Raw genomic sequence first — 57,671 nt, forward strand, 5'->3', positions numbered from 1 at the left:
CCGCCTGCGCGGGCATGACGGCTGAAATCCCGTGCCTGTTTCAACCCCAAGTGCCAATCGTTGCTTCGGTGCATCAATGTCGCCGGATGCCCGCCTGCACGGGAATGACGGCTGAATTCCCGTGCCTGTCCTTCGAGCGCCATCCTACAAAGACCGAATCATTCGCCAGAGGACCAGCGCGCCCATGGCCTGCGCGCCCAAACCCACAATCAAAGCCTGTCTGCCGGTTTCATCGGCCCACATCGTCAGCAGTTGTTCTGGGTTAGAGACCAGCATGAAAATGGCCATGCCTGTCGGAGCCAGCCCCATCACCCAAGCGGTGACCCGAGTCTCCCCGGTTAAGGACTTCAACTCACGCTGACTGCGTTCCTGTTGGTGCAACAGCTCAACCAAATGTTCCAGTGCCGCCGAGACACTGCCGCCAAACTGATGATTCACTTTGAACACGGAAGCCAGCAGTGCGAATTCTTTCACGCCCGTGAGCTGAGCTTCTTTCTGAAAGGAATCATAAAGCTCTGTTCCCAATGCAGAGCGTTTCACGGCACGATCTGCCACGGAATGCAGCGGATCGTTCACGGCCTGAAGCACATGTTCGACGGCTTTATTGAGGGACATCCCGACATGAATCCGGCGGTTGATGTGATCAATAAATCCCGGCAGTTGCTGCAAAATTTTACGACGCGTATTACTTTTCCGGATTTGCCCCAAGAGCAAAATCAGCCCCACGCTCCCTGCCAGACCCAGCCCCAGTCCGCTGATGCCCGTTATGCGTGCCAGCAGGAAAGGACCGAATAAAATACAGGCCGCATAGAGCACCAGCATCACAGGACTTGTGCTCAATCCCAGCCGCTGCCAGGTTTCGAGCGCCCGATCTTTCCCCCGGACTTTCTGTGCTTTCTGCTCAGTTTTTGGCGATTGACGGGCAGGCACTTTACTTTTTCGTGTCGCAATCACCATCAGCACACAGCTGGTGAGCAGTAACAGCATGGCAATGACGATCAGGCTGTTCATCCGTCTTCTCCAAGCTTTTTGCGCAGATGGACAGACATGGCGTCTACCGTCATGAAATCTTCCGTCTGGAGGTTGTAGCGATACAGTTCCTGAATCCGGATTTTGCCATCGGCAACGTCCTGAACTTCTACAATGTGAGTAATCACTCGCTTGCCGCTGGGTAACCGGGACACCTGAACAATCATATCGACAGCCGTGGCAATGATTTGCTTGATCAGGGCTTCGGTTGAAGTAAAGCCAGCCAGAGTCACCATCATTTCCAGACGCACAAGGGCATCACGCGGTGAGTTGGCATGCAAGGTACTCATCGAGCCCTGATGGCCTGTATTCATCGCCTGCAGCACATCCAAAACTTCCGCGCCCCGGCTTTCCCCCAAAATGATGCGATCCGGACGCATCCGCAGGGCATTTTTCAGCAGATCCCGCGCGGTGACTTCTCCCTGACCTTCCGAGTTGGGCGGACGGGTTTCCAGCCGTACAACGTGGCCGTTTCTCAATTGCAGTTCGGCGGCATCTTCAATGGTGACGACGCGTTCGCCCGTATTGATATAGTGACTGAGGATATTGAGCAGTGTGGTTTTCCCGGAACCGGTGGACCCACTGATCAGGATGTTAAACCGGGCCTGCGCACATTTTTTCAGCAGCTGATGCATGGCAACACTCATGGCGCCATTCTGAATCAGCGTGTCTGCGTTCAGCCCTTCTTTTTTGAATTTCCGAACCGAGAGACACGGGCCGTCAATCGAGAGAGGCGGGATCACGGCGTTTATGCGGCTGCCATCGGGTAAACGGGCATCGACCATGGGATTCGATTCATCAATCCGGCGGCCAATCGGAGCGATCATCCGGCGAATAACCCGCAAAATGTGCTGATCGTTCATGAAACGTAAGGGCACGCGGCTGAGCTGGCCGCTTCGTTCGACATAAATCTGTTTGGAACCGTTAATCAGAATATCGTCGATGGTCGGGTCGTCGAGCAGGTTTTGCAGTGGCCCGAATCCGACAATTTCATCCAGTAGCTCTGTCACCAGCTCATGCAGATTCTGGCGCTGATTCAGCTCTTTATGCTGCTGGAAATACTGACGCACATAGTCATGAATATGCGGCTGCATTTCCTGACGGTCCATTTCAAACATCAGGCCATCTTCTTCCAGCTGTTCAATGATGTAGCGATGAAGCTCCGCTTTTAATGCCAGCGACGATTCTTCCTGCTGGATCACCAGTTCTCGGCTTGGCCACTCCATTTCGTTTCCCATACTCACTCCTAGATTCGAGGGAAATTCAGTGATTTACCACCCCAGTGAAAAATGCCAGCGGGAGCGCTCAGACGACAGCCACATCAGCTTGTCCACGGCTTTGGTAAAGAGTTTGAACTCACCGCTGGGCGGCAGCAGCGCACTGGCATTGATATCGGTGATCATCGGGAAGCTGTAAGGCAGTTCCCCCCGAACCAGAATCGGCAATTGTTTTTCAATCATTTCCCGCCCCGGCAGAACTTCTGCAGAATACGGCGCCAGTACCAGATTGACACTGCCGGGTCGTACTCCCTGCTGATACAGCGACTCTGCCAGCTCACAGCTGCTTTTCAGGCTGACGTTTTTCTGGTCTGACAGCAGCCAGTGCTGCCCGCAGCGGTTCAGCAAGAAAAACAGTAACGGGCTGGGCGGCATGCCGGTGAGATTCATGACGATATTGCCGTATCTCGCTTCCAGCAGATCCATCACTTCAATCAGGGCTTCCATGGTCACAGCGCCATAATTGTCGCTTTCGGGCATCCCGATGACATGAATACCTGGCGCCATTGCCAGTTCCTGCGCATCCAGCCAGTCCGGGCTGAGAAAGTCTTTTTTCTCCAGCAACGCCATAAAATCCAGCCGGGGGCTGGCACCCAGATATTCACACACATCACTGAAGGGCCGCCCTAAATCCAGCAGTAAAACATCCTGCTGGTGCTTGTACTGCAGGTGCCAGGCCGTTGCGATGCTCAGTAAGGCACCGTCACAGTCATTGCGGGAAGACAACAACGCCAGACGTGAAGTGGCGTCCAGGGATTGCATCTGTGTCAGAAGGTTAATCTGTGCCGTCAATCCTTCCAGTTCACACCAGTGCAGGTGCTGCCGAACCGTCTGACTTTGCTGGATCCCATGCCAGTGCGCTTCCGGGGTTAAATCCACCAGAATGACATGACGCGGTGCAAAACTGTCCATCAAACTGTCGATCTCCGGCATCGGCCAGTCTGCTGCAACCAGAATCAGAATACGGGTCTGCCGCCAGGATTGGCTGGAGTTCAGATGTTCCGGGTCGTCGATCCAGCTCAGCGTACAGCCATCCGGGATGGCTTCTGTAACGGCCAGTTTAGCGTGATGATCTGCGGTATAAGCCATGAGCTGCATCGTCTTAACCCTCCCCGGCAAAGCCCATTTTGACAGGCAGTGCTTTGGGTTCTGCATCCAGAAAAATCAGTTCAAAGAAATTCGGACGGAACTGACGATACATTTCCCCCGGCAGTGGCGGTAACGGTGCGTTGCTGGCAAAAGGCTTCACCAGATGCGGGGTGACGACCATCATGAGTTCTTTATCATTTTCATCCAGCCGGGTGGAACGGAAAAATGCGCCCAGGATCGGGATATCTCCCAGCCCCGGAAAACGGCTGGCCGTTTTAATGGTATTCCGGCTGACCAGGCCACTGATCACAAAGCTTTCGCCGTTTCCCAGCTGCACCGTGGTGTCTGTGCGCCGTACCGACAAACCCGGAACGACGACCCCCGCAGCCTGAACGCCCTGGGCATAGTTCAGTTCGCTGACTTCCGGCGCCACTTTCAGCATAATGCGATTGCCTGACATCACCGTCGGGGTCAGATTTAAGCGCACCCCAAATTCTTTAAACTCAATGGTGACGTCATCATCATTGGTGCTTTTCGGGTAAGGAAATTCCCCACCGGCCAGAAAAGTCGCGGTGTGGCCGGACATGGTGACTAAGCTGGGTTCGGCCAGAGTGTAGGCGAAGCCGTTACTGTCGAGTGCGCTGACCGTGGCCAAAAAGTTATCCGCCACATTCCCGATCACCAGATTGAAAGCATCCCCACTGGCAAGAAAACTGCCACGGAACCCATTGAAGCTGGCACCGGTGATCGCGCTGTTATTACCGATCCCCCAGAAAGTACCGCCGGTTCCCTGCTTGCCGAAAAAGAATCCGGCTTCCTTCAGGGCACTCTTGCTGACTTCAACCACTTTGATGTCGGTCTGCACCTGCACATTACTTGTCGCCACGCCGCCCGGATTCACCGAAATCCGGTGTCGGACCGGCTCCTCACTTCCCCGTTCCCAAACCATCAGCGACGTTGTCCCGGTTGCTTTCCCTGTCACCAGCAGCTGGGTTGTACTCAGCACTTTGACGCCTGCCACCGAAGGCTCACCCACGGCAGCCCGCTGAATCCGCTGCCCGGAATGAACCGTCACCTGCTGGCCCACATCTAACTGAAAATCCTGAGCCTGCGCCATCGACATCACAACCAGGCCGGTCATCCAACATAATCCCTGAATAAAACGCAGCATTCACACTCTCCCTGTCAGTGACTGGTGCGAACCAAAGTTCGTTTCTCTCCCTGATAGACTTCTACCTTAGGAGCAACATAACGGTATTTCACCGGCGTGGGTTTCTTCACTTCCACTTCTGCTTCGCGATAGCCACCCAGTGTTTTCAGCGAAATCACATAGCTGTCATCCGACTTGCCGGACAAAGGTTCTTTGACCGTTGAATGGCTGGGTGCTGTCGTCATCGCACTGGGGATCACCGGCATTGTGCTGACCGTTTTCTGTGAAGAAATTTTGAATTGGGGCGTAAGATTGGGCACTGGAGACTGCGCCAGCAAGCTGTCTGATTCAGACGGAATCACCACTTCAGGCACCTGATCTTTGGTGCCGACCACTGCCAGTCGCAACTGTCCCGTGGTTTCCGCCAGCATGAGTTGCGGGGTATCACTGGCAGGCACTGCCAGTACCACGGTTCTGGCTTTGTCGTTGACCTGTTTTTCTGTGTCTTTACCATCAAAGCTCAGCTGATCCCCGACAGCCAACACCTCAACATTGCTGAGAATGCGTCGGGCTGTACTGTTTTCACCGGATTCTTTATTGGCGCGGACCAGATAAATCACATCGACCCGATATCCCGGATGAACGTGACCGCCCACTGTGGTGAGATCGCTGGACTGAATCGCAATGGCCCGGTAACCCGGTGCGAGGGATTGTGCGATCGGAAGGTGGCCCTGCAACATACTTGCCTGAAGCCGCACACCTTGGTCAACCTCATGCTTGAGTTGCCGCCCCAGATATGGGGTCACATTGTTGATGTCCTGAGCCGTCGCGTCCGTGACCTGAACAGACGCCAGCATCGCTTCTTCCAGTACGGCGTTTTGCGGAATATCTGCAACAAAGGTCCAGACTGTGGCTTTTGGCTTTTCAACGGTGACTGCCGGCACTGCAGTGACCGTGGCGGAACGGCCACTCAAGGTGACGCCATACCAGCCAATCAGCAATGCCAATACCAAAAGTACAGCTGCCGCTATTTTTAACGTGCGTCCCTGCATGATTGTCCCTCTCTGTTCCACGATGACATCTCTGATTTCACTTGCAGAAATACGTCCTGATTTTCTACAAATTCAGGGTTGCCGTTGATTTCAATTCATCCGGCACCGGTAAACCAAAGGATGGTAAAAAAGGATGCTGTTTATAGTTATAGGTGATGGTGACCTTACAGCAAAAATTATTTGAATCGACTGAAATAGCCAGGCCAGTGTCGAGGCTTTGACCGAATAAAGTACCCAGACCCGACTGCGATTCCGTGTAATTGGTAATCACCGACTTTGCGGCTAAGTCAATCTGATTTTTCAGTTCGGTCTCGTCACAAGTTCCGCCGTAGTAACAGTTTTCATCGACATAGGAAATGCTGTTCCGGAGCGATTCTTCTGCGGCGTAGTTGAACATTTGAATGGATAAAAATATAAGGCTGTACTGAGCGATGGCATAAAGAAGCATTAAAATCACAGGCATCAGAAGAATGGTTTCCAAAGCAGCAGCACCCGTTTGAAAACGCTTGAATTTCCTTGACCTAAACCGATTTATACAACCCATAGTGTGACAACCACTCCAACCAAGATGCTCGGGACAAAGGGCGCTTCTTTCTGGCCGCGGGCAAACAACGACCAGTACACCACGAAACAGATAAAGGAGTATAAAAGAACATTCAGCATCTGAGTAAAAGACAATATTAATGCAATTATTAATAGTATTTTTACGTCAGATGCACCAAAAACTGAACAATATAACCCTGGTAAAGTTAGGCAACAAATCAGCAGCAATGAATTTATATCTAATGTTATCGGTTCTTTTTTTCCATAAGTATATAAACAAACAAAGATAACAAGTAAAAAAACCAATAGCATCCAATTTGGCACCTTCATCCTTTTGTAATCAACTATTGAAAACATAAAAAGAAAAGAAACCAATATAAATTCTATCATTGTTATTCAGGGGTTACACCAGCAGACACAACGGTATTATTTAAAAGTGTACCAGCACCAGCAATAACACCATCTAAATTAAGTAAACTGACAGCTCCCACAATCACAGCAGCAATCAACACATACTCAATGGCAGACGCCCCTTTTTCTTCTTTCATCAAACGGTGGAAAAGATGACTGCACTGAATCCAAGCTAATGTTAAATATTTCATGGGACATCCTCTACGTTTCAATTAGACATTACTGAATCACAATTTTCACATCTCTCTGTCTCAAATATTAGAATCTGAAAAAAATTTGTGTGAAAAAATTACAACTTTTCTATTACTTTTTTCGCATAACCAATACTTTTTTATGATGCATTGTGATTAAAAAATATTGTCATGTCATTGTTTTGACATTTATTCCAAGCCGACGGCTCGCTTTGTGTCGGAAGGGCCAATGGAGGGATGCGTCTGGCTTTGCTCCCCCATTCGATCCACGGTGGGATCATAATGGGCAAACTGCCGTTTTCCCTTGCGTTTGGCCTGATACATGGCCGAGTCTGCCAGCTTGAGTAACTTTTGCGCGTCTGAGGCATGAAATGGATATCGGGCAATCCCGATACTGGCGGAGACACGGCACTGATTCTCCCCGAAATTAAACGGTTCCGTCAGTGTATGCAGCAGCTTCTCTGCAATGGTTTCCATCCGGTAAGTCAGCTCTTCATCGTTATCGCCCCAGGGTAAAATCATGGGTTCGCGCCGCTCCGAATCTTCATCGTCAAACAAAGGATCTTTGTCTGGCTTATGAATTTTGACTGCGTATTCCCCCAGCGGCACCCAAACCACGAATTCATCGCCGCCAATCCGGAACACTTCATCTTCCACCCGCAAGCAACCCCGCATCCGCCTTGAGGCATGCAGCAATAACGCATCGCCAACATCATGCCCGAGCATGTCATTGACTTGTTTAAAACCATCCAGATCAATAAACATCAGACCAAAGACTTTGTTTTCTACATCCGGCGCTGCGAATGCCGCTTTGAGCACCCGGTTTAATGCGCGGGTATTGGGTAATCCGGTCAGTTTATCCAGCAACGCCGCCTGTTCCATCTTGCGCTGCCTTTCGATGACATCTGAAATATCCCGCTGGGTGCCGATTAAACGGGAACCATCATTGACCAGCCCCTGAACCACCAGTTCCAGGACTCTGGGTTGTCCGTCAATGGGATCGATCATATCGATGATGAGGGTTTGCTGCTTATTCTTACCGGCCAATTGTTTTAAACGCAGGATCTTCTCGCCGTCACCGGTTTTCAGCCGCATGATCCAGTCATTCAACCCTAACCGGCTGCCCACCCGGATCCCGTAAAGATCATAAAGGTAAGGACTCCACTGCAGTGAATCTCGGCTGACATCCCACTCCCAGACGCCGATGCCGGCAACAGACGTTGCCAGGCTCATCCGCTGATTTGCCCGGGCCAGTTCACGATGAATTTTGGCGCGGCGGTAACTGCGCTTCCAGACCAGACTAACAACCGCCAATAACAAAGATGCCAGTACCAGCAACGCCAGAACCAGCCAGAACAAAGGTAAAGAAACGTGAAGTGAAAAAATTTCCGTCCAAGAGGCAGCCAATGCACTCAAACTACCGGCCTCATCAATGACGGATCCCAGATTAAACGCCAACAACTTCATGATAATGACACACTTCCGTTTGTGTTCCAGAGGGATATCTTTCAGTTAAATCAGTCTTACTGACCAGGCACTTCCCGGATATGCCCAGTGTTTTTTTCTTGTTTACCAAAATTTAACCTAGTTCAGGGGGATCAAAATTACCAAAATAGAATGAATGAAATTTCAATGATACGGAGTGGGCATCACACTTTCCCGAGTTCCCATTCGGCTGAAACCTCAACCATAGATGTCACATTCAATTCGACTGTCATCAAAATGACACCCCATATCAACCAAACTGCAATACAACCTCAGCACTATACCGCTAACGAAAGCCAAGACCTTTCACCCGAAAGTTAACAGTCAATTTGAATCACTTGAAACAGGGAAACGGTATGAACCAATTCAGGACGGCGCGTGCACTCTTGCTCGCGATAACAGGTGTCAGCTTTGCTGGCTCGGCATGGGCAACCACAGAGATAACCTGGTGGCATGCAATGGGCGGGGAACTGGGAGACACCGTCAATCAACTGGCGAAAGAATACAATGCTTCACAGCAAGACTATCGTGTGATCCCCGTATACAAAGGAACCTATGTCGAAACACTGACCGCAGGGATTGCCGCCTTCCGTGCAGGTGAGTCCCCGAATATTCTGCAGGTTGCGGATGTGGGTGCTGCCACCATCATCAATGCCCCGGGTGTCGCCAAGCCGGTTCAGGACATTCTGGTCAGTGCCGGTTACGATTTTAACAGCAAGGATTATATCGCCGGTGTTCGCAACTTTTACGCCGATAATCAGGGCAAGATGATTGGCATGCCTTTTAACAGCTCAACACCGGTGCTGTACTACAACAAAGATATTCTAGGCAAAATTGGGGCCCAGCCGCCGAAAACGTATGAAGAAATGGAACAGGTTGCAGCCAGACTGAAAGACGCCGGTTACGCCGGTTTCTCCCAGTCACTGACGCCCTGGATCATGTTCGAGAACTTCAAATCCCGCCATAACCTGCCGCTGGCTGATCAAAACAACGGTTATGAAGGCCCGGCCACCAAGCTGATGTTCAATACGCCGGACATGCGGATGCATTTCAACAAACTGAAAGCATGGAAAGACAAAGGCTACTACAAATATTACGGCTCAGACTGGGATGCCAACCAGACCCCCTTTGAACGTGAGGAGGTGGCGATGTGGATGGGTTCTTCCGGCTCGTTCGGCGGCCTGAAAAACCGGGTGACATTCAATCTGGGCACCACTTATCTGCCGTACTGGGATTCGGTGAATCACAACGCTGGCCGCACTTTCATTGGCGGTGCCGCACTCTTTGCACTCAATGGTCACCCCAAGGCGGAAGAGAAAGGAGTTGCCAGCTTCTTTCATTATCTGACCAAGGCCGATACTCAGGTGTTCTGGCACAAATCGACTGGCTATGTGCCCGTGACGGAAGCGGCTTATGAGCAGGCCAAAGCGTCGGGGTATTACACAGCACAACCCGATGCGGAAGTTGGCGTGAAACAGCTGAGCCTGCCCGGTGGAGACTGGACCCGAGGCTATCGTCTGGGCTTCTATCCGCAGATTCAGCAGGTCATGCATCGTGAGTTCGATAACATCTTTGCGGGCACCCGCTCCGTCGAAGACAGCTTCGAGACCATCGAAAAAGAAAGCTCGGTTTTACTCAAGCGATTTGCCCGCACCGTGAAGTAAGCCAGCTTTGTCACTCAGCGCGGTACACTCGCCGCGCTGTTTCATCCTTCTGATTTGCATTGAGCCGACCGTGGAACGCAGACAACAATTTCAACACACTGGGGTGCCCTATTTTTTACTGCTCCCCCAGATCCTGATCATTACGATTTTCTTTTTCTACCCCGCTGCCCAAGCGATCTATTTATCCTTCATGCTGGAAGATCCCTGGGGACTATCCAGTACCTTCATCGGGTTTGAAAACTATCAGATGCTGTTCGGCTCGACGGAGTATCTCAAATCCATTGGCTTCACCCTGGTGTTTTCGCTGCTCGTTGCCCTGCTGTCGCTGGGGTTGGCTCTCTTACTGGCCGTAAAAGCAAACAATATCCGGCGCGGACAGAGCGGATATAAAGTCACATTGACCTGGGTCTACGCCATTGCGCCCGCCATTGCCGGGATCATGGCCGGATTCCTGTTCAACCCGCATTTTGGCACCCTGACCAACATGTTCGCGGTTCTGGGGTGGGATTTCAGTTACCAGACCGATCCATTTGATGCCACTGTCGCCTTGATCATCGTTTCGGTCTGGAAGCAGGTCTCGGTCAATTTCGTTTACTTCCTGGCAGGATTGCAGTCGATTTCTCACTCAGTCCAGGAGGCGGCCGCTCTGGATTGCCCTTCAGACCGTCGCCGATTCTGGACCATCACTTTTCCACTGCTCGCCCCGACCGGCTTTTTCCTGCTGATCATCAATCTGACCTACGCCTTTTTTGAGACGTTCGGGATTATCGATACCCTGACTTCCGGCGGACCGGGAGGCAGCACAACCACACTGGTCTACAAAGTTTTTCAGGACGGATTTATCGGCGCAGATCTCGGTGGCAGCTCGGCGCAATCTGTGGTGCTGCTGATTTTGGTGTCAGCGCTCACTTACTTCCAGTTCCGTGTCATTGAAAAAAAGGTACATTACTGATGCAGACAACAGACACCACAGCGCCCGATTCAGTGACCACACCGACACACCCTGAATCCGCCCGTTCATTATCGTTACAACGCAGCCAATGGCTGGATCACCTGATCCTGTTGCTCGGTGTAGCTTTCATGCTGGCACCGGTCTGGCTGATTTTTGCCAGTTCGACTCATGATCCGAACACCATCATCCGCGATGGCCTGCAATGGCTGCCGGGCGAAAATTTGACAGGCATCTACCAGGAAGCCTGGCAAAGCAGCATGGGCTTCAGTCAGGACGTGAATGCCGGCACCATGATTTTCAATTCACTGGTGATGGGCCTGGGATTTGCCATCGGCAAAATTATCATTTCCATGCTGGCCGCCTATGCGCTGGTTTTTTTCCGGCTGCCTTATGCCAGTGTCTGGTTCGGGCTGATTTTCGTCACCCTGCTGCTCCCGCTGGAAGTACGCATCATCCCGTCTTATGAGGTGGTCGCAAACCTCGGAATGCTGAACTCCTACACGGGCTTAATTCTGCCGCTGATTGCCTCGGCCACTGCCACCTTCTTCTTCCGTCAGTTCTTTAAAACGATTCCGGATGAGTTGCTGGAAGCGGCGCAGTTAGATAACGCAGGCCCCTGGCGCTTTATGATCGACATCCTGCTGCCTCTGTCCAAAACCATGATGGCCGCGATTTTCATCATCATGTTTGTGGTGGGCTGGAACCAGTATCTGTGGCCGCTCATGATCACCACAGATGAGGCCTACAACACCATCGTCATGGGCATCAAACAGATTCTGAGCAACATTACCGAATCCCGTCAGCCCCGTTATGACTATGCCTTTGCCATGGCCATTCTGGCCATGCTGCCGCCGGTACTGGTCGTCATTCTCTTCCAGCGCTGGTTCGTGAAAGGCCTGGTGGAATCTGAAAAATAACCCTGCGGGAGGCCCTGCCTCCCCGGAACAGAATAACGAGACAAATATGCTGAAACTCAATCAACTGATCAAAACCTACGACAACGGCCATCAGGCCGTCAAAGGGATTAATCTGGACGTCAAAGCCGGAGAATTTATTGTGCTGGTTGGCCCGTCCGGCTGTGGCAAATCCTCTATTTTGCGTTCGGTTGCCGGGCTGGAAAGCATCACTGGCGGCAGTATTGAACTGGATGGCCGCCGCGTGGATCACATCAAACCCGCCGCACGGGACATTGCCATGGTGTTCCAGAACTATGCGTTGTACCCGCATATGACGGTGTATGACAATCTGGCCTATGGCCTGAAAAACCGCGGGGTTGAAAAAGCAGTCATCGACCATCAGATCCGCCGCGTGGCTCAAACCCTCAAAATTGAAGACTATCTGGATCGCAAACCCGCCAAACTTTCCGGCGGTCAGCGTCAGCGTGTTGCCATGGGGCGCGCCATTGTCCGGGATCCCAAGCTGTTTCTGTTTGATGAGCCACTGTCGAATCTCGACGCTGCGCTGCGAGCCCATATGCGGCTGGAGATCAAAAAGCTGCAACGCGAACTGGGCGTCACCAGCATTTATGTCACCCATGATCAGGTTGAAGCCATGACATTAGCCGACCGGATTGTGGTGCTCAATCAGGGCAAAATCGAGCAAATCGGCACACCCGCCGAGATTTACCATCAGCCCCAGAGTCACTTCGTCGCCCGGTTTATTGGCAGTCCGGCAATCAACCTGCTGCCTGCCAGCTTATCTGCGGGCGTCTTCACCCTGAACAATGGCCAGCAATACGCTTTGCCTGAATACGGGTATCTGCCGGATCAGACAATCATGATTGGCATTCGTCCGGAGCAACTCAGTCTTCAGGCTGGCAGTCACCTGCTGGAACTCAGCCTGAATGTACAGGTTGTGGAGCCGCTGGGGCCCAACCAACTGGTCCATGGTCAACTGCTTGGCCAGATGTTTACGGCCGTGACGCCGGAACAACCGCTGGCACTGCAGGAATCGCTGACGATTTATGTCGATCCGGACAAACTACACTTATTCGATAGTACAGGGCAACGCCTGACACCTCAGCCACGCCAGGCCAAAGCGGGATAAGAGCAGTCGCCATGCATTCAGTGATCGTCCCCGCGCAGGCGGGGACCCAGTCAGGTTCAGGAAAAGACCGCAACCCGGAGCATCCAGCACATCATCATGAAACTCTCAGCCCGCCAGCAGGCGATTCTTGACTATTTGCAGCAACATCCGGGCGTGCTCTCCAGTAATACGCTGGTTGAACAATGTCAGGTCTCGGTGCAGACCATCCGCAAAGACTTCAACGACCTGAACGAATTGGGCCTCGTTCGCCGTGTCCATGGGGGGATTACCCTGCCCAGCAGTCAGGATAACTTACCCTTTGCGAACCGGGACACCCTGCACTCCGCGGCCAAACAGGCCATTGCACGGCAGGTCGCCAGCCAGTTGCCTGAAGGATGCAGCCTGTTTCTGGGCATTGGCACCACGCCAAAATATGTGGCACAGGCATTGCTCGACCATCCGGGGCTGACACTGGTCACCAATAATATTCAGGCTGCACTGACACTCAGCCTGAACCCAAACGCCACCATTCATCTGGCCGGCGGCACACTCAGAGCCAAAGACAAAGATACCGTTGGGCAAGCCACCACAGATTTTTACCGCCGCTTTCACATTCAGTACGGTATTTTTGGTGTTGGCGGACTCGGCCAAAACGGAGCTTTGCTGGATTTCAGCCCGGACGAAGCTGCGCTCTCCCGAACCATCATTGCCCAAAGCGAACAATGCTGGCTGGTCGCCGACACCAGCAAACTGGGCCGCTATGCCCCGGTAATCAGCGGCCAGCTTCATGAAATGAGCGCCCTGTTTACTGAACAGCCGGATGCCGCCATTGAGGCGCTGTGCCAGCAACACGAGGTTCAGCTGTGGACAGCAACCAGCGGATTTACAGTGTAAAAGAAGCCTTTACCACCGAAAGAGACCCGACCGGCTTTATTGGGGTGATACCCCGGCAGGACGATTGAACTGTGCATACTCGTGAACAATTCGGGTCTGGATCGGCGCATCCGCCTGAATGTCCTGCAAGCTCATTTTATATGTCATGCCATCCCCGCAAAATGCAGTGATATTCCACCCTTCATACCGGGCCGCAGAACGAATACTCGGGCATATATTTCTGGCTACCAGACGCTCAGCAAAGATCTGAATCCATTGACGCTCCTTGTCGTCGCCTGCCCTGATATTTTGAGATTGAATCCTGGCTTGCAGATTCGGCAGATCCGACATCAGCCTGACATCAGATTTCGGAAGCCGATACACTTTGGTGTGACCTGAACTTTGATCGACATAGACATAATCTCCGGCAAACGCGCTGTCTTCTGCGGCCTGATAAACCACAGCATAGGAAGAAGGTGTCGTGGGCCAGGAAACCGTCATCACGTGATTACCCATCGGTGTTGAACTTTGCTTCACAGATTTCATTTCCCCAACATACAAATAGGGGCGATCCCGATTCAGATGATAAGTCTCAAATGCGCGATCAACTTTTCTCAGCCGGGCAGCATACTCCGCATCACTTTCCGGTTGCTGCACAATCTGAAAATCATTCCGGGACAAGGGCGTTGCACTGATCTGAGGCGGTGGTTCGTGAACGACATGAGATAATCTCAGCTTGTCGCCCAATAAGACATCGATGCCATATAAAACACTCAATCCCCCAATTAACACCAATAGATTCTGATTGATTTTCACGAATTCTCTCCGAGGCGGTGCTTTCAGGAAAAAACACCTTCATACATCCAATTGCATGGCGGCATTCATGCCCAAAGATTAAATCGGATTCAGTCCGTGATATTCATAAAATTCAGTCGGATGCCTATCCGTCGGATGGCCATTCAACCTTACCCCAGCCGCTTTTTCTTCAGCAATACCGTGTTGTCTTCGGCCAGTTCTTTCTCCAACTGGCGGGTGACAAACTCCGGACTGTTGGTATGGCGGGCAAGCAAATGATAAACCACTGGGATCACCAGCAAGGTAAAACAAGTGGCGACCGTGATGCCGCACAAGACCACAATCCCGATCACCAGCCGGGTTTCAGCACCGGCACCGGTTGCCAGAATGAGCGGCACAGCACCAGCCGCCGTGGTAATCGCCGTCATCAGAATCGGACGCAGGCGGGCACAGGCTGCATCGATCACGGCATCCTGATAGGCCGTGCCCTGATCCCGCAGCTGATTGGCAAATTCGACAATCAGAATCCCGTTTTTCGCCGCCAGACCCACCAGCATAATGATGCCGATTTGCGAATAGATGTTGAGCGTCTGCCCGGTAAAGTACAGGCCCAGCAAGGCACCAAAGGTGGCCAGCGGGACCGTCAGCATGATCACCAATGGGTGAATATAACTCTCAAACTGCGCCGCCAGCACCAGAAACACCACCGCTAAGGCCAGCGCAAAAACGAAGAGAATCGAATGGCTGGCGGTTTGAAAATCCTGCGACGGCCCTTTGTAGTTCACCACCGCATCGGCAGGTAAATATTGCTGCACCAGGCCATTCAGGTAGGTTAATGCTTCTCCCAAAGTATAATTATCGGCAAGATTTGCCTCGATGGTGACGGCCCGGATCCGGTTAAAGCGATTCAGCGTGGGGGCATCGGCGTATTCGGTGACTGAGACCAGATTCGACAATGGGATCAGCTCGCCGTTATGACTGGAGCGCACATACAGATTGCTGAGATCCTGCGGGGTATTCTGGCGTGCCGGCTGACCTTCGATCAGCACATCATATTCTTCTCCGCGCCATTCGTACCGGGTCACCACTCTTGAACCCAGCATGGATTCCAGCGTCTGGCCAATCTCGGTGACCGAAACCCCTAAATCACCCGCCCGCTCGATATTAATATTCACGCCCAGTAACGGTTTGGTTTCTTTGTAATCGTGATCCAAGCCTTCCAGCCCCGGATTTTGTGCCGCCTGCTCCATCAGAATATCGCGCCACTGTGCCAGCTGTTCATAGGTGCCGCCACCGATCACAAACTGCACCGGTTTATTCACGCCGCGGCCAAACGGCTGGCGCATCACCGCAAACGCCGTGACGCCAGCCAGATCACGCAGCCGTTGCTGAATATCCCGGATGATCACAAACGCATTGCGTCGCTGTGCCCAGTCTTCCAGCACAACAATGGCAAACCCATTGGAGAAATCTTCCAGTTGCCCCCAGCCTCGCGGTGCACGGACCAGCAACCGCATGATTTCGCCCGCTTCAACCATCGGCATCAACCGGTGTTCGATTTCATTCATATACGGCTGCATATATTCATAACTGGCCCCCTGCGGACCATTGATCAGAATGAACATTGCCCCGCGATCTTCCCGTGGTGCAAATTCGGTCGGAATCCGGTTGGCCAGCCAGACACTGCCGCACAGCATCACCACCAGCATCCCCACGACAAGAAAAGGCCGACGTAACCAGTTCACCAGCGACTGGCGATAAAACCGGGTGAGACAGTCCAGCACCGTACTGACCTGACGCACCAGCCAGGGTTCGCTTTCGACCGGTTGCATGATTTTCGAACCCATCATCGGCGTGAGCGTCAGCGCGACCAGCGAAGACAACAGCACGGCGGTACTCATGGCCACCGAGAATTCCCGGAACAACTTGCCGAGATCGCCTTCAAGAAAGCCGATGGGCAGGAACACGGAAATCAGCACCACTGTCGTCGCAACAATGGCAAACCCCACCTGTCGCGCCCCGAGAAACGCTGCCTTCAGCGGTGATTCACCCAGCTCAATCCGGCGGTGGATATTCTCCAGCATGACAATGGCATCATCGACGACGATCCCGATCGCCAGAATCAGCGCCAGTAACGTCAGTAAATTGATGGTGTAGCCCAGCGCATACAGAATGATAAAGGTCCCGATCAGCGATACCGGCACGGTCAGCGCCGGGATCAGCATGGCCCGGACACTGCCGAGAAACAGATAAATCGTCAGGATGACCAGCAACAGTGCGATGAACAGGGTTTTATAGACTTCATCGATCGATGCCTGAATGAACACCGAGGAATCATAGGATTCTTTGATTTCCATGCCTTCCGGCAGCGTTGGGTTGATCTGCGCCACCAGCGCGTTCACCGAGCGGGCAACGGCCAGCGTATTGGCCGTGGATTGCCGGTTGATCCCCAGCCCAATCATGTCCTGCGTATTGCCACGGAACATGATTTTTTCTTCTTCCGCTGCCAGCTCAACCTGTGCCACATCGGCCAGCCGGATCAGATAACCGTCATCCCCGACACCAATGACCAGCCGGGAAAAATCTTCCGGCACCAGAAAGCTGCGCTGGGTACGAATGGAAAACTGCCGGTTCTCCGATTCGATGGAGCCTGCGGGGAGCTCAACGTTATCCGCCCGCAGCGCCTGTTCAACGTCGGCCACCGTCAGCCTGCGGGACGCCAGCTTCTGGCGGTCAATCCAGATCCGCATCGCATATTCTTTCCCGCCGCCTATCCGCACGGCGGCCACGCCGTCCAGCACCGAAAAGCGATCCACCAGATAACGGTTGGCGTAATCGGTCAGCGCCAGCGTATCCAATCGGTCAGACACCAGATTGAGCCACATAATGACTTCAGAATTCCCTTCCGCTTTCTGCACTTCCGGCGGGTCGGCTTCATCCGGCAGGTTATTGAGAATGCCCGAGATCCGGTCACGGACATCATTGGCGGCAGCGTCGATATCCCGCCCGATACCAAACTCCAGCGTGACATCCGAACGGCCATCGCTGCTGGTAGAACTGATATTGCGGATCCCTTCAATGCCGGACACCCGGTCTTCAACAATCTGGGTGATCCGGCTTTCCACAATCGCAGCGGATGCCCCGCGATAGTTGGTCGAGATAGTCACAATGGGCGGGTCGATATCCGGATATTCACGCAATGGCAGCCGGTCGTACGCAACCAGACCAAAAGTGATCAGCAGTAAGCTGATCACCGAACCAAACACAGGGCGGCGAACCGCAAGATCCGTCAGAAACATCAGCCCGCCTCCCGATAGGTAAAATGCTCCGTGGGTTGGGTCGTCACCGTCTGACCCGGCCGTACTTTATCCATGCCGCGGGTAATCACCTGCTCGCCTTCCTGCACCCCGCTGAGAATTTCCACTTCACCCCGGCTTCGGAATCCCAACTGCACAGGCCGCTGCTCGACGACATTCTCGCCATTCACCACCATCAGAAAGTGCTCCGTCTGCCGCGGGATGATGGCTTCTTCCGGCACCACCAGCCCGGAGCGGGCTTCCAGTGTCAATGCCAGCGTCATCAGCATACCGGGCCGCAGCAACAATTGCGGATTGTCCACCCGTGCCCGCACTTCAACTGCTCGGGTTTGCGGATCCACCCGGCTGTTGAGTCCGGTCACCTGACCACTGAACACCTGATCCGGAAATGCCGCGACCCGGCCATTCACCCGGGCTCCGGACTGGATCTGCCCCAGAAACCGTTCTGGCACCGAAAAATCCAGTTTGACGGTATCCAGTGCATCCAGCGTGGTCACCACCATGCCCGGTGTGACCAGTGCCCCCAGACTGATCTGACGAAACCCGAGCAGACCGGCAAAAGGCGCCACAATGGTTCGCGCTTCCAGTTCGGCCTGATTCTGCGCCAGAATCGCCCGGGCTACTTCAATCCCGGTTCTGAGCTTATCCAGTTCCGAACGGGCGACCGTATTCTTTCGCACCAGCCCTTCAATCCGGCGATATTCCCGCTGCTGCTCTCTCAGATTGGCCTGCGCAGCACGAACTTTGGCCTGCTGTTCACCTGATGTCAGTGTCACCAGTAAGGCACCGGCGTTGACTTGCTGGCCATCTTCGAAATGTACCCGGTCAACTTTTTCCGTCACTTTCGCGGTAATCTGGACAGATTCGCGCGACTTGACCGTGCCCAAGGCTTCAACCAGCCGAGAAACCTCCTGCCGTACCACTGGCTGAACAATCACATTCGGGACAGGACGAGTGGGTTTCGCCAGCGATTGTGCGCGTTGATGATATTCGGTGTAACCAATACCAAATGCCAGCCCCAGCAAGATCACCGAACCGACGATCAGGGTGACTTTCATCCTTGTGCTCCTGTACAAAGACAAAACCAGAAAGGTCTGTATCCCAGCCGCCTGAAATCACTGGGGGCGATTTTTGGATTCAAGTCACTGCTCACAGCATGCTCGATCTGTTCCTCCCCCCTTTCTAAGAGAGAGGCTAGGCGGTGATTCATGGGCACACATGCCAAATTCATGCGCGCTGTTCGCCCCCCTCCCTTTGCCAAGGGGAGGGAAAATAACGTGCTCACAGCAGGCTCGATCTTAAGTATAGCCAGCGGCGACTTTTTGACGTGTTGTCAATTTGAAGCCAAAAGAGAGAAAAGATGTGGGGGGGAGCGTACCCGGTTTACAGTGTAAACCGGGTATCAAAGCGGTTATTTCACCAGCGTAATGTCGTTGATGGTGTTGGCAATCACACTGAACACCGTCCGGATATTTCGCTCATTGGCGGCGTAGTATCCATCCGGACCGGCACACTGACGAACAATCTGCGCATTGTTGCCATAACCGATACTGAAGACCTGAATGCCCTGCTTTTTCATTTCACGACACAAAGCGACCTGTTTTTTATCCCGAACGGCTGGATTGACTTTATGCTCACCGTCAGAAAGCAAGACCATCACTTTCACAGTATTCGGGGCCTCATAATCTCGTGGTAATTCCGCCAGCTCTGTTCGCCATAATCCGCGCCAATGCGGTGACAATAAACGCCACGCCCAAAGGACCCCTTCTGCTGTATTGGTATTCATGCCCGGATAAAGCTGCGCAATCCCCTGCTGATATTCGTGCTGAGTCCGGGCCATCGCCAGGATCGGGCTGACGCCGCAATCAGCAGCGTCGAACACCCCCAGCGATGCCAGCGCATCTTCCCGATAGCGATCGGCCGGATTATCTGACGGATAAGCGGCTTTCAGCGGTGTACCATCTGCATATTTTGTCACCGCGGGCCGCTGGGTAGAAAAATGCAACCGAATCGACGGCCCGCGCCCCGGTGCAAATTCCAGTGTCCGGATCCAACGGGAAGTCACTTGAGCCGATTTAGAGATATCGTCGACGTCTTCCGGGAGAAATGCGCAAAACGCATCCCGGCTACGGCCAGGTACAGATGGGTGTAAAAAGTTGCCCCAGTTCTTTTCCGAAAATAAGGTCTGCAAACTGAATGGTGGCAACAGACTGGCCGGTTCAAAAAACGTCGGATGCGGACCAATGTTCACATAACCGCTGGCGGGCACCAGGCTGATCACCCGGTTGTTATTCCGCCGTTCTTTGGCGTAAAGCACTTCGGCAAAGTCTTCCAGCCCCTGCTTCACCTGATTCAGCGGCTCTCCGCGCATGGACTCTGAAATATCAATCACAACGGCAATTTCAACCGAGCTTTGCACCTGGCGGGTCGATGCTTTCACGCCTATCGGGATGTCCTGACTCTGGCTTGTGAGCCGTAAACTGGCCCCCGCTTCACCAGCCTGAATCTGCGCGTTGGCCTGCAGACGATTGGCCTTGAGTAAGGCACTGACATCATTCGCAGGTGTATCACTGTCGGAAGCCGACAGCAGCGCGATGTCGGCCACACCACTGAGCCGATCATGATCCTGATAAGCCCGGATGATGCTGCTGGTGGTCACGACAAAAGTCACGGCCCCAACCAACATCAGAATAAAGCCGGGAGAAAATGCCCCCTGCTGACGAAAAAATGAAGCTTTCATTGAATTTCCTGTACGTAACCGGCACGCAGCGTTTTCCCGAGCACCCACTCACTCACCCAACTGCCAGTCCTGATTTCGCCCGGTGACAAACAAACCGACACCCGGATAAAGATCCCCCGGCTCAAAGCTGGCCAGTCGCTGTATGCCTCACAATTGCCAGATGCGATCAATTCAACTGCCTCGCCAGTTGCCAGATTGCGCCATTGCATCGACATCCCGTACTGGCTGTCTGGCATGTTCTCTGCGGTCATGGCTTTCAGTTGCTGCCGGGTATAACGGCCGTAGTAGGAAAAGGGGCTGCCGGCATCTGAATTTGGCGTGAAGGTGGTCATCGTAGCCATTTGAGTCAGGTTATAAGCCAGATTATCGAGCCGTTGTTGTAAGCGCAGCAGGCTGAGCAAATCGGAACACGCCAGAATAAAGAGCACCAGAAAGCCAAAAATAAAAACGGCCTCAACACTGGCTGCACCGCACTGTTTCCCCGGCGCATTCAGGCAGATGCGTTTCGAATTCTGTCTGTTCATTCCGGCATCCTGTCTGAAAGCATGATCAGTGTCGTTTGGTATTCCAGCGTCCGGGCCCCGGTAATAAAGAGCGGATAGATTGTCATGGCTGGTTTGAGACTGGCGGTCACTTTGAGCACGGGATCAGAGGGTGCAAGCGGCACTGATTCTCCCGGCTCAAGTCCGTCGTCAGCCGCCAGCATCTCGGCCAGCGATCCATAGCGGGTTACCGACAGACTGAGTGCAGGCGAGCCGACCAGTTTTCCGGAAATGTCCTGCTTGAGTTCTGCGGCGCTGGGCAGACTCCCCTGAACACTGCTGACCATATGTTCACGAAGCACCTGTCGCATCGCGTGCTCCAGCGTGCTGTACTGCCAGTGCACCCGGACCACATCGACAAACAACAGCAGCAATCCGATAAAGACAGGGAGCAGAAACGCCATTTCCAGGCTGACGACGCCCTCCTGTCTGCGGCGAAACAGCTGACTCATGAGGATTGACCGGCCGCACGCTGACGGATTGTCGCCAGTCGATCCGCCAACTGGCGAATGTCATGATCCACCTGCGTGGGTGACAGGTAGCGTGACAGAATCAGCCGCGCCTGTTGCTCCTGCCCTTCCGCCAGCAGCAGCAAGGCATAATTCATTTCAACGCGTGGAGGTAATTGCTGATAATGCAGCAAAGGTGCAAACACCGTCCGGGCCTTTGTGATCTGTCCGTCCATCAGCCAACCCAGCGCCAGATTCGAACGATAGGACGCTTCATCCGGTGCCAGTACCACTGCGCGTTCAAATGCTTCGCGGCCTTGCGCGTAGCTGTTCTGATTCAGCAAAGACACGCCCAGTCCGTTCAGAAGCCGGGCTTCTTCAGCCCCCGTCAGCCCGTCCAGCGCCAGTCCCTGCCGATAAGCTGCCTGAGCCTGATCGGTTTTGCCATCATCAAGGCTGAATTTGCCCAGATAATCCGCCGCTTCCGCCGCCTTCGACCCACGCATATCCAGCAATTGCTGCAGGGTATTGCGCGCAGCCTGCTTTTTATCCTGCTGGAACTGGCTGCGGGCCAGCATCAGCAGTGCTTGCTCGGGGAGAGGTTGCGCCGCTGTTGCAGCCTGATCCACTAACTGACGAAACAGGGTTTCCGCTTTCGCGTACTGGTGAGAATCAAAAGCCGTCTGCGCCACCACCATGGCATTCGTCTGGGTATTGGCTGCGACTTTATCGGCATGACTGCTGCAGGCACTGAGCGCCAGAGCAGCCAGCGCAATCCAGAGATGCCGACTGTTTCGGATCAGCAAACGGGCAGATTGAGGTGTGTTCATGATTCAATTCCTTGGGTTAACTCAGGCTGTCGATCAGCAGATTCAGTGTCGGGGCAATGATCAGCGCCAGCAGCGGCAGCATGATGAAAGCCATCTGAATCAGCGTGATCCGGCCCGGTAATTTTCCGGCCTGTTCTTCCAGTGCCATTTTGCGCATCTGACGGGCTTCGTGACTGATCGTGCGCATGGTATCGGCCAGTGGCGAGCCATAACGCTGGGCCATCCCCAATGTGGATGCCAGTCGCTCCAGTTCCGGCAAACCGGTCCGCCACGCCAGCTTTTTCATACACTGCGCCGGATCGCCCATGACCTGAATTTCGGCATGGGTTCGCAGAAACTGCTCTGCCAGCCGGGATTCAGAGGTTTGCAGATAACGTCCAACCCGCTCCAGTGCCCGGTCAAGCGATAAACCGGCTTCCACCGTAATCACCAGCATGTCAATTGCATCAGGAACCGCCCGGCGCTGCTGTGCTTTGACCCGGGCCGCCCGGTTGCGAAGCCAGTATTCCGGTACATTGGAGCCCAGCACATAAGCAAAAAGCACGGCCATCAGCAGCATCGCCGTAAACTCCCCCTGCCAGCGCCAGATGAAAGCAACCGCCACGGTCATCAGACCGCCCAGCAGTTTGGCACCACAGACTCTGGCCACGCTGTCATCGGGATCAATCCCGGCTTCTGCCAGCATTTTCATCAGTCGCTGTTTTTCCGTCCCGGACACCGGATAGCGGCGTCCGATCTGAGCCAGCCAGTGCTGTCTGCCCGTTGGCAGCACTGGGCCCGAACCCTGTGTATAGCGCTCTCGCTGACTTTTCCAGCAGGCCTGTTCACGTTGCTGCAACCAGAGCCATCCGCCCAGCCCGGCAAACAGCCAGATCGCAGTCACGAACCACAGCAGATGTGTGGTCATCAAAGAAGTAAACATCGCATTAAGCCTTGATTTGCGTCAGACGACGGATAAGAAACAAGCCAAACAACACACTGCCGACCACATATGCCAGCACGATCTGGCCCTGCGTGGTTGCCATCAGAAAATCGAAATGCTCCCGGCCCGCACTGAACAGCACCAGCACAATCAGCACGGGTAATGCCGCCAGTACTTTGGCAGAACTGCGCGATTCTGAAGTAATGCTGGCCACACTGGCCTGCAGCTCTTTCCGGCCACGCAAAGTGGCACCGAGCTGGGCAAGGACTTCAGACAGACGGCCCCCGGTTTCCTGCTGCAAGCTCAGGACCACGGTCAGAAACCGAAACTCGGCCACCGGCATTCGTGCCGCTGCCCGAGACAGCGTCTCTGTGAGCGGCTGTCCGACCGACAGTTCATCATGCATTTGACCAAACAGGCGCGACACCACGGCCCGCTGATCATCGGCCTGTGCATATTGCTCAGCAATCACCGCAAAGGTGTCGGCCATCGGCGCACCCACCCGTACCGCACGGATCATGCCGTCGATCACCTCCGGCAATTGATTCCGGAACGCATCCAGTGCCTGCTGCTGAAGCTGATGATAAACAAACCAAACGCCCAGCACGGTCACCGTCAACGATAAGCCCAGCGCCACCGCGGCGCTCATGCCATTCACCAGAAGCAATCCTGTCATTCCAATCACCGCCGCCGGAACCACACGCTGCCAGAACTGCATCCGTTTGGCACCGAGCACGGTCGCCATGGTGAGATACCATTCCGGCATGCTGCGCCCAGACGATGCCTCCGCTTTCAATCGATAAGGACTGTATCGCCGGGCCTGCTGCTGCCAGTGGGTCCGCTGACGCTGCCTGTGCCACCCGTATCCGACTGCCATCAGCCAGACTGAAATGATCAGGAAACTCATCAATGCCGGATTACTCACCCGCCACCTCCGCTGCTGCGGAAGGCTGACAGCAGGCCTGCAAGGCCTGATCCAGACCAGCCTGAGCCGCTTTTTCCAGTAGGGCTTCTGAAATCCCGCAGGGTTCGAATACACCTTCGATTCCGGTCCGATCCACTTTCTGGTAGCGGAAACGAAAAATAGGCTTCATCAGGATTCTGCCCTGCTGCACATCGGCCACTTCACTGATTGCGGTGATCCGGCGTTTGCCATCCCGCATACGTTCGAGCTGAACCACCAGATCCACTGCACTGACAATCTGGGACTGAATGATGGATTCCGACAGTTTTTCTGCGCCCATCTGCAACATGTTCGACAGACGGATCATGGCATCCTGCGGATTATTGGCGTGCAGCGTACACAGGGATCCATCATGGCCGGTGTTCATTGCCTGCAACATGTCGAACGCTTCAGAGCCCCGGACTTCCCCGAGAATGATCCGATCCGGACGCATCCGCAGCGCGTTCCGGACCAGTTGCCGGATCGTCACCTCTCCTTTGCCTTCTGCGCTCTCATTCCGGGTTTCCAGTGGAACCCAGTGGGGCTGATCCAGCGACAACTCTGCTGCATCTTCAATGGTCAGGATCCGCTCGTCTTCACTGATATGCTGACTCAGGGCATTGAGCAGCGTGGTTTTTCCCGAACCTGTTCCGCCGGAAACCAGCATGTTGAACCGTCCCTCGGCCGCCAGTGCCAGAAAACGGGCCATCTCCGGCGACAGACTCTGATGGCTCACCAGCGCATCCAGCGTCAGACGACCTGCGGGGAATTTCCGGATCGAAATCGTGGTACCGTGCAAGGCCAGCGGCGGGGCAATCACATTGACCCGGCTGCCATCCGCCAGTCGGGCGTCGACCATGGGCGTGGATTCATCCACTCGCCGACCGACCGCATTCACAATCCGCTGCGCAACGTTCAGAACATGTTGTTTGTCATGGAAGCGGATCCGGGTTCGCTCCAGCTTGCCGTTGCGCTCGACATAGACACTGTGCGGCCCGTTCACCAGAATGTCCGACACGCTGGGATCGTCCAGCAAGGGCTGAATCGGGCCAATGCCGATCATTTCATCCACCATCTGCTGTGTCAGACGAGCCAGTTCTGTCGCGTTATAAGGCAATAATTTCTGGGCGGCGATGGTATGTAAGGCATCACTCACCTGCCTGAACAAGGCCTGCGGAGACAGCTTCGCTGCGACAGAAGGCTCTACCTGCTGGTAAAAAGCTTCTCTGGCCTGCTCAGACATTGCCAGCAGCTCCCCTTCCCGTGCGAGAGCGGGCTGATTCTGCTTACCAAACATCATGCCGCGCTCCGTTTCACCGGTGCCGATGCACTGCCATTCATCACAGCCTGACTCAGTTTCCGCAACTGACGGGCAAGTTTGCCACCCACCTGAACCAGCGCCTGACCTTGCTGTTCAGACTTGATCACAGCCGCAGCATCAAAAGGCAGCATCATCAGCGAGTGAATACCGGCCGCCATTGCCATCTCGGTTTCCGGAACCCGGCTGGATTTACTGCGGCACTGATTCGCCACCAGCAAACGCCGTTGATGCGCACTGACAGGCTGATGCTGCCACAGGTTCAGCAATCTCAGTGCACTCAGGCTGTGATCGTGCAGCATCAGGCAGACATCCGCTTCCGCCGCCAGCGTCCGGTAAGCCGGATCGCGTAAATCCGGAAGATCGACAACAACAGTACTGTAATGACCGGCCACCATGGCTACGCTGCGCGCAACATCCAGGCCCTGAGTTGTATCCAGATCGCCGTTCTGTGCATAAAACAGATGCAGACCGTCTTCAAGCTGATGGGCCGCATGCCCGAGCAAGGTTTCGTCAAGCCGCTCCGCATCCGTAAAAATAGAATGCTGAGAGGGCTCATAATCCGCCCCGAGCAGCATTGGATGCGCACTGTGGAAGGTATTGAGATCGAACAGTGCCACTTGCTGATGATGCTCACGGGCCAGCAGCCAGGCCAGATTCGCCGCAACGGTACTGGTCCCGACGCCACCGCCCGTGCCAACCACAGCAATCACCCGGCCACGGCGCAGCGGTGCTGCAGCCGGACGCGCCAGTAATGTCAGCAGGCTCAGACGCAATGCATCGGCATCCACAGGCGTGGCATGATAGTCACTGACCCCCATCTGAATCAGGCGACGATACAGATTCAGATCCTGATGCTGCCCCAGCACCACCAGTTTCATTGTCGGTGGGCAGCACTGTGCAAGTTCGGATAATTCTTGATCCAAATGGCGGCAATCCCCGCCGTCGACGATCAGAATATCCGGGGCGCCATATTTCAGGCAGTGCGCCTGAGCGGCTTTCAAATCGCCCCGTGTTGTGGTGATCGCCACATCAGGCAACTGCGCGCCAATTTGTGTCAGGGTGTCTCGGGTCGCTTCATCTTGTGCGAAAACGACGATCGTCTGTTGCTCACTCATGATTTATTCCCCTGTGGTGCTCAGGCTGCTGGCATGTTTAATCTTGTCGTCATAAAGGCGCTGCACGGCACCAATATCCAGTGCGCTTGACGTGACTTCATAGGCAGCCCCCTGATACCAGTGTGCTGTGGTGGTCATGGCGCGATACTGATTGCGCCGTTGCAGACAGACATTCACCGAGACTGCCATCGGCCCCTGCTGATAACGGCAGCTGTTCGGCATCAGAGAGACGGCCAGATCAACCCGGTAATCGGTTTGCGTGGCGGGAATCACATTGACCACTGCAGGCATCGCCAGCAGTTCGTGCAACTGTACGGACAACTGCTGCGAATTGAGCGCTGGAGCCGGGCCGGAAATACTGACTTTGAGCATACCGTCTTCCAGTCGCTCGGCCAGCGGACGCACCACTGCCATTAAAGAAGGCTGGACCTGTGCCGCCCCCACCCGGTATTGAACGGACTCCTGATAATCAGCAGCGTGCGGATCTGCAGTTTCCCAGTGATCGAGGCGATCAACACAGCCAGTCAGCGCCACTGCCACGCACGGCAGGGCGAACAGGTTTGTTTTCAGTTTCATCATGGTCTCTGCCCTCAGTAGCTGTAGCCGTACTGGCCAAAAAGTGTGGTCTGCTGCGTATTGTCCGGCGGACTGAGCTCACCGAAGTCACTGAAAAACAGCCGCTCAAACCGGCTTGGCGGACGGAAATAATCCAGCGGGGTGGCCAGCTCCAGCGGGTTGCTGGTGGGTTCGACCAAACGGGCGGTGGCAATAATTACCAGCTCACTCTCCCCTTCTTCATACGAGGTACTGCTGAAAAATGGTGCCAGGATCGGGATCTCCCCTAAGAACGGCAGGGCTTCAACATTCTGATTACGGTAGCTGCGCACCAGTCCGGCCAGCGCGAAGCTCTGCCCATCCGCCAGCTCAACCGTGGTGGTGGTCCGGCGGGTTTCTATGCCGGGGACGACCACGCCACCGATAGACACACTGTTTTCGCGGCTGAGCGTCGAGACTTCCGGCGACACCGTCAGGCTGATACGTTTATTACTGAGCAAGGTCGGCGTCAGGCCCAGTGAGATACCGAAGTTCTTAAACTCAATTTCCGGGCCATCGTCACCATTGCCCACCGGGAAAGGGAATTCGCCCCCAGACATGAAGGTCGCCGCTTCACCGGATTTCGCCGTCAGATTGGGCTCAGCCAGGACTGTGACTAAGTTGTTCTGAACCAGCGCATCAATAATGGCGTCAATCTGCACCGTATCTTTGTCGAGAATGCTGTTGTCGGCAGGGGTGGGATACAGATTGCCGGGTGAAACGCCCAGTTGCAGATATTTCCCGATGGCGCTCCAGCGCACACCCAGTTGCTCGCTGGTTGAACGTTCCATTTCGATGATTCGCACAGAAATATTGATTTGATCGGAACCGGCAAGTCGAAGCTGATTCACCACATGCGGATACTGCGCGCCGCCACCACCGGGAACAGCATCTTCCGGGCGTTCATTGGTGGAACGCTCCCGGTTCTGCAGATTTTGCTTCTCGTCATCCGAGAACAGCCCTCTGGCAAAACCCGATGCCATCGACAGAATATCGTGGGCCTGCTGCGCACTGGCAACATCACCCGACACAATGATGGCGTTCCCCGTTGATTCGAACGTGAGTGGTGTCTCCGGAAATGCCCGCTTGGCTGACTGCGCCAATGGCGTCAGATCAGCCACCACACGCACTTCATAATGGCCCAGTGTCCGGCCCTGATGACCCGTGATGACCAGATCGGTTTTTCCGACCGCCATCCCATAAACCAGCAAATGCTGTTCAGACGGGCTGTGTAATTTGGCCACTTCACCATTGGCGATAAAGACATCTTTCACCGGCTGATCAAACCGCAACAGGCGGGACTGATCCGGCTTCAGAATAATAGATTGGGCTGCCTGCGCCTGAGCGGCCAGAACAACAAAAAGCATCAAAAAGAAAACACGCATGTCAGGAAAGCCTTAGTTGGATGAGCCGGACGATTTGTCCTGATTTTTGTTGGCATCGTCCGATTTGCCGTAGGCAATACGAACGCCATGGGTGGGAATTGCTTTCGGGTTATGGTTCTGAGACACCTGTTCGGCCCAGACAACCTTCTGCGCGACGGACTCCTCATGCGCCAGAGACGAACGACGCCCCCGCAGAACCAGTGACAAATCACCGAGTTTATTGGCCAGCAAGAGTGTGGCGGCTTCTTCCGGCAACAGCTCAAAAGTCACATTGACCAAATCAAAGCCCGATTGCGCCGTTGCAGCAGCACCACGCTGGCCCAGATCGATCAGCTGCGCTTCAATTGCCAGCAATTTGATGTCCGACAACACTTGCTCCGCAGACAAGCCGGACACCGTTTCACCCTCAACCAGCTTGCTGGCGTTCTCATTCTGACTGGTGAGAATCACATCCACCCGGTTGCCCGGACGTAGCAGGCCATGGCTGACCGCTTCCGGTGTCAGCGCCAGCGTGACGGCACGCGTACCGGGTGCCATCATGGCAGACAGGTAATGACTCTGCTCCGGGCGGATCACATCTTCTGCCGACAGGATCTGACCGGATTGCACCGTTCGGGTCATCAGACTACCCGAGAGCTTTTCCGGCTGAATAAAGCCCTGCAGGAACAGGCCGGGCAGGTTGCCTTCGTCTGAGGCCGGTAAATCCGCCCAGCGGAGATCTTCGGTTCTCAACAGTGCGCCAGCCTGAAGCGGACGTGCCGCCACCAGAATCCGGGCACGGTTGCGTGTGGGTTCAGAAGCAGCCGGTTCATTGACAGACGAAGCCGCTTGCTGCACCGCTTCATCAGACCTGCCGTCCTGAAGCCAGACAAAAGCAAGGGCCGTCAACAGCGCGCCCGTCGCGATGACAAATAACAATATTTTTTTCATGATTGGAACTCTCAGAGGTTCAGTCAGCCCATCACGGAAAGATGATCAAGGGGGGTCGACGTCAATGCGCCCAGCGTAATCGCCACCCCGTAAGGCACGGTGCACGCTGCCGGATCCGCTGGCTTCCATATCGGTAACCAGCGATTCCGCGCCAGATATATCAAACTCAGGCCACCGCCAAACATAGCGGTCATCAGCAGGCAGTTCAGCCAGTGATCCTGCGCAGCGTATAAACAGACGGCCAGTAACTTACTGTCGCCGGCCCCGAGCCATCCCTTGGCATAGGCCGCCAGTCCGGCCAGCAGGCAAGTCAGAGAGATCAAGACTTGCGTGCCGCTAAACGGCACCAGGATGGCCGCAATGATCAACAAGACCCCGATGGCCAGATTGGGAATGCGTCGCTCGGTGACATCGGTGACCACCAGCCAGGAAAACATCAGTGCGGCCAGTCCCTGAGCGACAGCGAGACCGGTATCAGCCATTTTCGCTGATATTCAGATCTTTGATGATCGTTTCAAACTTGGCTTTCAGGGCCGTGACAAACACACCATCCGAACCAAAAATCGCCAGAATCCCTGCGGCCAGACCCGCTGCCAGAATGCCGTATTCAATGGCAGTCGCGCCGGTTTCGTCTTTCAGGTAACGCTGGATCATTTGGGCTGAGAACACATTCATCATTCACTCCATCAATGGATAAAAAAACTGACGCGAATGATATTGATTCTCAACATCAGTTTCAATAGTATCTTCGGCAAACCTGCAAAAAAACGCTAAATAACCATAAATCAATAACTAAACCGAGTCACTTATGACACATCAAGCTGAAACTTCAGTATCAAATCATTGCGACCTGGCGATGAGCGGCCCAGATAAGGAAAAAAAGTGAAGTGAACATTCATTCGAAACATGCACTGAAAATATGGATCAGCGCAGTCCTGCTGACCGGGCTCAGCGGCTGTAACGTGGAACCCGTGCGGGGAAATGGCGACACCAGTTCCGGAACCCCTTCGACCCAACAGCCTGATCCGGACGACGGCTCGCCGTCGCAACCCAATACAGGCCAGACGCCGGATCCGACGCCCGACCCGGTCCCCCCCCACAAACCGGATCCAACACCAGATCCCACCCCGGATCCGGCGCCAAATCCTGAGCCCGATCCAATCACTGCAATAACTTTGTCTGGTGTCGTTCTCGGCGATCGCGGGCAGCAGTATCAAGTCCAGCTCAGTGACGGACAATCTGTGCTTGAAGTCAAAACGACCGAGAACGGTGCGTATCAGTTCGACCTGACATTAAGACAATGGCTGCAGCAGAATCCACTGACCCTGACCGCGACGGACAAAGATGACCGCCAGCAGGTGTTCAGTCAGTCGCTGCCGACAATCGACCAGATCTTGCTGCTGGACGGCGATCGCAATCAGCTGATTGATGATCTGGAGTTGCTGCCGCTCGCACTGTCTCCGGCTCCCCTGGCTTTCGATGCCGTCGCCCGGCAGTTGACGGGAAAAACGTCACTCACAACATCTGAAAAAACAGCCGCCAAAATTCAGATGGCATCGGATGTCACCCTGAATCAGGCGCTGGTGCGCGATCTCTCTCAGCTGCTGGCTGAGACACAGGCAAAACCTGCGGACAGCGCCTCTGCGGCACTGCCATTACTGGGGCTGACGCAGTCACAGCTCGTCACACAACTGGTTCGCGATAAAGCGACGTCCCCATCGATAACGGTCACCGAGCTCTACCTGAAACTGGCTGAAAAACGAAATATCACACTGGGAGAAACCGTCGAATCCCAGCTCAATGCAGCCCTGGAGAAAGGAACAAAACTGAATACCCTGAGTGGTGAATATCGCTGGCAGGAATCTTTCTATCCGGAATACACACTGACTCTGAGCGGCCAATTCCCTGCCGAACTGCAGCATGCACGGCTCAGCGTACTCATTGGGGCAAAACCCAATGACGATACCCGGGGCGAGTACTACTACAAGCCCGAACGACCGCACCGTGTGATCCCGCTAACGCTGGAAGACAGCGAAGGACGACACAGCAAGCGGCTCGATGTCAGTGGCCAGCAGACGTACAAAGTGACCCTACGGCTCCATGATACCGCCAGCGCTATTCAGCAATGCTCACCGGGTCTGACCGGAGAATCCTGGGCGGGGAACATCACCGACGACAATCTGCAGGATCTGCTCACGCTGCAAATTGTGGATCAGACGTCTAATGTCGAACTGCGCTCCGTACTCGGGCCCTTCTGTGAATTACTGGCCCGCGATAGCAACAAAGACGGCATTCTGGAAAGCCATGAATACAGCCGGACGGATGTCGGATACATCTCCACGGCCCAGGAAGTGCTGCTGAAAAAAGTCACGCTGGCCAGCTATGGTGCCTTTATCGATTGGAAACCATTGAGTATCGCAGCGATTGATGAGCTGCTGGCCGGATTTCCCCGCCAGCAGACCGAGCTGCTGGCAGCGTTCGCTGCGCTGCAAGCCAGACAGTCACTCTTCGGAGAAACGATTGATCTGATTGAAAATGCGGGTTTTTATCAGGATTTACTCAAGCTGGTGAACATCAACATGCAGGCCGAATACAGTATTGTGTCAAACAATAATCTGATCCCGGCGCTGAATATTCTGCAATCTCAGGTGGGTGAAAACTCAGGGCTGTCTGATCTGTTGATTCAATATCCGGATCGGAATGTTTCTCACATCATTAAAGCAGCCACGGGTTTGCTCGGAGACTCGGTGCCGGATGCGGCCTATTTCCACAATCAGCCACCACCAGGACGCTGGGTTCAGGTTTATCCCAACAGTCATCTGGCCCCCATCTGCCAGAGCAGCGGTCAGCTAAGTTATGATCAGGTCACCGGGATTGCGCTGGTGGGTCAGGGCGTGGATCCGAAAACCGGCAAACACTGGCTGACGCTGGACTGGCCAGCGCAGGATTATGTCAGCGAATACACGCTGGCATGGGATACCGCCAATTTCAGCACGGTTGATACCGCCAGCCACAAAGCACGGACCACACACACCCGTGCAACGATTCGCGGACTGGAGAAATGGCAGGCTTACCAGATCCGCATTGGAACGCCAAGCGGAAGCCTGAGTGCGGTAATCCATTACACGCCGGGCAAAACCGTACTCAATGACACCCGGATCACCAAAGGCATTCTTGGAGATGACAGTACCCGCGGCCGGGATACGCAAAACCAGTGTGATCCGGTCAGCGGGTTAGCCTTCAACAGCAACCGGGATGGAGAACTGGGTGCCCGATACCTCAAACTGGATGCTCAGGGGGAGCGCCTGCCCCGACAGGATCTGGCGTGGAAACAGTTGAAGTTCAGTTGTGTGGCCGATGCCAACACAGGTTTAATCTGGGAAACCAAATCCGCCACGGATCTGGAAAACCCGACCCTGCAAGATGACTTATATTACTTTGCCATGGATGGTGCAGCGCATGCGGTACCTTTCAACGGCACCTGCTATAACCCGGATTCAGGAAAGCTGGTTTCTGAGCGTTCACAGTGTACGGCTGCCAATCAGCTGGCCTGGGTCAATGCCAGTAATTTGTGCGGGCTGGATAACTGGCGACTCCCCACACAGGCAGAGCTGTATGGCTTGATGAACCTGCAGGGTGATCAGGCTATTGCGCTGGATACCAACTACTTCCCGAACAATCAAGGCCTCAAAACAACCTACTTCAATTGGAAAGATGATCAAGGGAAAACCCACTACGAATCCATTTACCGGAGTTTCTGGACGGCGGATCATCACCCGCTGGCAGAAAAATCAATGACCCGGACCGTCAGAATGCTTACCCAGAGAAGTAACGACATGACGGCGAATCAGGAACCGCATCTGATCATGCTGGTCAGTGACGGATTTCAGGCACCATGAAAAAGGACAGAACCATGAAAAAAGCAGCCCTCTTGATGTTCGGCCTGTCTTCAGGGTGGACAGCACAGGCAAGCGATAACCTGCAACGGGTGTGTACTCAGGGCTATGAGGAAGATCAGGAACGCTTTGAAACCCAGATCCTCCCCACTGCCAGCGGGGATCTGAAAGTGATCAACGATCGTCAAACTGGCCTGCAGTGGCAATTCTGCCCTGTGGGACAAGCGCTCAGCGCGGATCAGCAGAGCTGCACGGGCGATGCCACCATTGTTCGCGACAGTGGCAGTCCGACGGGCACGATGGCCAGTCAGGCCATCCTGATCGGTCAGGAAAATGAGCGTCTGGGGGAAAGGCAGCATGCCTGGCGTGCCCCGGATATTAATGAATTGATGAGCATAATGAACCCGGACTGCTCCCCTGCCCTTTACACGGCGTTTGTTTATCCCAAAAAGACACTGACTGAACTGAAACACCTGAAGACGCTGTCAGAAGACTGGCAAAATCAGCCGGATGACGTCACAAGTCAGGCAAAAGAGACGCTGGTTAACTACACATCGCTGTACTTTGTGAGCGATAGCTGGGGTGATGATGAGCAATATGCTGTGATCAGTTTCAGCAACTACAACTTCAATCTGGTCAATGAGCTTTATCCGAATCATAACGGCCATGCGAACTATCAAAATCACAATATCTGGGGGGGATTTCTGAGGCTGGTCAGATCGCAGCCCTGAGCGACGCAATCATGATGTGCAGCAGTGCATCACACAAAAAAAGGCAAAAAAAAATGCGAGCCGGGACAGGCTCGCAATAAACTCACATATTGCATTTTCGAGAGACTCACAAGATAACCGGCCCGCCATCCTTGCCAGGGGTTACCTTTCTCATCGAAAGGGACAAAGGTTATATCAAGGTTTATTTTGGCTATTTTTCCGTGCCTTATGTCATCGAATTGTCAAAACCCCCTGACGGAACGGAAAACTTTGATTTTGCTTCCTAAGTTCCGTTCGCAATATCATCCAACGCCGCCAGCACCTGCTCATTCATATGGCCTTCATGGACTAACTTGCACACCTTCCGGCGAACTGCGAGTCCGGAAATCAGCCGCTCAATCGACAAATGCCGTTCATCATGCTGGCTGTTAAACAGCTCTACGGTTTTACTGAGCGTTTCATAAGGGACGACGTCACTGCCCACCCGAAGCCAGTCCAGCTTATCCAGATAGCCCTGACACTCTTCTGTGATAACGCTGACCGCATGACCGGACATGGCAGAAAGTGCCGTGATACTGCGTTGCAGCGCCTCCTGAGAGGTATATTTCGACAGGACGATGGTCAGCTCGTCGGCGTTAATCTCCACCAGATGCTTTCTGAGCTTCACGCGACGCCCCAACCGGCCTTTCGGACGCCCTTCTTTGCGCTGAATCGGTTCAAATTCGCCATCAATGATCTCTGACAGCTGTTCCAGTTCCTGACGCGGCAGAATTTCATTGCGAAGCGGATTCGGCATGGTGGGCGCCAGCGATCGTTTCCCTTCATTGTGCATCTTGGCACGAGAGAAACGGATCACTTCTTCCGCATCACATTTGATTTCAATGGTGTAATCCGGATATCGGGACGCCTTGCCTTCCGCCGGACTGATCGTCAGGTGATACCCCCACAAATTAACCGCAAACAGAGACTCGGTGACCTTGCCTTCTGCCAGTTTTTTCAGCTCGCGGATCAAATCCGTCGAAAATCGCCGCCATTCGATGTTTCTGGCCAGTTTCTGGTTCAGTTCACTCAGCAGCATGCTGTCATGTCCCCGACGCGTCATACGGCTTCTGAAGAAGGTATACAGCTGGAAGATCAACGTATGCTGACGCAGGATCTCCGGTGGGAACAGGAAGAAATAATCCCGGGTAAGCAATTCTTCAAAAAAAGAAGGCTCCCAGACCAGAATGTAAAGATTCGGTTTGATCCGGATTTCGCCGTCTTCCCCCTCCTGAGGTGCTTCTTCAGACGCGGTAATCGTTCTGGCCAGAAAGCGGAAACGATCACTTTTAAATCCTTCCGGCATATTCTCGCTCAGCCAGCGTCCCGTCAGTTCATGCAGCTGAAAATCGGTAAATTCGATTCGGTCAATACTTTCACGGATCGAGTCGCGGGCTGGCCCGCTGTCTTTCTTTCCGCGCAGTGCCAGAATATCCGTAATATAGATCGGCGTTTTGTTACTCATATGCCGTGACTGAAGCTCATACTCCGGCAAATGATGATCATGGTACTGGACCGTCAGTGTAAACAACGCAAACAGGGTCATCATGTCGTCGACGGTCATGATCGATTTGGAAGAACGGGTTTCGATGATGGCTCGTGTCCCCGAGATTGCGACCATGGATTTCTGATAATTTTTCTTGGTTCGGGGGGGCGCCAATGCCTGGTCAATAATCCCGGCCCAGCTGGTGGGTGAGACAACAATTTGATCGGCTTCATCCGGCATCATCGGCGGCGTGCCTAGCCCATGCTCAGTCAGCAGACGTTTATTCACCACATTTTGTGCCAAGGCTTTTGAGCGCTTCTGTTTTTCTTTCTCTTTGCTCTGATCCGAATGCAGGCTGGATGTGCCCAGCTGAGAAATCAGCAAGGCTGGATTGATAAAATGATGCAGCATGGTCTTTCCAGCCAGTCCTTCTTCAAACCGGACCGGTTGCTGAATAAAAAGACCGATACTGACGGCAGCACGTAAGCGTTGCTGAATGGCAGCACGGGTCAGTTGGCCTTCCGTGGCTTCCACCAGTTCAGTGGTAGAGACCATGCCATCCTGGCTGGATAGCCCGCGAAGAGAGATCAGATTCAGTAACTCGATAATGCTGCGGGTGACACCTTTAAAATGCTGATATTGTGGCATCCAGTCGATCAGCGCTGAAGGAATGGCAAATAAGTGCCCATCCTTGTGGGATCGCGGTGCAGAGATCAGGATCTTTTCGTCATACTTCTCATCACGAGTTACTTGGGGGTTCATTTGCCACTTGCCGTAAATTCATCATCTTTCCGGAAAGAATAATAAAAATATTCCAAGAAAGAAAGCTTTTTTTAAGATTGGCTCTTAATCATGATCTTTTTGATTTTAAAGATCTAATTGATAATGTGATCTTATGATCTGAAGCGTAAAAAATGCGTAAGTTGATGATTTTAAGACAGTAAAAAAATGTCGGATCCGGAAAGATGATCAATAGCAACTCGGAACGTTGATCATTCGATCCTTGTAACGATGATCATCACATACCCGGAATGATGATCATTGTAACGTTGAAAGCATGATCATTCATGCGTCTGAAAGATGATCAACGCGTTTTTACAGCTTATCCACAGAGTTATACATCTGATTCTGCTGTGATGAGATCGTGAAGATGAAAAATCGACTGATTTCAGGCCAATTATTTGGGTTTGAAGCTAAGAACGATGATCAAGTGGATGCGTTTTTGACTGGATTTCTGCGACGCCGTGATTCAACCTGCGTGGGATGATGATATTTTCACCGTTTTCGAAATGACAATGACCGTAAAGCCAGACCGCTTTTACATGTGTCCGGTAATGGAAAAATGATCAAGTGAACCAGAATGTCATTTCAACCTGCACCGGATGGACGAATCACTGCCTTCATTGCCCGGTTGTGCGGATCCTTCAAGGCTTTGTTTCAAGTATATCGGGCATCTACCGTAATTTCGCGGTGTATCTTAATGCTTCCGGGATGAGTCAAAGGATTCAGACTTTGTTGATCGCTACTTGATCATTGATCCGATCCTTGAGTGTGCAAAGTGTCTTGAATTTTGTTGATGAATATATCAGAAATGACCTTGATCATTGTTTCGTATATCGTCTGTACGCTCAGAAAGATGATCAAGGGGATTGAGTCTTGAGTCAGACTTCCTGCCCTTCCCATTGGTTGTTTTTTGACCGAAAGCATTTTGTTCATGACATTCACCCGTTACGCTCACGAATGGAAAGCCTTTTTCAAGTTGAAATGACAAGGCTCGTACTTTAGCCACAGATGATCAGGCTTCCCGTATCATTTTAGGGTTTGCTGGTTTTACATTGTAAATTTGTGACACTGTGACATTTAAAATCTGAGATAATTCTAGGAGGAAGCACACGTCCTGAGAGACGGTGAAAATGTGATGTTTTTGTTAGCCTGAACGGCTTTAATAAGAATTGACATAATTTTTACTTGAGGACTTTGTCACGTTATATGTTCAGCTTTTTGTTGTTTTTAAACATTTATGTTGTACAATTTTGTCAAACACACGCTTAGGGTGACAGAACAACATGAATCGGTTAGAGACAATTGAAAACCTGCTCAAAATTGCAGAGCAGACGAAACAGGTCCAGGCGGACCGGATTGAAATTGTACTGGAAGAGAGAAGAGAAGATCACTTCCCTTCAATGTCGAAAGCCTTGATGGAAACGCGTTCCGGATTGACCCGTCGTAAGCTGGATGAAGCGATTGCCCGTATGGAATCCCAGGGACATCAGTTTACAAAGAACAACGCCAATCATTATTCGATTACGCTGAATGAAGCACATATGCTGATGGACGCGGCAGAACGGTCGGCATTCCACGAGCGTCAGAGTGGCAAGCGCAAGCCATGGGTTGTGAATGTTCAGAACCAGAAAGGCGGGACGGGAAAATCGATGACCGCCGTTCATCTGGCTGCTTGTCTGGCTTTGGATCTCGACAAGCGCTACCGTATCTGCCTGATTGACCTGGATCCACAGGGCTCACTGCGTTTGTTCCTGAACCCGCAAATCAGCATTGGTGATCAGCAAAACATCTACTCTGCCGTGGATGTCATGCTGGGCAACATTCCGGAAGAGCAGGCTACAGATAAAGAATTCATGATGAATAATGTCGTCATGCCAACGCAATATCCAAACCTGAAAACCATTGCGGCTTTCCCGGAAGATGCCATGTTCAACGCAGATGCATGGCAGGATCTGGCGGTGAATCAGAATCTTGATATTGTTCGTTTGCTGAAAGAGCGGGTGATTGACCAGATTGAAGATGAATTCGATATCATCATGATTGATACGGGTCCACACATTGACCCGCTGGTCTGGAATGCGATGTATGCCTCGAATGCGTTGTTGATCCCTTGTGCTGCGAAGCGCCTGGACTGGGCATCGACGGTTAATTTCTTCCAGCATTTACCAACCGTTTATGAGATGTTCCCGGAAGACTGGCATGGTCTGGAGTTTATCCGTTTGATTCCAACCATGTTCGAAGATGATAACAAGAAGCAGGTTTCGGTTCTGACTGAGATGAACTACCTGCTGCAAGAACAGGTGATGATGGCGACTGTGCCTCGCAGCCGTGCTTTCGAAACTTGTGCGGATACTTACAGTACCGTTTTCGATCTGACGACGTCAGATTTTGAAGGGGGCAAGAAAACTTTATCGACTGCCCAGGACGCAATCCAGCGGGTTGGCCTCGAGCTGGAACGTGTCATGCACAGTCACTGGGCGAATTTGAACCAGGAGAAATAACAGGTGGCGATAAAAACAAACGATCTGAATGCCCGTCTGTTTGGCAAGGCAGATAAGCGCCGTGCAACCACCGTCGCAGAAGCGCAAAGTGCAGCGCAGGATAAAGCGGCAGTGATTGAGCTGGCCGTGGCCGGCGAAAAGACGGTTGCTTTTGAATTGGTGAAAGTAAATGCGGGTGACATTGAAGGCAAAACGCAGGTTTTTGCCCAAAATGCCCGTGAACAGGCGTTTCTGAATGAGCATGCGCTGGCCGATATTCTGACTACGCTGAAAGACCGCGGACAGCAATACCCTGCGGTTGGTCGTTGGTTGGAAGATGGTCGGATTGAAGTCTTGGATGGTAGCCGTCGCCGAATGGCGTGTATTCTGGCGAATCAGGACTTTCTGATTTATGTGGCCAGCGGTATACAGAGCGATCACGCGAAGTTCCTGTCCGATGTGGCGAACGCGCATAAGCCTTTGTCGCTGTTTGAACGCGGTAAAGAAATGCAGGCGTTGCTGGCAACAGGTAAAGTTTCAGATCAGAAAGCACTTGCACGCTATTGTCAGTGCAGTGAAGCATTGGTCAGTGGGGCGTTGAAAGCTGCCAGCCTGCCGATGGAGCTGTTGATGGCGTATCCGAGTGTGGGTGAACTGGGACGTCCAACGATTGTGAAGCTGCACAAAATGTATTTCTCGTTAGATGAAAAACAGCAGCAAGCGTTTGTGGATGCATTGTCGAAACAAGAACAGCCGGTCTGGCAGCGGGTTGATGCGCAAGGGATCACCCGAATCACCCGTGAAGTGACTCATCATATTGAGGCGCTGAGCGAAAAAGTTCGCCCTTCGACTGCCGTAGAATCTAAGCCGCAGGCTGTTGAGCTGATCAAAGGTCAGGCGTCTTATGTGCGAGATGGCGATAAACTACAGTTGAAACTCAGCCAGTTATCAGAGCAGCAGGCTGAACATATTCTGGCGTATTTAGCCGATTATCTGAAGTAATCGTTTCGGTTTACCGAATCACACCGAGATGGCCACGTCACTGACGTGGCTTTTTTTGTGCGTCTTGATAGTATACAGGCCAGTTTTTCACGCATGATTTTATGGCTTCAGAGGCCTGCCTGTATGTCTGATCTGTCCTGTTTTTTTTCTGAGTTCGTTACCCGCGCGCGTCTGTCCCGGCATCGATTGATGCTACGAATTGAAAGTGATGCTGAACAGGCGAGGGAGGCTGTCCAGCCACTGCTTTCTCTGTACACGGATTGTTTATGGCTTGGCGATGATGCGCCTTCAGGGTTTCAGGCTGTGACGACCAAGCAAGCACTCGGCTGGCTGGGTCAGGACTGCGAAGCTCTGGTCGTTGATCTGCATGATGCGTTTTCTCTTGAGGCGCTGGCTGCAGTGGCTGGTACTGTTCGCGGTGGTGGCGTGCTGGTTTTCTTGCTGCCTGAAACTTGCCCGCCAGTCTGGCAAACGCCCTTCATGCAGCATTTCTTTGCTCAACTTCATCTGCCTGAAATTATGCCACTTCGTTTTGACGTATCGGGCACAGCCGTTTTACCCGTGCTGCCAGAACCCAATCAGCAATGTGATGATGCCGAATCCGCTGAACTTTGTTTTCCCGATGGCTGTCGCAGTGCAGAACAGTTTCAGGCAGTCGAGGCGGTTCGACGTGTCGTGACCGGACATCGGCGTCGTCCTTTGGTGCTGACAGCCGATCGCGGGCGCGGAAAATCCTCAGCGCTGGGTATCGCGGCGGCGAGCCTGATGCTCGAAAAACCACGGCAGATTGTTGTCACTGCCCCCAGACAGCGGCAAACACAAACATTGTTTCAGCATGCTGCTCGTATGTTGGATATGCCGTACCAAGGAGAAACTGGCCTGAATACGCACGGTAGCCGCCTTCAATTTATGGCGCCCGATCATTTGCTGGCTGAAGCACCGGCAGTGGATTTGCTGATTGTCGACGAAGCCGCAGCGATTCCCGCGCCATTGCTGCAACGCATGTTAGTGAAGTTTTCCCGGGTGGTGTTTGCCTCGACAGTTCATGGTTATGAAGGTACTGGCCGAGGCTTTGCCATCAAATTCAAAGCGGTATTGAATAAAGCCACCCCGCAATGGCGTGCGATGACGCTGACACAACCTATCCGTTGGGCAGATGATGATCCCCTTGAAGCTTGGCTGTTTGATACGCTATTGCTGGATGCTGAACCCGCCTTGTTATCCCTGCCTGTTGATTCATCCTCGGTTGCGTATCAGCAGGTTGATTCGGCATGGCTGATGTCTCAGCCGGCGTGGCTGAAACATTTATTTGGGCTTTTGGTACACGCGCATTATCAGACGTCTCCTTCTGATCTGAAACAGCTACTTGATGATCCCTTGGTCTCTGTGTTCGTTGCACTCAGCCATGATCAAATCATTGGCTGCGCACTCGTCTCAAAAGAAGGTGGTTTCCCAGCTCACTTGGCTGAAGCGATCGCTCACGGGCAACGCAGACCCAAAGGGCATTTACTCGCACAGTCCGTTGCTGCCCATTTAGGTATTGCGGAAGCGGCCCACCAACATTGCGCCCGAATTTTGCGGATTGCTGTTCATGATGATGTTCGGCGATCTGGGGTTGGCGCTGGCTTGCTGCAATGCATCCTGAAATGGGCTCAGCACCATTCGCTGGATTACCTGGGAACCAGCTTTGCTGCGAGTGGTGAGTTACTGCCATTTTGGGAGAAGGCCGGATATACGCCCATCCGCTTGGGTGTGATGAAAGATGCCGCCAGTGGGTGCCACTCTTTGCTGATGGTATTACCGCTGTCGACTGTGGCAAACAGATGGTTTCACGAGGCACAGTTATCTTTTGCCATTAATTTTATGGCGCAAGCATGCGAGCAATTTCAACAATTGGATGTTGATGTCTTTCTGCCGCTTTATCGTCAGGCGCTCAATGACGTTTCTTTACCTCAGATACCAGCTTCAACTGAGGCACAGCTTCAGCGTTTTTCACATGGCGGGCTTGGATACGATTTGATTGTCGGCCAGCTAACGTTGTGGTTGCAACACAGAATCAAAGCCGGGCAGTTTTTTTCAGATCAAGGGATGGATGTGCTTGTTGCTAAAGTGCTCCAACGTCGAAGTTGGGCAGACATTTCTGTGCAATTTGGTTTTACCGGACGGAAACAAGCTGAGTTATTTTTAAGAAATTTTGTCGCCAATTCTTTTCCATTTTTGACCGATTAACCTCTATTTACAGTGTAAATCTGACGCAAGCATGATTTACACTGTAAATCAGTACCTTTCATGATTTTCAAACTTCTGCTCAGTATTGGTAGATCCAATGAACCGTGATTAATCAGGTGATTTCGGGTAAGTATTCACTTACATAGCGCGGTATTGAGTGGAAAAAAAATACAAGGTACAACCACAGAAACAGCAAAATTAGACTAGAGTTATTTTACCTGAGCACGAGAAACATACTGAAGCTTGTCTGTCTTGGTGATTCACCTGCAAGCACAGAATAATAATGATGGTCGGCAGACCCGATGAAGCGCTAAGGGGTGGGATATGAGTTTCGTTAAGCTAGAAAGTAAAGCGATGCGAGCCTGGTCTGAATCCGGGCTGCGGATTGCAAAACCGAATATGACATTTAGCCTTGTGTCGGGAGGACATGCGGCTCGTTTATTGAAGAAGGGACATGCGCGTCATGAGTTGAATCCATCTGAAAGTTATCGTTTGGGGTTAAAAGTCCGGCTCAATAAACTCAGCAAAAATTGTATCTATTTTTCCGCGATGGTCCCGTTGGACCTGGCGGCATCATATCAACTCCAGGTCCAGGGCCTGAGACTGTTGGAGGGTTATCTGACAGCTGAATCCTCTGGGGATAATGACGTTCATTTACCTTGTGTTTACCAGTTTCATCCGGATGATTGGTTAACGGATGATGACTTAAACTGGTTAATTGTCGATTAATTTTAGGCACTACACCTACCGACAAGCGAGTAAGGTTGACCTTGCTCGCTTCTTTGTCTTTGTCTTTTCTGGGTTTGTGTGAAGTGTGACTTCCTTCTATGTCTACGGGATTGAAACTTCTGTATGATTTCGCCCGATAACGGTTATTGATAAGGAAGAAGGAGCCCTTCATGCTGGATTCATTGCTGACGCTCGAACCTGAAGGTGCTGGCCTTAGCTTAATTGTGAGAAAACCTGAGACGGGGGATTTCCCCGAGCTGGATCAGACACTCATACAGGATTTATTAGCCCAGTCTCCCTATCATGATTTTCAGATCGATGACGATGCGGTTGAGCAGGTGATCTTGTTTCTCAGCCAGCCAGAAATGTCCGGTGAATCCGCATTCAGGATTGCTGAGCGGAAAGATGTGGCCGTTGAAATCGAGATTTCAGAAGACCACATGTTTGCTTTTGTAACGCTGACCGGAGCATTTGGTGGCGAGAAACTGTCGGCCCAGAATTTGGTCTCAATTCTGAAATCCCATGCGATTGTCCGTGGCGTCAGTAAAAAACGCTTGCAATTCTTACTGCAAAAAAGCTGGGAACTTGCCCCTGGTGAAAGATTCTCATTGAAAATTGCAGCCGGACGGCCAGCAATCCATGGTTCTGATACACAGTTTGAAGCCCTCGTGCCAGACGCTTCAACACGCATTCTCGCGCCACAAGACAGCGATCACGGCAAGGTGGATATGCGTGATTTGGGCAAACAGATTACGGTGTCTGCGGGACAACCGCTGATGCGCCGAACGCCGCCCACACTTGGTCAGCCAGGTTATGATGTTCATGGCAAGGCGGTTCTTCCGGTGGCAGGAAAAACCATTGCTTTCGATGTCGGAATCGGGGTGCGTGTGGCAGAGGAGGACGAAAACCTCTTGATTGCAACCCGTGACGGCATGCCCCGACATGGTACAGCCGGTATGGCGGTTGATGAAGTGATGACGCTGAATGGTGTCGACGTCACAACAGGCCATATTGATTTCAACGGCGCCGTGTTGGTGTACGGTGATGTCAGCCCCGGGATGAAAATTCAGGCTGCCGGAAATATTACAATCACCGGGGTTGTTGAGCTTGCTGAACTGAGTGCGGGCGGGGATATCACAGTCGCGAGCGGCGTGATTGGTCGGATGCAGGATGGAAAGCCTGTTTACTGCACGTTAACCGCAGAAGGCAAAGTGGCAGCAAGATTTGCTCAGTATGCTCACATCAGTTCAGGGGGGGATACCGAGTTACATCTTCATCTCGCGCATAGTTGGGTGCAGGCAAAAGGTGAAGTTCGCGTGATTGATATTGCACAACGGCATGGCAGTATTACGGGCGGACGCATTGAAGCGGATGGTGGCGTGCGTGCATGCGTACTGGGTGCAGAGGCTGGTGTTGAAACCCAAATTCATTTAATGGGACAGTTCCAGGCTTTAAAAGCTCAGATTGATGAAACTCGAATTGAGATAAGAGCGCAGGAAGAACGCTTGCATCAGCTGGTTGTTTTGCAGATGAAGATGTCAAAACTGCCGAAGGAGAAGCGTTCACCGGAATACATGACCAAGCTGGAAAATGGTAAAGCGCAATTGATGGCAACCCTCGCTGAGATGAAAGCACTTCAGCAGATGCTGCAAGCGCAATATCAGCAACAAATGGAAAATGCCCGTGTTGAAGTGAGTGGCTTGATTCACCCTGGTGTACATGTTCGAATTGAAGAAAAAGAATTTGTGATCGAACAAGAAATCAGATCCAGCGTGATTTGTTTGAGAGACCATCAGTTCGTTTGCCAACCGATACACACGAAACACAGCTAAAAGTCTGGATTGGATTTACAGTGTAAATTTTACTGCAATCGACCGCAGGTTTGAATCAAGGCGTTATTTACACTGTAAATTTCAAAGTTTTGGTGAAGTTAATGTGATTCTTTAAAGTCTTCTTTATCTAAACCGTGTTTTTTCATCTTGTCGTATAGTGTTTTTCTCGCAATGCCCAGTTCGGATTGTACTTCCTTGAGTCGCCCATTGTGGCGACGTAAAGCATCGCTGAGGAGGGTGAGTTCAAACTGCGTGACCTTATCGACCAGAGTCAACGGTGGGCTGTCGATTTCAAGCGTCTGACTTTCATCAAAATGATTCCCCAGCAGGACGATCCGTTCTGCCAGGTTCCGGAGTTCTCTGACGTTCCCCGGCCAGCGGTGTTCGATGAGTCGCTGTTCCTGTTCAACACTGAGCACCGGCGCTTCGAGGTTATATCGCGAGGCAGCGGTTCGGATAAAATTCTGAAACAGGAGGGGGATGTCGTCTTGGCGCTCGCGAAGCGGAGGCATCTCAAGCACGGCTCCTTCGAACATAGACATCAGCTCAGGTAAAAGTTGCTGAGATGCCAGAAGATGGTGCAGTGGGTGCTGACTACTGGCAATCAGTCGGACGTGATGGCTCGGTTCAGTGTTCTCAGATTGCGATTGCAACAGCGTCACGAGCACCTGTTGGGATTGATGCGGTAGCAACTCAATATTTTCAATGTAGAGACTGCTGCCCTGTGCAGCATGCCATTTTCCTTCTGGACCCTGAAGCAGCAATTCAGCTTGCTGATCATTCAGTTCCTGAGCTTGAATTGTCATCATGGCTTGGTGCTGGCGTTGACTATGTTCGTGGAGAAATGTTGCCATCATGCGTTTTCCAGAGCCCGCTTCACCCTGAAGAAACACAGCCTGAGGTAATTCCTTCAGATGGTAGAGGCGATGGCGTAATTGCTTCACTGCCAGTGTATTGCCGAGTATCCGCGGTCCCGGATGACTCTGGGATGCCAGTTCCCGCTTGAGCTCTCTGTTTTCTAGAATCAGATCCCGTTTATCGCAAGCGCGTTTGACGACATCCAGTAAATGTTCAGTAGAGAACGGTTTCTCCAGAAAATCGTAGGCCCCTAATCGCATGGCATCAACTGCGGTTGAAATATCACCGTGTCCGGTCAGCATGATAACGGGCAGTTCATGATCAATCTGAAGGGCTTGTTTGAGGAACGTCATCCCATCCATACCCGGCATATTGATGTCGGTAATCATCACCCCCGGAAATTGGGGATCAAATGCATCCAGTGCTTGGCGTGCACTATGAAACAATTGAACCTGATAGTCTTCAAGCATCAGGGTTTGCCCTAAAGAGTCGCGGATGGCTTTATCATCATCGATAAAGATGACTGGTTGTTTCATTGGGGGTCCTCTTCGGCAAGGGGTAAGCTGATTTGAAATTCGGCGCCACCGTCAGCGTGGTCGTGAACGGTCAAACTGCCAGAAAATAAATCCAGTATCCGGCGGCAGATCGTCAGCCCTAATCCCAGTCCGTCATGTTTGGTGCTAAAAAATGGGGTAAAGATACGTTGTTTCTGCGTGTTATCCAATCCGGGGCCACGATCCCAAAGGGTCAGAATACACCGCTGACGACCTGCTTTCAGAATGATACCAATTTGTTTCTGGCTGACCGAGTCCTGAGCCTGAATCGCATTCTGTAATAAGTTAATGACAACCTGCTCAAACTGCACTGCATCGATTTTGATGTAGATGGATTCATCCAGATCCAGATGTAACTCGATGCGATGTTTGGTCAGTGGCGCGTGCATCAGTTCAAGCGCGTTTCGGATGGATTGGGCAGCATGGATTTGGCTGTTTTGCTGAAGGCCCTTCCGGGCAAACACTTTGAATCGGGCGATGATATCGGAGACTCGCTGGTTGAGCTGAATGAGCTGCGCCAGGTTGTCGGCAACAGCCGGGTAGTTCTCTCTTGCCAGAAGCTTGATACTGTTTTCGCTGTAGGTGCGCATGGCCGCCAGGGGCTGATTAATTTCATGATTGATACTTGCAGATAATTCTCCAAGCATGGCGAGTTTCGCCGTTTGAATCAATTCGGTTCGGGTCTCTTTCAGTTCAGCCTGCGTCAGCTCATATTGTTCAATGGCATGCCAGAGTTGCTTGTTTGCCTGATGAAGATGGTCCGTCCGTTCCGCGACTTGCTGCTCCAGCGTACTGTTCAGATCGGCTAAGGCTGCCTTCGCACTCACGGTTTGCCACCAGTAATTCATCACCAGAATCAGCAGAATGTAAAAGGCGATAAATAGTAAAACACTTTCGAAGACCGGGCTCAGAATCTGATGCGTTGGTGTGAAGCCGTAAATGACCCACCCCGCAGTGTTCATCTCATGATGGGCATGGAGGAAAGTGTGAATGCGTTGCTCCGCCGGGATCAGAATATCAGCTTGCGTCTGGTGATTGAGCGCTTCAAGGCTGGGTAATTCGGTTAAGGGCGTTAGTGTTGGGGTGCCGTATTGCCGGCTTTCAATCACCTGGGTTCGCTGTGCTTCCGTTAAAGGCACCAGACTGTGATAGATCCAGCTGTTGATTGAACTGTAGAAAATCACCCCGCGCGGGTCGCTGATCACATATTCAAACTCCTGGTACTGCCAGATTTCATCGACAAGATTCAAATCAATTTTGATGACGATGACACCGCTCACTTGATTCTGCTGATCAAATACCGGCGCAGAAAAAAAGTAGCCCCGTTTCCCTGAGCTGATCCCCAGCGCAAAAAACTGCCCCAATCCGCCTTTCATGGCAACTTTAAAATAAGGACGATAAGCGTAATTAAATCCGACAAAGCTGTCTTGCTGATGCCAGTTGCTGGCAGCCAGTGTCTCCCCGTTTTTATCTAAGAGGTAGATCGTATCTGCGCTGAGCGTTTTTGCCCAGTAAGTCAGCAAGAGATTGGTTTGTAACAGCTTGGCATTGCGTTCGTTTGATGGCGCGAAGGCTGCATTCAGTGAATCTAATAGTCTGGGATCGTGGGCCAGCAGCTGTGGTAACTGTTGGTAGCGTCTGAGGCGCTGATCTAATTTTTCTCCCAGGCTGGTGATGTCATCTTTGATTTGATTCGACAGCGCGATCGTAAAATGATGTCGGGTCAGAAAAGCAATTAAAATAGACAGGAATATTCCCAGTCCGACAATCAAAGCAAGTTTATTTCTTTTGAGCACAGTGGATGTTCTGCATACAGATAGGGGTTGAATCAAATTATCATTTTTTCAATGGCGTGGCTAAATGAGTGTGTGTCAGTCAGTTACCGCAGCCAAGGAGAGAAGAGAGGTCACAGGACGCGTGCTCTTTTGTCCCGACATTAAAAAACGAGTCACCGCCTCGCTGAGTTGTTGTGAGGATTTGCTTGTTTTTGTAAGCGCTTAGATGGACAATTCAGCCGTCACTTATCATTGATTCGATGGCGATACCGGGTCGGTAAGCTGTCGTAACAGTAAACGGAGAATACAATGGAGTTGTCTGATATTCGTCGCGAATATACCCGGGGTGGTTTACGCCGCAAAGATTTGCCTCAGGAACCAATCGAGTTGTTTAATCACTGGTTACAGCAAGCGATTGAAGCTGGACTGACTGATCCGACAGCAATGACGGTCGCGACGGTTGACGCTACCGGGCAACCATTTCAGCGTATTGTTTTATTGAAGCACTTTGATCAGCAGGGGTTTGTGTTTTACACCAACCTGAGTAGTCGTAAGGCGGCTCAACTAGCTGAGAATGGGAAAATTAGCTTACATTTTCCATGGCATCCGCTTGAGCGCCAGGTACACATTACCGGTATTGCGGAAAAGCTATCCACACTTGAAGTCATGAAATACTTCTCATCTCGTCCGAAGGAAAGTCAGATTGCAGCTTGGGCAAGTAAGCAAAGTTCCAGACTGACGGCCCGCCAGGCGCTGGAAGGAAAGTTCATGGAGCTGAAACAGAAGTTCTCTGCAGGCGAAGTGCCATTCCCAACGTTTTGGGGTGGCTATCGTGTCAGGGTGAAGTCTGTGGAATTCTGGCAGGGCGGAGAGCATCGCCTGCATGATCGTTTTTTGTATGAGCGGGATGGCGACAGCTGGCAGATAGATCGTCTTGCACCTTAATTTTGTGTTCTTGAAAACAACAGGCCACCTAAGGGTGGCCTGTTGTTTATGAGATTTCCGTCTGTGCTTACTCTTTCAAGATGATTGAAAGTTGATGCGTGAGCATACTTTCCGGAATGTGCGAACCAAAACCCAGATCGAGGGCTAAATCGATTAACTCATTCTTGGAGTTTGCATTAAATTTTTCACGCAGCCGGATGACATAGTTTTCAATCGTTTTCACAGAAACATTAAGCACTTTGGCAATGTATTGCGGTTTTTTTCCATACAGCAATAAAAACAGAACTTCAGATTCTCTGGTATTAAGCTGAACCTTCTGTCGATGCAAATCCAGACTGAAGGATGTCTGTTGCTGGTTGTTCAAACCGGCTGCACGACAAATCCAATGTCCAACTTCGAGTATGGCGGTATCTTTCAATTCAATGCCCGAAAAAATGGTGCCAACCACTTCATTTTCTTCACTTCGCCACGGCATCTTCGTGAATAAATGTGCACGCCAGTTACCATCCGAATAGGGATGGATATCCAAAACTCGCATGCGTTTTTCACTATTCATGACCTGATGGTCTTGATCTCTGAAGGTTTCAGCACATTCAATCGTTGGGCTGGGCATCTCAAAATCAGTACGGCCAACACAATCTAAGTGATGTTCGACACCAATGATTTTTCCATATTCCGCATTGGCATAGACAAAAACTGAGTCCGTATCTTTACAACCCCAACATCCAGGAAGTTGATTGAACATATGCAATAAATTGGGATCAAGTGTATCTTTCACGCTTTAGCCAGCTTTTATTATTTTGATGGGCGGGATAATACTGAGTTTAATGGATGCATCGAATGTTACAATACAAGGGTGCCGAAAACTTAGACGAGATAGAAATAAAATAGAAAAAAAGCCGGCCTAACAGGCCGGCAAAGACAAGAGTTTGACTCCTAAGAGTGCAATCCTGTACGACGTGTAGAAGAGGTATCCAATCAAGTTCATGACTTTGATATGAGGGTATATATCAAAGAACCTCATTGGCATGTATCCAAATCTGGATACTGCAAACAATTGAAGAGAGGGTTTTCTTCAACTGCCTACAGGACTAACTATAGTGAAGGAGACTCTTTCGTATAAGGGGGGAAATCACCTATTGACAATTCCATTGAGGTATGATCGGGCGTGGGTGCAGTGGTTTATATGCGCTGACGTGCTATTAAACTGTGAGATAGCCGCGTCTAAGATAATAAAAAATCGACCTGAGGTCGATTTTTTTATGTATTTTTTAAATGGTTTAATCTGGAGAAAGGTGATTACTCAAACATCCAGTAATAAGCATAGCCAGCCAGAATGGCCGGAAGGCTTGAATAGAAGGTTGCGACTAATGCAGCTTTGGGCGCAAGCGCAATGGCCGGAAAGAGCGCATCGCCATCATTGCTGATTGCATTTCCCAGTTGTGCTGACAGTGGAATCGCGCCTTGCAGGAACAAAGACGTGACCAGAATTTGCGGACCACAGCCCGGGATGAGCCCGACCAGCACGCCAAGTAAGGGCATCAGAATTCCCCAGCCAGCGAAGATATGCTGAAGATCCCATTGCGTGAGTGTCATGAATAATTCGAAACAAAGAAAAGCACCAATCACCCAGGTGGTCACAAAGTTAGTGTCTTGCGCGACACGCTGAAACAACGTTGTGGTTTCGGGTTTCGGATCTTCAGAAACGACATCCTGATAGCCCTGAACGTCGCGACTGAATGACCATAAAGTCATGGCCAGGAGTGCCAGTCCTGCGCCCAGAATAGCCGTGGTGTGTTCCGGCAGATGAAAAAATACATCAGTATCAACTTGTAAAGAGCCGAGCACAGCGAACACCACACTGGGAATCAACAGCCATTGCCAGAACATCCCTTGCCACCGTACGGTTTTATTGTACTGGCTGCTTGTCTGCTGACAGCAAGATGATTCAGTCTCCTGAGTCACAGCGGGTCGCATAAAATCGGCGCCATGAATGGTATCGACCAGCCAGCCGGAAATTAATCCGACAAAAAAGCCAACCGATACAATCAGTAAACCGGTTGCCGGTTTGGCTGCCAGCAAGAGAAAAGCGGCATCTCCCATGGTCGCGGTGAGGACAGCCACCACAGAACCGAAACTGAGTTGGCTGCGGACAAACTGAGTCATCACAATGATGGCTCCGCCACAACCAGGTAAAGCTCCCATGGCAGCAGAAAAAACAACCTGAAAGCGACGGCTGTGCTGAAGCTGAGTTCGGAGCAGGCCGTGCTGGTTCATTCGGGCTGAAATGACATGATAGATTGTAAGCGTCGCTGCGACATAAGCGGCAACCTGCCAGAATGCGTCCGCCAGAACGTTGATGGTGATTTCCCGGGAGAAAGGTGTTGCGAGCAATACCAGCAGCAGCACCGGAAACAGAAAACGCTTATTGGCGAGTCGCCAGCGCTTTCCGAGTTGTTGGATGGGCAGCGATCGAATCAGTGTGACCATAACGGGGCTCAACTCATCGTAAATAAGAACTATTCCTATTTAATCCAAGTTGAGAGTGATTATCAATTCAATTTTTTGGATTTGAGTGACAAATCAGATGATTTTCAGCGTTTTTAGTAGGGTTAAACCCAAACTACAGGTCAGCATGGATCCCAGGGTTGTCATCGCAATGATATTGGCCGCCAAACTCGCGTTTGCGCCCATGGCGCGTGCCATAACATAACTGGCCGCTGCGGTGGGAGCTGCACTCATCAGAAAAATGATCCCAAGCGTGTGATCGCGGAAACCGTATAGGTAGCCTGCGATCGTGATCAAAACCGGAGCGATGATCAAGCGCGCGCAAGTGGACAGATTTGCATGCGAAGATTCCTGTCGTAACTGCCGGAAATCCAGGCTGGCCCCCGTACACAGCAGGGCCAGTGGTAAAGTCATGTCTGCAAAGTAACGGCCGGATTGCATCAGGACATCTGGCAGTCTGATCTCAAGAAAAGTGAACGGGAGTGCGCTACAGATACTGAGGATCAAAGGATTGGTTAAAATGGCTTTCAGTACGTAACGATGATCAAGGGATGCGGATGCTGCATTTGAACGACTGAGTGTAATGACAGCCAGGATGTTGTAGAGGACCGTAATGACGGCGACATAAAGTGCACCAACAACGATTCCCGCATTGCCGTAGGCATTGGCGACATAAGCCAGACCAATAATCCCTGTATTGGCCCGAAATGCGCCTTGCACAACCACGCCACGTTCTGATGGAACCTTGATCATTCTTCCCGCAAGACACTCAAACAGAAGAAACACGGCAATGTTAGCAATGGCAGCAAAGATGAAAAGTTCACCACTGCCGAGTTGATGGATGTCCGCATCCACCAGATTCAGGAACAGCAATGTGGGCAGGGTGACCGTAAACACCAGCCTGGAGCCAGACTGGGTAAAGGCATCATTAATAATTCCCCATTTTTTCAATGCGATACCCAGAGCCAGCATGATGAATATTGGCCCGGTGACGGTAAATGAGAAAGCAAGCTGCGTCAGAAATTCACCCATTGTGCATCCTTTATCAATAGGGGAGAGAAGCAGGGAAGAAACCTGCAATACCGGAAGGTTTTGTTTTACCACAAAGTTTGTTGATCAACAGTAACGAACCGATTGAGATGGTATTTTTTTTCATTATTTACATATCGAAGCTGCTGAAGACCACTCGGTGAGGCCGGTTTTTGCACTATCGCCTTGTTTTATCAACGGAAAGATGATCAAGCTTGAATAAATAACGGCGAGTGTCATTTGGACTGGAAAGATGATCAAGTAAGATCCGATAGAAAGATCCGGGATAAGTGCTTTGGCCGGGTTGGATCGGAACAGAAGCATGATCAAGGCCAAGCGGGACAACATCGGGTTGGATCCCCGCGACCGCATGTGATCAACAAGGTTGCTGATGGAAGAATGATCAAGTGATCTTTTTTAACTGACTGATTTTATTCGATCAATGATGCGAACCGTATTGAGAGACTCAAGGTCAGCTGGCGGTTGAAACAACAGAAATTCGCACAGATGTTCTGCCTGAAAATTCATCGGCTTAAAATTGAAATGACAGTGGCCGTAAAAAGTTTAGGCTTGATCACGCTTCCGTTGTTTAGTGATCTCAATTTTGCGGCTGTATCAGGAAAGATGATCAAGGTGGCTGGCATGCTCTGCGCAGTCCTTTTCATTGCTGGCGTGGATCGATTATGATGCGGGCTGGATTGAGATCTGGCAGCGAAGCCAGGATGCCGTCAACGCAGGAAGAACGGATGAAGGATAGGACCCCTCTGTCAGGATTCAGACCTGCGGAGATTATGAAATTACCGGAACATATGGATCACCATAACCATGGTTATAACCAGGTGGTGATTGCGTTGTCCGGCCAGACTGAATTCGAGATTGAAGGCTACGGCAGTCTGGTTTGCCCTGGTCAGGGCTGTCTGGTGACGGCAGATTCAGACCATGGCTTTTCCGGCATCGGACAAAATGAAATTCTGGTGCTGAATGTCCCGACGGTCTGTGACACGCTCCAGGATTATGCGCTTGATCGGATGCACCAATTATTTGATCGTTCTGCTTATTTTCATCTCGATAATCAGGCGCAGACCCTGATCCGGGCTTTATCCGCAGAAATGCAGGCACATCCGGATGACTGGCTGCTGAGTAAAGCCTGTACCGATACGCTGATGTGCGTTCTTCAACGGCATTTTAAACCGCTGGCCTCTGAACGGTATCTGCCAAGACTGAATATGGATGTCATTGATCATTACATTCAGCAGCATCTTTCACGGAAGATCGCCGTGGCTCAATTGGCTGGACTGGTTTTTCTTGGGGAAAGCCAGTTTCATGTGGTCTTCAAAGAGCAAACCGGGGTTACGCCGCATCAGTATGTGCTACAAAAGCGCTTGGAGTTCGCCCGGCAGCTGATGGAAGAGCCTAAGTTGAGCCTGGCGCAGATTGCGCAATCTGCCGGGTTTGCGAACCAGAGCAACTTCACGCAGGCTTTCACACGTCATTTCGGGGTTTCCCCCGCCAAATTCCGCCGTCAGTGGCTTTAGTGGTCTCGGGAGAGGTTCTGTCACCCGGCCATTTTTAATTGTGAGTTCGTCCTCCCCCTGGCAATCGCCATATTTGTGAAAATCCTTTTCTTATTTTTTTCGATTTGTTAAGCAAGGTATCCCTTTGGGACTTTCAGTTGCTGTTTCTTACAGCAATTAAGAGCGAAATCAGTATTTTTTGCTAATTACTTCTGTCTAATTTTGTTATAAAGCGGACTTTTTCGATAAATGATCGGAGTTTTTGGTAAGACGCAGCGAAATGTTCGAAATAAAATCCCCCGCTAAAGTAACACTGGTGTAACATTTACCTGAATCCCACGACAAACGGTGTTGATGGTTATTTAGGTCCACTATATTGAGGGAATGACTATGTTCAATGCGGCAGATGCTCTTCAGCCATCTTTGATTGAGCAACCTTTAGATGCACTTTGGCAGCAGATTTCACCGCTTTATTCGGTTGATGAATCTGCCTGGCTGGAACAGCTGTTGCCTTTGGCTGAGCCTTCTGAGCAAGAGCGCCAGTACACGAAGGAAAAAGCCACCAGCCTGATTGAGCAAGTGCGAGCTGACCGCAGTGCTATCCAGATGATTGACGCCCTGTTGCTGGAATACAGTCTGGATACCAAAGAAGGCATTCTCCTGATGTGTCTGGCTGAAGCGCTGATGCGTATTCCGGATACAGCCACAGCGGATGCACTGATCCGCGACAAACTGAGTGTGGCGGACTGGAAATCTCATCTTAAAAACTCCGATTCTCTGTTTGTAAACGCCTCGACCTGGGGACTGATGCTGACCGGTAAAGTGATCAGCATGGACGAGAAGGAAGATGGCAGCCCTGCACGTGCCATTAACCGCCTGACCAACAAAATGTCTGAGCCAGTCATTCGTAAAGCGATGCATCAGGCAATGAAAATTATGGGCCACCAGTTTGTTCTGGGACGAACCATTGGCGAAGCCATGAAAAATGGCCAGGCTAAACGCGATAAGGGTTTCACTTACTCGTTTGACATGCTGGGTGAAGCCGCACTGACACAGGACGATGCAAAGAAATACTTCAATGATTACATTGAAGCGATCGAAGCGGTCGGACTGGATAATCAAAAACATTCCAAATCACCTTGCCCGACGGTCTCGATTAAGCTTTCTGCCTTGCATCCGCGTTATGACGTGTCCAACGAAAGCCGGGTGATGAGCGAAATGTACGAAACCGTACTGGCACTGCTCAAGCGTGCCCGCGCGCTGAATGTCGGCATCACCATTGATGCGGAAGAAGCCGATCGTCTGGAACTGTCGCTGAAACTGTTTGAAAAACTCTATCGCTCTGATGCGGTGAAAGGCTGGGGCCGTTTTGGTCTGGTTGTTCAGGCATACTCCAAGCGTGCGCTACCGGTGCTGACCTGGCTGGCGGCTCTGAGTAAAGAGCAGGGCGATGTGATCCCGTTGCGTCTGGTGAAAGGGGCATACTGGGATACCGAACTGAAACTCTGCCAGCAAAGCGGTTATGAAGGTTATCCGGTTTATACCCGTAAAGAAGCGACCGATACTTCTTATCTGGCCTGTGCCCGATTCCTGTTGTCTTCCCATGTTCGCGGTTTGATTTTCCCGCAGTTTGCGAGCCACAACGCCCACACGGTGACCGCGATCCTGGCCATGGCCAAGCATCGTGATTTCGAATTCCAGCGCCTGCACGGCATGGGTGATGCGCTGTATAACCACGTGATGGACATCTATGGCGTGAACGTGCGCATTTACGCACCGGTCGGCAGCCATAAAGATCTGCTGCCGTATCTGGTTCGCCGTCTGCTTGAAAACGGTGCCAACAGCTCTTTCGTTCACCGTCTGGTGGATGCTCGTTGTCCGATCTCTGATCTGATCCAGCATCCGGTTGATGTGCTGCGTTCCCGTCCGACCCTGCATAACCATCTGATCCCGCTGCCAAAAGATATTTTTGGAGCCGATCGGAAAAACTCTGCAGGCATTAACATTGAGATCGAGTCGGCATGGCAACCTTTCCATGCGTCGGTTTCTGCCTTCAGTGAGCATCACTGGAAAGCGGGTCCGATTGTGAATGGCAAAATCCATGACGGTGAAATCTATCAGGTCACAGCACCGTATGACCGCCGTGAGACCGTCGGTGAAGTGGCATTTGCGAATCGTGAACTGGTGGCAACCGCCATTGATGTTGCGGCAGAAGCTTATCCGGCATGGTCGGCGACACCTGCTGCGGAGCGTGGTGCTTGTCTGCAGCGTCTGGCCGACTTGCTGGAAGACAATACTGGTGAGCTGGTTGCATTGTGTCATCGTGAAGCGGGTAAAACGATTCAGGACGGCATTGATGAAATCCGCGAAGCTGTGGACTTCCTGCGCTTCTATTCGCACCAGGCAGCCACTGAGTTTGCCGGAGAGACCCCTGTCGTGGGTTTCGATGGCAAAGAGCGTCTGCTGTCTTATCAGGGGCGTGGCGTGTTCGCCTGTATCAGTCCGTGGAACTTCCCGCTGGCGATATTCTTAGGTCAGGTTTCTGCCGCGCTGGCAGCAGGGAACACCGTGGTGTGTAAACCGGCTGAACAAACGTCTGTGATTGCATTCCGTGCTATCGAAATGATGCTGGAAGCGGGCGTTCCTGCCGGTGTGATTCAGTTTGTGCCGGGCCGTGGTGCAGAGGTGGGTTCTGTCCTGACTTCTGATGTCCGGATTGCTGGCGTGGCCTTTACCGGTTCGACCGAGACGGCACAGCGCATCAACCGTACCTTGGCAGAGCGCGACTGTGATCCCGTGCCTTTCATTGCAGAAACTGGTGGCCAGAATGCCATGATCGTCGACAGCACGGCATTGCCAGAACAAGTGGTGCGTGATGTGGTGCGTTCTGCATTTGCTTCTGCCGGCCAGCGTTGTTCTGCGCTGCGGGTGCTGTTTGTTCAGGAAGACGTAGCGGATCGCATTATCACGCTGATTAAAGGGGCGATGGCAGAGCTGTCTGTCGGCCGTCCGGAGCTGCACAGTACCGATGTAGGCCCTGTGATTGACAAAACGGCGAAACAAAAACTGCTGACGCACATCGGTGCCCTGAAAAATCAGGCCAAGATGGTGGCGCAGGCTGCCCTGAGTCCGGATTGTACGCACGGTGATTTTGTGCTGCCAACGGCGTTTGAAATTCGCGGTATCAATATCCTGCAAAATGAGAACTTCGGTCCGATTCTGCATATCGTTCGCTTTAAAGCGAATGAGCTGGATCAGGTGATTGATCAGATTAACCAGACAGGATTCGGTCTGACCATGGGTGTGCACAGCCGTAACGAGCGGACTTACAGCCACATTGAGCGTCGTGCCCGGGTAGGGAACTGCTATATCAACCGTGATCAGGTGGGTGCTGTGGTTGGGGTTCAGCCGTTTGGCGGCCAAGGCCTGTCCGGTACCGGCCCGAAAGCGGGTGGTCCACACTATCTGTATCGTTTCACGAAAGATGTTTTCTCTGCGTAATGGCTGCAGGAATTGGAAAGGATTAAAAGATGACAACACGTATTCAAGCAATCGTCGATCAAAGTAATGCAGCCTGGGAACACTGGAATGGTCTGGGTTATGAAAAGCGGATCACCCAGCTGACTCAGTGGAGCAGCAAGCAGGATGCTGATGTCGCTGCGATGGTGGCGTTTCAGT

General features: G+C 52.0%; 48 protein-coding genes (1 of these 48 running past the window's edge). 17 read left to right on the top strand and 31 right to left on the bottom strand.

Features of this window, described 5'->3' with window-relative positions; all coding sequences use genetic code 11:
- Positions 1–144: 144 nt before the first annotated feature.
- The 9 genes from Q4579_RS18370 to Q4579_RS18405 all read right to left on the bottom strand — a co-directional run bounded on the left by Q4579_RS18370 (position 145) and on the right by Q4579_RS18405 (position 8,209).
- Positions 145–1,011, bottom strand: a complete 867-nt coding sequence (locus tag Q4579_RS18370) for a type II secretion system F family protein (RefSeq protein ID WP_303566154.1) — start codon at positions 1,009–1,011, stop codon at positions 145–147.
- Positions 1,008–2,267 (bottom strand): CpaF family protein, encoded by a 1,260-nt coding sequence (locus Q4579_RS18375; protein ID WP_303566155.1) that lies wholly within the window; start codon positions 2,265–2,267, stop codon positions 1,008–1,010. The genes Q4579_RS18370 and Q4579_RS18375 overlap by 4 nt, the downstream gene beginning before the upstream one ends.
- 33 nt (positions 2,268–2,300) lie before the next feature.
- Entirely contained in the window at positions 2,301–3,404 is a 1,104-nt protein-coding gene (locus tag Q4579_RS18380) for a hypothetical protein (protein WP_303566156.1), read from the bottom strand.
- A 4-nt stretch (positions 3,405–3,408) separates the two neighbouring features.
- Positions 3,409–4,566 carry a type II and III secretion system protein family protein gene (locus Q4579_RS18385; RefSeq protein ID WP_303566157.1) on the bottom strand — a complete coding sequence of 386 codons (1,158 nt, stop codon included), beginning with the start codon at positions 4,564–4,566 and terminating at the stop codon, positions 3,409–3,411.
- Between the two features lie 14 nt (positions 4,567–4,580).
- The gene (gene cpaB / locus Q4579_RS18390; protein WP_303566158.1) at positions 4,581–5,597 is read right to left on the bottom strand and encodes a Flp pilus assembly protein CpaB; all 1,017 of its coding nucleotides are present in this window, start codon (positions 5,595–5,597) and stop codon (positions 4,581–4,583) included.
- A 64-nt stretch (positions 5,598–5,661) separates the two neighbouring features.
- Positions 5,662–6,078 (bottom strand): TadE family protein, encoded by a 417-nt coding sequence (locus Q4579_RS18395; protein ID WP_303566159.1) that lies wholly within the window; start codon positions 6,076–6,078, stop codon positions 5,662–5,664.
- Between the two features lie 50 nt (positions 6,079–6,128).
- Positions 6,129–6,530 carry a prepilin peptidase gene (locus tag Q4579_RS23105; protein WP_368502005.1) on the bottom strand — a complete coding sequence of 134 codons (402 nt, stop codon included), beginning with the start codon at positions 6,528–6,530 and terminating at the stop codon, positions 6,129–6,131.
- Positions 6,531–6,532: 2 nt separating this feature from the next.
- Entirely contained in the window at positions 6,533–6,742 is a 210-nt protein-coding gene (locus Q4579_RS18400) for a Flp family type IVb pilin (RefSeq protein WP_303566161.1), read from the bottom strand.
- A 189-nt stretch (positions 6,743–6,931) separates the two neighbouring features.
- Positions 6,932–8,209 carry a GGDEF domain-containing protein gene (locus tag Q4579_RS18405; protein WP_303566163.1) on the bottom strand — a complete coding sequence of 426 codons (1,278 nt, stop codon included), beginning with the start codon at positions 8,207–8,209 and terminating at the stop codon, positions 6,932–6,934.
- A 476-nt stretch (positions 8,210–8,685) separates the two neighbouring features.
- Between Q4579_RS18405 and Q4579_RS18410 the strand changes: the two genes are divergently transcribed.
- From Q4579_RS18410 to Q4579_RS18430, 5 genes are all read left to right on the top strand, one after another.
- Positions 8,686–9,891, top strand: coding sequence for an extracellular solute-binding protein (locus Q4579_RS18410; protein WP_303566223.1), 1,206 nt, complete (start codon positions 8,686–8,688; stop codon positions 9,889–9,891).
- A 70-nt stretch (positions 9,892–9,961) separates the two neighbouring features.
- Positions 9,962–10,843 carry an ABC transporter permease subunit gene (locus Q4579_RS18415; protein WP_303566164.1) on the top strand — a complete coding sequence of 294 codons (882 nt, stop codon included), beginning with the start codon at positions 9,962–9,964 and terminating at the stop codon, positions 10,841–10,843.
- Positions 10,843–11,760 carry a sn-glycerol-3-phosphate ABC transporter permease UgpE gene (gene ugpE / locus Q4579_RS18420; protein WP_303566165.1) on the top strand — a complete coding sequence of 306 codons (918 nt, stop codon included), beginning with the start codon at positions 10,843–10,845 and terminating at the stop codon, positions 11,758–11,760. Before Q4579_RS18415 ends, ugpE begins: the two co-directional genes overlap by 1 nt.
- A 46-nt stretch (positions 11,761–11,806) precedes the next feature.
- Entirely contained in the window at positions 11,807–12,889 is a 1,083-nt protein-coding gene (gene ugpC / locus Q4579_RS18425) for a sn-glycerol-3-phosphate ABC transporter ATP-binding protein UgpC (RefSeq protein WP_303566167.1), read from the top strand.
- Positions 12,890–12,982: 93 nt separating this feature from the next.
- Positions 12,983–13,762, top strand: a complete 780-nt coding sequence (locus Q4579_RS18430) for a DeoR/GlpR family DNA-binding transcription regulator (protein ID WP_303566224.1) — start codon at positions 12,983–12,985, stop codon at positions 13,760–13,762.
- Positions 13,763–13,798: 36 nt separating this feature from the next.
- On the opposite strand, the gene Q4579_RS18435 is transcribed toward Q4579_RS18430, so the two are convergent.
- The 16 genes from Q4579_RS18435 to Q4579_RS18510 all read right to left on the bottom strand — a co-directional run bounded on the left by Q4579_RS18435 (position 13,799) and on the right by Q4579_RS18510 (position 30,299).
- Complete coding sequence (locus Q4579_RS18435) at positions 13,799–14,557, bottom strand: hypothetical protein (protein ID WP_303566168.1); 759 nt, start codon at positions 14,555–14,557, stop codon at positions 13,799–13,801.
- Positions 14,558–14,706: 149 nt separating this feature from the next.
- Positions 14,707–17,835: an efflux RND transporter permease subunit gene (locus Q4579_RS18440; RefSeq protein WP_303566169.1), complete on the bottom strand. Its 3,129-nt coding sequence runs from the start codon at positions 17,833–17,835 to the stop codon at positions 14,707–14,709.
- Entirely contained in the window at positions 17,835–18,911 is a 1,077-nt protein-coding gene (locus Q4579_RS18445) for an efflux RND transporter periplasmic adaptor subunit (protein WP_303566170.1), read from the bottom strand. Before Q4579_RS18445 ends, Q4579_RS18440 begins: the two co-directional genes overlap by 1 nt.
- A 353-nt stretch (positions 18,912–19,264) precedes the next feature.
- Positions 19,265–20,593 carry a VWA domain-containing protein gene (locus Q4579_RS18450; protein WP_303566171.1) on the bottom strand — a complete coding sequence of 443 codons (1,329 nt, stop codon included), beginning with the start codon at positions 20,591–20,593 and terminating at the stop codon, positions 19,265–19,267.
- Entirely contained in the window at positions 20,590–21,117 is a 528-nt protein-coding gene (locus tag Q4579_RS18455; protein ID WP_303566173.1) for a hypothetical protein, read from the bottom strand. Before Q4579_RS18455 ends, Q4579_RS18450 begins: the two co-directional genes overlap by 4 nt.
- Positions 21,114–21,587, bottom strand: a complete 474-nt coding sequence (locus Q4579_RS18460) for a TadE/TadG family type IV pilus assembly protein (RefSeq protein WP_303566174.1) — start codon at positions 21,585–21,587, stop codon at positions 21,114–21,116. Before Q4579_RS18460 ends, Q4579_RS18455 begins: the two co-directional genes overlap by 4 nt.
- Positions 21,584–22,414, bottom strand: a complete 831-nt coding sequence (locus Q4579_RS18465; protein ID WP_303566176.1) for a tetratricopeptide repeat protein — start codon at positions 22,412–22,414, stop codon at positions 21,584–21,586. The genes Q4579_RS18460 and Q4579_RS18465 overlap by 4 nt, the downstream gene beginning before the upstream one ends.
- Before the next feature lie 16 nt (positions 22,415–22,430).
- Complete coding sequence (locus Q4579_RS18470; protein WP_303566178.1) at positions 22,431–23,336, bottom strand: type II secretion system F family protein; 906 nt, start codon at positions 23,334–23,336, stop codon at positions 22,431–22,433.
- 4 nt (positions 23,337–23,340) lie between these two features.
- Positions 23,341–24,261 (bottom strand): type II secretion system F family protein, encoded by a 921-nt coding sequence (locus Q4579_RS18475; RefSeq protein WP_303566179.1) that lies wholly within the window; start codon positions 24,259–24,261, stop codon positions 23,341–23,343.
- Positions 24,254–25,579, bottom strand: coding sequence for a CpaF family protein (locus Q4579_RS18480; RefSeq protein ID WP_303566181.1), 1,326 nt, complete (start codon positions 25,577–25,579; stop codon positions 24,254–24,256). Before Q4579_RS18480 ends, Q4579_RS18475 begins: the two co-directional genes overlap by 8 nt.
- On the bottom strand, positions 25,576–26,715 hold the full coding sequence (locus Q4579_RS18485) for a P-loop NTPase (RefSeq protein ID WP_303566182.1): 1,140 nt from the start codon (positions 26,713–26,715) through the stop codon (positions 25,576–25,578). The genes Q4579_RS18480 and Q4579_RS18485 overlap by 4 nt, the downstream gene beginning before the upstream one ends.
- A 3-nt stretch (positions 26,716–26,718) precedes the next feature.
- Positions 26,719–27,291: a hypothetical protein gene (locus Q4579_RS18490; RefSeq protein WP_303566183.1), complete on the bottom strand. Its 573-nt coding sequence runs from the start codon at positions 27,289–27,291 to the stop codon at positions 26,719–26,721.
- A 14-nt stretch (positions 27,292–27,305) separates the two neighbouring features.
- On the bottom strand, positions 27,306–28,694 hold the full coding sequence (locus Q4579_RS18495; protein ID WP_303566184.1) for a type II and III secretion system protein family protein: 1,389 nt from the start codon (positions 28,692–28,694) through the stop codon (positions 27,306–27,308).
- A 12-nt stretch (positions 28,695–28,706) separates the two neighbouring features.
- A complete protein-coding gene (cpaB, locus tag Q4579_RS18500; RefSeq protein WP_303566185.1) occupies positions 28,707–29,624 on the bottom strand; it encodes a Flp pilus assembly protein CpaB in 918 nt (305 codons plus the stop codon).
- 23 nt (positions 29,625–29,647) lie between these two features.
- The gene (locus Q4579_RS18505) at positions 29,648–30,106 is read right to left on the bottom strand and encodes a prepilin peptidase (RefSeq protein ID WP_303566186.1); all 459 of its coding nucleotides are present in this window, start codon (positions 30,104–30,106) and stop codon (positions 29,648–29,650) included.
- Positions 30,099–30,299 (bottom strand): Flp family type IVb pilin, encoded by a 201-nt coding sequence (locus Q4579_RS18510; protein ID WP_249199455.1) that lies wholly within the window; start codon positions 30,297–30,299, stop codon positions 30,099–30,101. Before Q4579_RS18510 ends, Q4579_RS18505 begins: the two co-directional genes overlap by 8 nt.
- 212 nt (positions 30,300–30,511) lie before the next feature.
- Between Q4579_RS18510 and Q4579_RS18515 the strand changes: the two genes are divergently transcribed.
- A complete protein-coding gene (locus Q4579_RS18515; RefSeq protein WP_303566188.1) occupies positions 30,512–33,523 on the top strand; it encodes a DUF1566 domain-containing protein in 3,012 nt (1,003 codons plus the stop codon).
- 14 nt (positions 33,524–33,537) lie between these two features.
- A complete protein-coding gene (locus tag Q4579_RS18520; RefSeq protein ID WP_303566189.1) occupies positions 33,538–34,251 on the top strand; it encodes a DUF1566 domain-containing protein in 714 nt (237 codons plus the stop codon).
- Between the two features lie 262 nt (positions 34,252–34,513).
- On the opposite strand, the gene Q4579_RS18525 is transcribed toward Q4579_RS18520, so the two are convergent.
- Positions 34,514–36,517, bottom strand: coding sequence for a replication initiator protein RctB domain-containing protein (locus tag Q4579_RS18525; RefSeq protein ID WP_211651009.1), 2,004 nt, complete (start codon positions 36,515–36,517; stop codon positions 34,514–34,516).
- A gap of 1,304 nt (positions 36,518–37,821) precedes the next feature.
- On the opposite strand from Q4579_RS18525, the gene Q4579_RS18530 reads away from it, so the two are divergent.
- From Q4579_RS18530 to Q4579_RS18550, 5 genes are all read left to right on the top strand, one after another.
- Complete coding sequence (locus Q4579_RS18530; protein WP_303566191.1) at positions 37,822–39,039, top strand: ParA family protein; 1,218 nt, start codon at positions 37,822–37,824, stop codon at positions 39,037–39,039.
- 3 nt (positions 39,040–39,042) lie between these two features.
- Positions 39,043–40,020 carry a ParB/RepB/Spo0J family partition protein gene (locus Q4579_RS18535; RefSeq protein WP_303566192.1) on the top strand — a complete coding sequence of 326 codons (978 nt, stop codon included), beginning with the start codon at positions 39,043–39,045 and terminating at the stop codon, positions 40,018–40,020.
- 189 nt (positions 40,021–40,209) lie between these two features.
- Positions 40,210–42,249 (top strand): tRNA(Met) cytidine acetyltransferase TmcA, encoded by a 2,040-nt coding sequence (locus Q4579_RS18540; protein ID WP_303566194.1) that lies wholly within the window; start codon positions 40,210–40,212, stop codon positions 42,247–42,249.
- A gap of 324 nt (positions 42,250–42,573) precedes the next feature.
- Entirely contained in the window at positions 42,574–42,978 is a 405-nt protein-coding gene (locus tag Q4579_RS18545; protein WP_303566195.1) for a hypothetical protein, read from the top strand.
- Positions 42,979–43,148: 170 nt separating this feature from the next.
- Positions 43,149–44,810 (top strand): DUF342 domain-containing protein, encoded by a 1,662-nt coding sequence (locus tag Q4579_RS18550; RefSeq protein WP_303566197.1) that lies wholly within the window; start codon positions 43,149–43,151, stop codon positions 44,808–44,810.
- Between the two features lie 98 nt (positions 44,811–44,908).
- Here the strand turns inward: Q4579_RS18550 and Q4579_RS18555 are convergent, their stop codons facing one another.
- Both Q4579_RS18555 and Q4579_RS18560 read right to left on the bottom strand, forming a co-directional pair.
- Positions 44,909–46,204 carry a sigma-54 dependent transcriptional regulator gene (locus Q4579_RS18555; protein WP_303566198.1) on the bottom strand — a complete coding sequence of 432 codons (1,296 nt, stop codon included), beginning with the start codon at positions 46,202–46,204 and terminating at the stop codon, positions 44,909–44,911.
- Positions 46,201–48,018, bottom strand: a complete 1,818-nt coding sequence (locus Q4579_RS18560) for an ATP-binding protein (RefSeq protein ID WP_303566200.1) — start codon at positions 48,016–48,018, stop codon at positions 46,201–46,203. The genes Q4579_RS18555 and Q4579_RS18560 overlap by 4 nt, the downstream gene beginning before the upstream one ends.
- Before the next feature lie 288 nt (positions 48,019–48,306).
- On the opposite strand from Q4579_RS18560, the gene pdxH reads away from it, so the two are divergent.
- A complete protein-coding gene (pdxH, locus tag Q4579_RS18565) occupies positions 48,307–48,942 on the top strand; it encodes a pyridoxamine 5'-phosphate oxidase (RefSeq protein ID WP_303566201.1) in 636 nt (211 codons plus the stop codon).
- Positions 48,943–49,009: 67 nt separating this feature from the next.
- Here pdxH and Q4579_RS18570 read toward each other — a convergent pair whose 3' ends face one another.
- The 3 genes from Q4579_RS18570 to Q4579_RS18580 form a co-directional block, all read right to left on the bottom strand.
- Positions 49,010–49,720, bottom strand: a complete 711-nt coding sequence (locus Q4579_RS18570) for a helix-turn-helix transcriptional regulator (RefSeq protein WP_303566203.1) — start codon at positions 49,718–49,720, stop codon at positions 49,010–49,012.
- A 521-nt stretch (positions 49,721–50,241) separates the two neighbouring features.
- Positions 50,242–51,432: a putative manganese transporter gene (locus Q4579_RS18575; protein WP_303566204.1), complete on the bottom strand. Its 1,191-nt coding sequence runs from the start codon at positions 51,430–51,432 to the stop codon at positions 50,242–50,244.
- Between the two features lie 93 nt (positions 51,433–51,525).
- A complete protein-coding gene (locus Q4579_RS18580; protein WP_303566205.1) occupies positions 51,526–52,482 on the bottom strand; it encodes an AEC family transporter in 957 nt (318 codons plus the stop codon).
- Between the two features lie 480 nt (positions 52,483–52,962).
- On the opposite strand from Q4579_RS18580, the gene Q4579_RS18585 reads away from it, so the two are divergent.
- The 4 genes from Q4579_RS18585 to Q4579_RS18600 all read left to right on the top strand — a co-directional run.
- On the top strand, positions 52,963–53,166 hold the full coding sequence (locus tag Q4579_RS18585) for a hypothetical protein (protein ID WP_303566206.1): 204 nt from the start codon (positions 52,963–52,965) through the stop codon (positions 53,164–53,166).
- Positions 53,167–53,225: 59 nt separating this feature from the next.
- Complete coding sequence (locus Q4579_RS18590) at positions 53,226–54,014, top strand: AraC family transcriptional regulator (RefSeq protein ID WP_303566208.1); 789 nt, start codon at positions 53,226–53,228, stop codon at positions 54,012–54,014.
- Between the two features lie 369 nt (positions 54,015–54,383).
- Complete coding sequence (gene putA / locus Q4579_RS18595; protein ID WP_303566209.1) at positions 54,384–57,494, top strand: bifunctional proline dehydrogenase/L-glutamate gamma-semialdehyde dehydrogenase PutA; 3,111 nt, start codon at positions 54,384–54,386, stop codon at positions 57,492–57,494.
- 29 nt (positions 57,495–57,523) lie between these two features.
- Positions 57,524–57,671: the start of an aldehyde dehydrogenase family protein gene (locus tag Q4579_RS18600; protein ID WP_303566211.1), read on the top strand. 554 nt of this gene lie beyond the right edge of the window; only the first 148 of its 702 coding nucleotides appear in the window; the start codon lies at positions 57,524–57,526; the stop codon falls past the right edge of the window.

The organism is Photobacterium sp. 1_MG-2023, from assembly GCF_030547945.1.
Lineage (GTDB): Bacteria > Pseudomonadota > Gammaproteobacteria > Enterobacterales > Vibrionaceae > Photobacterium.

Bases quoted from the DNA above. Each gene is read 5' to 3' on its own strand.
- Q4579_RS18370 (WP_303566154.1), bottom strand. From the start codon at position 1,011: ATGAACAGCCTGATCGTCATTGCCATGCTGTTACTGCTCACCAGCTGT.
- Q4579_RS18375 (WP_303566155.1), bottom strand. From the start codon at position 2,267: ATGGGAAACGAAATGGAGTGGCCAAGCCGAGAACTGGTGATCCAGCAG.
- Q4579_RS18380 (WP_303566156.1), bottom strand. From the start codon at position 3,404: ATGCAGCTCATGGCTTATACCGCAGATCATCACGCTAAACTGGCCGTT.
- Q4579_RS18385 (WP_303566157.1), bottom strand. From the start codon at position 4,566: ATGCTGCGTTTTATTCAGGGATTATGTTGGATGACCGGCCTGGTTGTG.
- cpaB (WP_303566158.1), bottom strand. From the start codon at position 5,597: ATGCAGGGACGCACGTTAAAAATAGCGGCAGCTGTACTTTTGGTATTG.
- Q4579_RS23105 (WP_368502005.1), bottom strand. From the start codon at position 6,530: ATGATAGAATTTATATTGGTTTCTTTTCTTTTTATGTTTTCAATAGTT.
- Q4579_RS18400 (WP_303566161.1), bottom strand. From the start codon at position 6,742: ATGAAATATTTAACATTAGCTTGGATTCAGTGCAGTCATCTTTTCCAC.
- Q4579_RS18405 (WP_303566163.1), bottom strand. From the start codon at position 8,209: ATGAAGTTGTTGGCGTTTAATCTGGGATCCGTCATTGATGAGGCCGGT.
- Q4579_RS18410 (WP_303566223.1), top strand. From the start codon at position 8,686: ATGGGCGGGGAACTGGGAGACACCGTCAATCAACTGGCGAAAGAATAC.
- ugpE (WP_303566165.1), top strand. From the start codon at position 10,843: ATGCAGACAACAGACACCACAGCGCCCGATTCAGTGACCACACCGACA.
- ugpC (WP_303566167.1), top strand. From the start codon at position 11,807: ATGCTGAAACTCAATCAACTGATCAAAACCTACGACAACGGCCATCAG.
- Q4579_RS18440 (WP_303566169.1), bottom strand. From the start codon at position 17,835: ATGTTTCTGACGGATCTTGCGGTTCGCCGCCCTGTGTTTGGTTCGGTG.
- Q4579_RS18445 (WP_303566170.1), bottom strand. From the start codon at position 18,911: ATGAAAGTCACCCTGATCGTCGGTTCGGTGATCTTGCTGGGGCTGGCA.
- Q4579_RS18450 (WP_303566171.1), bottom strand. From the start codon at position 20,593: ATGAAAGCTTCATTTTTTCGTCAGCAGGGGGCATTTTCTCCCGGCTTT.
- Q4579_RS18455 (WP_303566173.1), bottom strand. From the start codon at position 21,117: ATGAACAGACAGAATTCGAAACGCATCTGCCTGAATGCGCCGGGGAAA.
- Q4579_RS18460 (WP_303566174.1), bottom strand. From the start codon at position 21,587: ATGAGTCAGCTGTTTCGCCGCAGACAGGAGGGCGTCGTCAGCCTGGAA.
- Q4579_RS18465 (WP_303566176.1), bottom strand. From the start codon at position 22,414: ATGAACACACCTCAATCTGCCCGTTTGCTGATCCGAAACAGTCGGCAT.
- Q4579_RS18470 (WP_303566178.1), bottom strand. From the start codon at position 23,336: ATGTTTACTTCTTTGATGACCACACATCTGCTGTGGTTCGTGACTGCG.
- Q4579_RS18480 (WP_303566181.1), bottom strand. From the start codon at position 25,579: ATGATGTTTGGTAAGCAGAATCAGCCCGCTCTCGCACGGGAAGGGGAG.
- Q4579_RS18485 (WP_303566182.1), bottom strand. From the start codon at position 26,715: ATGAGTGAGCAACAGACGATCGTCGTTTTCGCACAAGATGAAGCGACC.
- Q4579_RS18490 (WP_303566183.1), bottom strand. From the start codon at position 27,291: ATGAAACTGAAAACAAACCTGTTCGCCCTGCCGTGCGTGGCAGTGGCG.
- Q4579_RS18495 (WP_303566184.1), bottom strand. From the start codon at position 28,694: ATGCGTGTTTTCTTTTTGATGCTTTTTGTTGTTCTGGCCGCTCAGGCG.
- cpaB (WP_303566185.1), bottom strand. From the start codon at position 29,624: ATGAAAAAAATATTGTTATTTGTCATCGCGACGGGCGCGCTGTTGACG.
- Q4579_RS18505 (WP_303566186.1), bottom strand. From the start codon at position 30,106: ATGGCTGATACCGGTCTCGCTGTCGCTCAGGGACTGGCCGCACTGATG.
- Q4579_RS18510 (WP_249199455.1), bottom strand. From the start codon at position 30,299: ATGAATGTGTTCTCAGCCCAAATGATCCAGCGTTACCTGAAAGACGAA.
- Q4579_RS18520 (WP_303566189.1), top strand. From the start codon at position 33,538: ATGAAAAAAGCAGCCCTCTTGATGTTCGGCCTGTCTTCAGGGTGGACA.
- Q4579_RS18525 (WP_211651009.1), bottom strand. From the start codon at position 36,517: ATGAACCCCCAAGTAACTCGTGATGAGAAGTATGACGAAAAGATCCTG.
- Q4579_RS18530 (WP_303566191.1), top strand. From the start codon at position 37,822: ATGAATCGGTTAGAGACAATTGAAAACCTGCTCAAAATTGCAGAGCAG.
- Q4579_RS18540 (WP_303566194.1), top strand. From the start codon at position 40,210: ATGCTACGAATTGAAAGTGATGCTGAACAGGCGAGGGAGGCTGTCCAG.
- Q4579_RS18545 (WP_303566195.1), top strand. From the start codon at position 42,574: ATGAGTTTCGTTAAGCTAGAAAGTAAAGCGATGCGAGCCTGGTCTGAA.
- Q4579_RS18550 (WP_303566197.1), top strand. From the start codon at position 43,149: ATGCTGGATTCATTGCTGACGCTCGAACCTGAAGGTGCTGGCCTTAGC.
- Q4579_RS18555 (WP_303566198.1), bottom strand. From the start codon at position 46,204: ATGAAACAACCAGTCATCTTTATCGATGATGATAAAGCCATCCGCGAC.
- pdxH (WP_303566201.1), top strand. From the start codon at position 48,307: ATGGAGTTGTCTGATATTCGTCGCGAATATACCCGGGGTGGTTTACGC.
- Q4579_RS18575 (WP_303566204.1), bottom strand. From the start codon at position 51,432: ATGGTCACACTGATTCGATCGCTGCCCATCCAACAACTCGGAAAGCGC.
- Q4579_RS18580 (WP_303566205.1), bottom strand. From the start codon at position 52,482: ATGGGTGAATTTCTGACGCAGCTTGCTTTCTCATTTACCGTCACCGGG.
- Q4579_RS18590 (WP_303566208.1), top strand. From the start codon at position 53,226: ATGAAGGATAGGACCCCTCTGTCAGGATTCAGACCTGCGGAGATTATG.
- putA (WP_303566209.1), top strand. From the start codon at position 54,384: ATGTTCAATGCGGCAGATGCTCTTCAGCCATCTTTGATTGAGCAACCT.